The sequence below is a fragment of the Amycolatopsis ultiminotia genome (genome assembly GCF_039536925.1).
Lineage (GTDB): Bacteria > Actinomycetota > Actinomycetes > Mycobacteriales > Pseudonocardiaceae > Amycolatopsis > Amycolatopsis ultiminotia.
Map to the genome: position 1 here is coordinate 169,706 of NZ_BAAAZN010000011.1, position 56,777 is coordinate 226,482.

Here is a 56,777-nt window from a genome sequence, read left to right on the forward strand (position 1 = left end):
CTGCTCGGGCCGAACGGCGCGGGCAAGTCCACCACGGTCGACCTGATTCTGGGGCTGGGACGGCCCGACGGCGGCACCGTGTCGGTGTTCGGCCGGGAACCGGCCGACGCAGTGCGGGACGGGATGATCGGGGCGATGCTGCAGAGCGGCACGTTGCTCGACGACCTGACCGTGCGCGAGACCGTCGGCCTGGTCGGGAAGCTGCACCGGCGGTCGATGCCGCTCGCCGAGGCGTTGCGCCGGGCGGGGATCGAGGAGATCGCCGACCGGCGGGCGGCGAAACTCTCCGGCGGGCAGAAGCAGCGCGTGCGCTTCGCCGTCGCGCTGGTGGCGGACCCCGATCTGCTCGTGCTGGACGAGCCGACCGCGGCGATGGACGTCGGCGCCCGGCGCGAGTTCTGGAAGTCGATGCACGCCTTCACCGAAACCGGGCGGACCGTGCTGTTCGCGACGCACTACCTCGAGGAGGCCGAGGAATTCGCCGACCGGGTGGTGCTGATGCGCAGCGGCCGCGTGGTCGCCGACGGATCGGTGGCCCAGGTCCGGGCGCTCGCCGGCGGACGCACGATCCGGGCGGTGCTGCCGGGTGCGAGCGAGGGGATGCTCACCGCACTTCCCGCGGTCACCGATTTCGAGCTGCGCGGCGACCGGATCTCCCTGTCGAGCACCGATTCCGACACCACGCTGCGGGCACTGCTGAACGCCGCGCCCGCCGCACACGACATCGAGATCGGCGCGGTCGGTCTCGAAGGCGCCTTCCTGTCCCTCACCTCCGACGAACCCGAAGAGGCACTCCGATGAACCCCGCTTATCTGGCCACCGAGATCCGCAGGCTGCTGCGCTCGCCCCGGTTCCTGGTGCTCGTCGTGGCCTTCCCGATAGTGATGTTCCTGTTGCAGGCCAACGTGTTCACCTCGTCGGGCGCGCCGGACCACGCTCAGGTGACCGCCGTGGTGATGGTCAACATGATGGCCTTCGGCGCCTTCGCCGCGGCCACCACCAACGGCAGCAAACTTGCCGTCGAACGGGCTTCCGGCTGGCAGCGGCAGCTGCGGCTGACCCCGTTGTCCGGTCCGTCCTATCTGGGCGGCAAGGCGCTGTCCGGGATGATCGTGGCGCTGCCGGCGTTGATCCTGGTGCCGCTGGTGGCGTTGCTGGCCGAAGGCGTGCACCTCGATCCGGCCGGATGGCTGCGGATCGTCGCGGGCGTCTGGCTCGGCACCATCCCGCTGATCCTGCTCGGCCTGGTGCTGGGCCAGTTCGGCACGCCGGAGTCGATGCAGCCGGTGAGCATGATCGTGATGCTCGGCATGGGTTTCCTCGGCGGGCTGTGGATCCCGGTCGAGGGAATGCCGGGCTGGATGCACGACGTGGCGCAGCTGATGCCGACGTACTGGGTGATCGGGCTGGTCCGCCCGGTCGTCACCGACGAGCTGCTGGTGAGTTTCCCGGCGGCGGTGGCGGTACTCGGTGCGTGGACGCTGGTCCTCGGGGCGCTGGTGATCCGGCGTTACCGTAGGGACAGCGCTCGGGCCTGACCGGACGGAACAAGGGGAGCAGTGGTGCCACGTACGCAGACCCGCCCGCGCCGGGCCGGGACCGGGAAATCCCGGTTCTCGCTCGGCGACCGGGCGTCCTGGTGGGACGATCCGGCGCTGGGCACCGACCGGGGGCCGAACAAGATCCGCTGGCCGGTCTTCGGCTTCGTCTTCCTGCTGCCCTACCTGATCCCGGCGACCCAGGGTCTCCTGGAGGATCGCGGTCCGCTCGTCTGGCGGGTGCTGATCGGGCTGCTGGCCTACGCGTACGCGGCCTGTTACCTCGCGTTCCCGTTCGCGTTCGGCGCATCCCGCCGGGTCAAGCTCTGGTTCGGCTGCAGCATGCTCGCGCTGGGGCTGCTGGCCACGCTGGCGTTCGGCATGAGCTCCTACATCCTGCTCTACGCCACGGCCACGCTGGCGTTCATCTTCCCGCCCGCCTGGGCGGCGATCCTGGACGGCGGGGCGCTCGGCCTGGTCACCCTCGTGCTGTACTCCGACGGCCGGCTGGCCGACAGCGGGGGTGACCTGGTCACGGTCGTCTCGGTCACCGCGGCGATGTTCTTCATGGCCAACCTGATCCGCGCGATCCGCCGGCTGCAGCTGGCGAACGAGGAGATCGCGACGCTGGCCGTGGCGAACGAGCGTGAGCGGGTCGCCCGTGACCTGCACGATCTGCTCGGGCACAGCCTCACCACGATCACCGTGAAGGCAGGCGTGGCCCGCCGCGTGCTGGAGGCCTCTGCCGACATCCCGCGTGCGGTGGCGGAGATCCGGGAAGTCGAGGGACTCACCCGCACCGCGTTGTCGGACGTGCGGGCGACCGTGTCGGAGTACCGCACGGTGTCACTGCCCGCGGAGATCGCGGGGGCGCGAGCCGCGCTGCGGGCGGCGGACGTCGAGGCCGAGCTGCCCAGTGCGGCGGACAACGTCCGCGCCGAGCTGCAGGCCACGTTCGGCTATGTACTGCGGGAGGCGGTGACCAACGTGCTGCGGCATTCGGGCGCGAAACGGGTGCGGGTGCGCCTCGGCCGGGACTGGCTGGAGGTCGAGGACGACGGCAGCGCCGGTGTGCAGGCGGAGCCCGGCAACGGGTTGCGCGGGCTGTCCGAACGGGTGGCCTCGGTCGGCGGGACCTTCGTGGCGCGGCCGCGGTCCGGGGGAGGGTGGACCGTCCGGGCGGAGGTCCCGGAACCGGAACCGGACGGTGCCGCCGCGGTGCTGCCCGCCCGGCCGGCGGGAGGACTGGCGTGATCCGGGTGCTGCTGGCCGACGATCAGGCGATGGTGCGCGGGGCGCTGGCCACCGTGCTGGATCTGGAGCCGGACATGGCAGTGGTCGCGCAGATCGGCACCGGTGACGAGGTCGTGGCCGCGGCGAAGGAGTCCTCGCCCGACGTGGCACTGCTCGACGTGCAGATGCCCGGTACGGACGGGCTCACCGCGGCGGCCCGGCTGCGGGAGGCCCTGCCGGGCTGCCGGGTGATCATCTGCACCACCTTCGGCAGGCCGGGCTACCTCGCCCGCGCGATGGCCGCAGGCGCGGTGGGATTCGTGGTGAAGGACGCCCCGCCGGAACAGCTCGTGGAAGCCGTCCGCAGAGTCCACAGTGGACTTCGGGTGGTCGATCCGGCGCTCGCCGCGGAATCACTGGCCACCGGTGTCAGCCCGCTCACCGCCAGGGAGTACGACGTGCTGCGCGCGGCCAAGGACGGCAGCACGGTCGCGGACATCGCGCGGGAACTGTTCCTCTCCGACGGCACCGTGCGCAACCACTTGTCCGCAGCGATCGGGAAAACCGGTGCGCGAACCCGTGCGGAGGCGGTCCGGCTGGCCGAGGAGCGCGGCTGGCTTTAACCGCACCGCTTCCCGGAACCGTGGCGTGCTTCTGTCAAAATGACGGGCATGAGCGCGGCCGAGCGAACCGGACCCACGGGAGCGAACTGGGCACGCCGGATCGTCTTCGGCGTGGTGCTGGGGCTGGTGGCGCTCGTGGGCGGCACCGCGTTCCGCGTGTGGCAGGTGGCGAGGGACAACGACCGGGACTCGGCCGACGTGATCGTGGTGCTGGGCGCCGCGCAGTACAACGGCAAGCCGTCGGACATCTTCACCGCGCGGCTGGAGAAGGCGCGCCAGCTCTACGACGAGGGCGTGGCGAAGACCGTGATCACCGCCGGTGGCAAGAAGGCCGCGGACAACTTCACCGAGGCGCAGGCGGGTGCGCGATGGCTGACCGGGCACGGCGTGCCCGCCTCGGCGACCCTGCCGGTCGGCGAGGGCAACGACACGCTGCGCAGCCTGCGTGCGGTCGCCGACCAGGTGAACGCGCACGGATGGCGTTCGGCGGTGCTGGTCAGCGATCCGTGGCACTCGTTCCGGTCCCGGACCATGGCGCGGGACCTCGGCATGGACGCCTGGACCGCACCGACGCACAGCGGCCCGATCGTGCAGGAGCGGGCGACCCAGGTGCGCTACATCTCCCGGGAGACCGGCGCGCTGCTGTTCTACGAGCTGACCAAAGCTCCCGCGGACGACCTGTTCGCCGCGATGCTCGGCTGAACCCGGCCGGTTGCCGGCCCGCGCGCCTAAGCTGGCCGGGTGAACGATGGGTACCGCGAGCACGATCGCGCCCGCGTGCTGGCCGAGGCTCCGAAGGGTGCGGCGCTGGCCGGTGCGCGCCCGGACGGGCGCAGCGCGTTCTCCCGTGACCGCGCTCGGGTGCTGCATTCCGCCGCGCTGCGCCGGCTGGCAGGCAAGACCCAGGTGGTCGGCCCGGGGGAGGGCGCCGAGGTCAGCGGCGCCCCGCGCACCCGGCTCACCCATTCACTGGAGGTCGCGCAGATCGGCAGGGGCATCGCCGAGGAACTGGGCGCCGATCCGGACCTCGCCGACACCGCAGGGCTGGCACACGACATCGGGCATCCGCCGTTCGGGCACAACGGGGAACGGGCGCTGGACGAGATCGCCGGGCCGTGCGGGGGATTCGAGGGCAACGCGCAGACGTTGCGCATCCTGACCCGGCTGGAACCGAAGGTGCTGGCCGCCGACGGCACCGCCGCCGGGCTGAACCTCACCCGCGCCTGCCTCGACGCCACCACGAAGTACCCGTGGACACGCCGGGCCGGGGAGCCGAAGTACGGCGTGTACCCGGACGACCAGCCGGTGTTCGGCTGGATCCGCGACGGTGCGCCGGGCCTGCGCCGCTGTCTGGAGGCACAGATCATGGACTGGTCCGACGACGTGGCCTATTCGGTGCACGACGTCGAGGACGGCGTGCTCGCCGGCCGGATCCGGCTGCGTCTGCTGGCCGATCCGGAGGAGCGGGCCGCGGTGGCGGAAGCGGCGGCACGGCACTTCTCCACGCTCTCGTCGTCCACTTTGGAGGGTGCGGCGAAGGAACTGCTCGACCTCCCGGTGGTCGCGGACCTGGTGCGTGAGACGCCGGACGGCTCGCTGCAGGCGCAGGTCGCGTTGAAGCGGCTGACCAGCGAACTGGTGGGCCGCTTCGCCTCCGCGGCGGTCACCGGCACCCGCGGCGTCTACGGCGAGGGCCCGCTCACCCGCTACGGTGCCCGGCTGGCGGTCCCCGACCAGGCCGCCGCCGAGGTGGCGCTGCTCAAGGCGCTGGCCCTGCGGTATGTGATGAGCGACCGCCGCCGCCTCGCCATGCAGGACGGCCAGCGCGAGCTGATCACGGAACTGGTCGCCGCACTGAGCCGGCGCGCCCCGGAGGCACTCGACCCGCTGTACGCCCCGGCCTGGCACACCGCCCCGGACGACGCGGCGCGCCTGCGCGTAGTGATCGACCAGGTCGCCTCCCTCACCGACGCACAGGCCCACGAATGGCACCGCTGGCACACCGGCAGGCACGGCACCTCCCCCACCGCCTGGTGACCCGGCCGCGGTGAGTCACCGTCGGGCTGCTGGCCGTGGCAACGGCGGGGTGGTGATCGGCTGTGGTCGCGGGGGTTGTTGTGGTTGGCCGGGCAGTCGTGGCGGAGGGGATCGGCGACCGGCTGCAGTTGAGGTGACGTGGTGGTTCGGTGACCGGGTTGCGCTCCGTCGGTGACAGGCGGCGGCGTGGTGCCGTTGCGCGGGGTGGCGCCCGACCCGCCGCCATCGCCGACGGCAGGTCGTCTTGCCCTCGGTTCCGCGGCGCGCCCCGGGTGCCCGGCTCGGGTCGGCCATCGCCGTCGCCGTCGCTCTGTCGGTGCATGCCCCGCCGTCGCCGTCGCCCTGTCGGTACCGTGCGCTGCCGCTGCCGCTGCCGCTGCCGTGCGCTGCCGCGGCGCGCCCTGTCGGGGTGCGCTGGCGGCTGCTGCGTCCGGTCGGTTCCGGCGCGCTGCGGGGGGCCGTTCCGGTACGGTCGCCGCATGGCCCTTGACAGCCACCTGGACCTCACGCTCGCGCTGCACCGCGCGACCGCGGCCGACGGCGCCGATGCGTGTTTCTCGCCGTACTCGGTCGCCAGTGCGCTCGGTCTCGTCGAGCGGGCCGCTCGCGGGCGGACCGCTGACGAGCTGCGGGCGCTGCTCGGCGACGACCAGGGCGAACTGCTGCGCGCGGCCGCCGAGGTCGGCGACGAAGCGAAGTTCGCCGTCACGAACACGCTCTGGGCCTCCGACGCGATCACCGTCGAAGACACCTTCCTCGCCGAGCTGGCGGGCTGGCCCGGTGGCAAAGCCGAAACCGCCCCGTTCGCCACCGACCCCGGCGCGGCCCGCGAGCTGATCAACACCGATGTGGACCGGACCACCCACGGCCTGATCCCGCAGCTGCTCCCGGACGGCGCGGTCCACGCGGACACCCGGGCCAGCCTCGTCAACGCGCTCTACCTCAAGACCGCCTGGCGGAATCCGTTCGCGGAGCACGCCACCGAGCCGGCCGAATTCCACTCGCCGGACGGCGCCCGCCAAGTGCCCACCATGCACCTGGAAGAGACCGTCGGGTACGCCGCCGAGGGCGGCTGGCAGGTCGTCACGCTCCCCGCCCACGGCGGCGCCGAGGCCGTGATCCTGCTCCCCGACGAAGATCTCGCCACCGCCGAACCCGCCCTCGACGGCCGGGGCCTGCGGCGGCTCCTGGAGAGCCCGAAGCGGCGGAAGGTCCGCCTGGCCCTCCCGAAACTCTCCCTGGACCTGCGCACTGACCTCGACCCGGCGTTGCGCGGGCTCGGCGTGCGCGAGCTGTTCGTCGAACAGGCCGATCTCACCGGCCTCAGCCCGGACCGCCCGCTGTGGGTGGACAGCGTGCTGCACCAGGCCGTGCTGCGGCTCGACGAGCAGGGCTTCGAGGGCGCCGCCGCCACCGCGATCCAGATGCGCACGATGGCGCTGACCACGGCCGAGCCGCTGGTGGTCACCGTGGACCGGCCGTTCCTGCTGCTCGTGCGGCACACCGGTGGCGCGGTGTACTTCTTCGCCCGGGTGGTGCGCCCGGAGTGAGCCTGTTCCGCCCGGAAGCGAGGACTGAGCTGATCCCCACCGTCCCCGCGGCCGCGCCTCCCGCCGCCCGGCCGCGGATGCGCCGGTCCTGGGCGGACGCCGGGATCATCGCCGGCTACCTGGCGTTCGCGGTGCTGCTGTTCGGCGGCCTGTGGGTGAACCTGGGCCAGGGCTACCTGTGGAACAGCGCGTCGGACCAGAACCTGTGGGAGTGGTTCTTCTCGGTCACCGCGAAATCCGTGGTGCACCTGCAGAATCCGCTCACCAGCGGGCTGCAGGACTACCCGCTCGGCGTGAACATGATGGCCAATACGGCGATGCTCGGGGTCTCCGTCCCGCTCACGCCGATCACGCTCGCGTTCGGTCCCACCGCGACCTGGGCGATCGCACTCACCGGCGGTCTGGCCGGCACTGCGGCCGCCTGGTACTGGGTGTTCTCCCGGCATCTCGTACGGCACCGCGTGGCGGCCGCGGTCGGCGGCGCATTCGCGGGCTTCGCACCGCCGATGATCTCGCACGCCAACGCGCACCCGAACTTCGTCGCCTGGTTCGTGCTGCCCTTCCTCGCGCTGAAGGTGATCCACCTCGCGCAGGGACGCCGTCCGGTGCGCAACGGCATCTGGCTGGGAGTGCTGACCGCCTACCAGGTCTTCCTCGGCGAGGAGCCGCTGCTGATCTTCGCGCTGGGTTTCGTGCTCTTCGCGATCGCCTACTGCGTGTCCCGGCCGCGCGAGGTGCGGGCGATGGTGCGGCCGCTGGCGCTCGGCGGCGTCATCGCGGCCGTGCTCGCCCTGGTGCTCGTCGCGGTTCCGTTGTGGTGGCAGTTCTTCGGGCCGCAGAGCTACACCGCGCTGGAACACGGCCAGGTCGGCAACGATGCCGCCGCGTTCACCCGCTTCGCCACGCAGTCGGTCGCCGGCCAGCCGGAGGCCGCGGCCGCGGTGTCGATGAACCGGACCGAGGAGAACGCGTTCTTCGGCTGGCCGCTGATCGTGCTGATGGTGCTCGTCACGATCTGGCTGTGGCGGGAGGTCGTCGCCCGTTCGCTGGCCATCTCGATGTTCCTCATGGCGTGGCTCTCGCTCGGTTCCGATCTCACCGTGGTGCACGAGGACACCGGTGTGCCGGGACCGTGGCGGCTGCTGGCGAACCTGCCGCTGTTCGAGTCCCTGCTGGAATCCCGGCTCGCCATGGCGTGCGTGCCCGCGGCAGGTGCGCTGCTGGCGATCGCCACGGACCGGGTGTTCAGCGCGGCGGCGCGGCAGCCGGCGGGCCTTCCCGTGGCGGGTGAGCGCAGGCTGCCGCTGCGGCTGATCTGGCTCGGTTCGGTGGCCGCGGTGCTGATGCCGATCGCGCCGACCCAGCTGCTGGTGCAGGACCGGCCCGCCACGCCGGCGTTCTTCGCCGACGGCACCTGGCGCAGTTACGTCGCGCCGGGCGGCACCGTGGTGCCGGTGCCGCTGCCCAGCTCGGGGGAATCAGAGCCGTTGCACTGGCAGGTCGACGCCGGTCTGGCGTACCCGATGCCGGAGGGCTACTTCGTCGGTCCGAGCGGTCCGGACGATAAACGCGGCCGCTACGGCTCCTACCAGCGTCCGACGTCGGCGCTGTTCGACCGCGTCCGTGATTCGGGGGAGGCGCAGGGCGTTTCCGAGGCCGACCGGGACCAGGCGATCGCCGACCTGCGCTACTGGCACGCCAGCGTGCTGGTGCTGCTCCCGCGTGACCACGCCGACGCCTACCGCACCACGGTGGACCTGCTGGTGCGCAAGCCCGGCCAGTACGTCGACGGCGTGTGGGTCTGGGACGTGCGGCCGCTGACCGCACCGCGCTGAACTCCTGTCACATCTTCGCCGCGCGTCTCGTCCTCCTGGTAACCACTCGTGAAGGAGGAGCGAAATGCCCCGTATCCCGGTCAAACGAGCCGTCGACGCCGGCCCGGTGCTGAAGCTGGTCTACCGCATCGCCGGGCGGCGCTACGGTGCGGTGCCGGAGCCGCTGGCGGTCGCCGCGCACCACCCCGGTCTGCTCCGGACGAGTCTCGTACACGAGACGATGGCGGAGAAGGCCTCCACCCGGCTGCCCGCGAACGTGCGCGATCTCGCGGTGTACCGCGTCGCCACCCGGATCGGCTGCTCGTGGTGCGTCGATTTCGGCACCATGCTGCAACGCCACGAAGGGCTGGACATCGAACGGCTCAAGCACATCGACGACTACGCCACCTCGCCCGCGTTCTCCCGGCAGGAGCGGCTCGCGGTCGCGCTCGCCGATGCGATGTCCGGCGACACGGTCACCGTCACCGACGAGCAGATCGCCGAGCTGGAAGCCGAATTCGGCCGGGCAGGCGTGGTGGAGCTGACCTACCAGATCGCGCTGGAGAACTCCCGGGCCCGGATGAACAGCGCGCTCGGCATCCTCGAGCAGGGCTTCACTTCGGGCGAGGCGTGCCGGGTGCCGATGCCGTGAGCCCGTCGTAGAGCAGGCCGGCGATGCGGCGGCTTTCGTCGTACCACTCGGGTGTGGCCGCGGTTCCGCAGATGGCACTGAGCGCGCGAAGCAGGGCTCGCCCGCTGATGTCGCTGCGCAGCGGTCCCTCGGCCGAACCTGCTTGCAGCAGTGCCGAGATCGTCGACTCCATGGCTTCGCGGACGTCGTCGAAGACGCGTGACTCGGTCGCCATGATCGCCTCGAAAGTGACCGCCATGCCCCGGCTCTCCGCGGCGTGGTCGACCAGCTCCAGCAGGAACAGCCGCAGTGCTTCGGCCGGACCGTGCTGCTCGGCCCGCGCGAGCCCGGCGGCGCAGAGCTCGTCGACCGCACCGCGGTAGACCTCGGCGAGGACCGACTCCCGCGTCTCGAAATGCCGGTACAGCGTCCCGACCGAGACTCCCGCCCGCTGCGCGATCTCCTCGACCCGGATGCCGGTCTCGCCGGCGCGGAACGCCGCACGGGCGGTGGTGAGCAGCGCGTCCCGGTTGCGTTGCGCGTCGGCGCGCAGGGGCCGCCCGGAGCTGCCCGACCGGCGGGACGGAACCGTCATCGCTGCTTCCTTCCGAGCCGGAGCGGGCGCCGGTGCCGGCGGACCCGGCTCCGGCAGGTTTCCGGAGCCGAGTTCACCTTATCGGGTCAGGTGTCCGGTCATCCGCCGCACGGGCGGGTGATCCGGGTCAGCTTGTCCGGGTTGACCACGTCGTAGATCGCGACGATCCGGCCGTCGCGGATGCTCATGCTCTGCACGCGCTCGTCGAGGGCGAAGAAACCGTCGTGGCCGGGCGCCGGCGGCAGCCACAGGCCGAGGTCGCCGTTGACCAGCACCGGCGCGCCGTGGGTGAGCGTCTCGGGGGCGTACTTGCGCAGCAGGCCGAGGAGGAACCGGGCCAGCTTGTCCGGTCCGGCCACGATCTGGCGCGCGGTGCGGGCCTTGCCGTTCGCGTCGCCGATCAGCACCACGTCCGGGTGCAGCAGTTCGGTGACCGCCGCGATGTCGCCTGCCAGCAGTGCGGCCACGAACTTCTCCAGCACCTGCCGCTGGTGCGCGAGCTCCGCCCGCGGCGGCGGATCGGCCTGTTCCAGCGCCCGCCTGCCGCGGGAGCCGTGCTGCCGGGCGGTGGCGGGCGGGCAGCCGAGAATGTCGCCGATCTCGGCGAACGGCACGCCGAAGGCGTCGTGCAGCACGAACGCCACGCGCTGCTCCGGGGTGAGCCGGTCGAGCACCACCATCGCGGCCATCCGCAGGCCGTCGTCGCGCACCGCGGCCTCCAGCGGATCGTCGCCCGGTGGTGCGCCGAACGGCGTGACGACCGGCTCCGGCAGCCACTGGCCCACGTACCGCTCGCGCCGCGCGGGCGCCGACCGGAGCCGGTCGAGGCAGATCCGGCCGACCACGGTGGTCAGCCATCCGCGCAGATCCCGGATCGCGGCGCGGCCCGGCTCGTCGAGCCCGGCCAGCCGCAGCCACGCTTCCTGCACCGCGTCCTCGGCGTCCGCCCTGGCCCCGGTGAGCCGGTAGGCGACGCCGGTCAGGTGCGGCCGGTGCCCGGAGAACTCGGCGGCGTAGTGCTCCAGTTCGGGGGTAGTGCGCATGTGCCCGAGTGTGCCGCACGAGCGCCGGAGGGGGAGAACTATTGTGGTTCCCGTGGCAGGACGGATTCGGGAGAGCGACATCGCGGAGGTGCGTGAGCGCAACCGGATCGACGAGGTCATCGGGGAGTACGTCGCGCTGCGGCGCGCGGGCGGGGGCAGCCTGAAGGGCCTCTGCCCGTTCCACAACGAGAAGACCCCGTCGTTCAACGTGCGCCCCACGCACGGGACGTTCCACTGCTTCGGCTGTGGCGAGGGCGGCGACGTCATCAAGTTCATCCAGAAGATGGACCTGGTGTCGTTCGTCGAGGCGGTGGAGCGGCTCGCCGACCGCGTCGGCATCCGGCTGACCTACGAGGGCGGCGGAGCCACCGTGCAGCGCGACCGCGGCACCCGGTCGCGGCTGATCGAGGCGCACCGCGCGGCGAGCGAGTTCTACATCGAGCAGCTGGTGACCGACGAGGCGCGGGCGGCGCGGGACTTCCTCTCCGAGCGCGGCTTCGACGCCGCGGCGGCCAAGCAGTTCGGCTGCGGTTACGCGCCGGGCGGCTGGGACAAGCTCACCAAGCACCTGCTCAACCGTGGGTTCGAGGTCAAGGAGCTGCTCGCGTCCGGGCTGTCGAAGGAGGGCCAGCGCGGCCCGATGGACCGGTTCCACCGGCGGCTGGTGTGGCCGATCCGCGACGTCGGCAACGACGTGGTCGGTTTCGGCGCCCGCAGGCTGTTCGACGACGACCGGATCTCGGCGAAGTACCTCAACACCTCGGAAACCCAGATCTACAAGAAGTCCCAGGTGATGTTCGGGCTCGACCAGGCCAAACGCGAGATCGCGAAGCGGCACCAGGTGGTGGTGGTCGAGGGCTACACGGACGTGATGGCGATGCACGCGGCAGGGGTGCCCACGGCCGTCGCGTCGTCGGGCACCGCGTTCGGCGAGGACCACATGAAGGTGCTGCGCCGGCTGATGATGGACGACGACGCCTTCCGCGGCGAGGTCATCTTCACCTTCGACGGCGACGAGGCAGGGCAGAAGGCGGCGCTCAAGGCGTTCGAGGGGGACCAGACCTTCGCCGGGCAGACCTACATTGCGGTCGCGCCGGACGGCATGGACCCGTGCGAGCTGCGCATCGCCAAGGGCGACGGGGCGGTGCGGGATCTGGTGGCCCGTCGCACGCCGCTGTTCGAGTTCGTGATCAAGAGCATGCTGAAGCAGTTCGACCTCGATTCGGTCGACGGCCAGGTCTCGGCGCTGCAGAAGACGGTGCCGATGGTCGCCGCGATCAAGGACCGGGCCAGCCGGGACGGGTACGCCTCGAAGCTCGCCTGGTGGGTCGGCTGGCAGGACGTGGCGCAGGTGGTCAACCGGGTGCGCGGTGCGGCAGGCGCGGCGGCCCGGCGCGGCCCGGTCGAGCCGGCGCGGCGTCCCGGGGCGCGGCAGGAGGCCCCCGCGCCCCAGCCGAAGGAACACGACGTGCCACGGCCGGCGCCGAACGATCCGCGGTTCGCCGCGCAGCGCGAGGCGCTCAAAGCCGCGCTGCAGCAGCCCGCGATCGCCGGTCCGGAGTACGACTCGCTGCCGGAGGAAGCGTTCACGCATCCGGCGTACGTCGCGGTGCACCTGGCCGTGCTGAAGGCGGGCGGGGCCGCGTCCGGGCTGACCGGCCCGGCGCTGCTCGACGCCGCGGCGCAGTACTGTCCGGAAGGGACGGTCCGCCGGGTGCTCAGCGAGCTCTCGGTGGAACCGTTGCGCGCCAAGGGGGAAGTCGACTCGCGCTACATCGCCGGGGTGCTCGCCGGGGTGCAGGAGAGTCTGGTGGGACGGCAGGTCGGCGAGATCAAGTCGAAGCTGCAGCGGCTGTCGCCGGTGGAGGAACCGGACGACTACCGGGCGCTGTTCGGCGACCTGGTGGCGCTGGAGCAGTACCGGAAGGCACTGCGTGAGCAGGCCTCGAGCGGATGGGACTGACGTGGGGCTGCTGAGCCGGTTCTTCGGCCGCGGGCTGCCCGAGGGCTTCCCCGGTGAGCTGGCCGGGCACGAAGAGGTGATCGCCGCGGCCGCGGTCGAGGGCGGCGGTCACCTGGTGGTGACCACGCTGGGTCTGTGGATCCCGGACGGGCCGGGTGCCCGCCGTATCGGCTGGCACCTGATCGGCAAGGCGAGCTGGAGCGAGGACGGGTTCACGCTCACCGAATCGGCGGAGACCGGACAGGCCGGCCCGGTGGTCGTGCTGGCCGACCGGGAGCCGGTGCGGTTCCGGCTGCCGGAGCCCGGCAAGGTCCCGCACCAGGTGCGGCTGCGCGTCGACGGTTCGATCCGCGCCCGGCACCGCCAGGACCTCCCGGGCGGCGGCGCGTGGTTCGTGCAGCGCAAGGTGCCCGGCCGGGACGGCACGGTGCTGCAGGTCCGCCCGGACCCGGGCACCGATCCGGAGCTGGCCAAGGCGGTCGCCGAGGAGGCCGCGGAGAAGCTGGCCAACCCGGGGGCGTAGCAGTACGCTCGTACTCGGTACGGACGTACTGTTTCATTTCCGGGAGGCAACGATGTGGGATCCGGCGAAATACCTCGATTACGCGGACCTGCGGGCGCGGCCGTTCCACGAGCTGGTCGGGCGCATCCCGGCCGGATCGCCGCGCCGGGTGACGGATCTGGGCTGCGGACCGGGCAACCTCACCGTGGACCTGGCCCGCCGCTGGCCGGACGCGGCACTGGAGGCGGTGGACAGCTCCCCGGAGATGGTGGCCGCGGCCAGGGAACGCGGCGTGGCCGCCGAAGTCGCGGACGTGCGCTCGTGGGCGCCGCGGCCGGACACCGACGTGGTGGTGTCGAACGCGGTCCTGCAGTGGGTACCGGGCCACGATTCGCTGCTGCGTCGCTGGGTCACCCAGCTCCCGCCGGGTGCCTTCCTGGCGGTCCAGGTGCCGGGCAACTTCGGTGCCCCCTCACACCGGATAGTGCGGGAACTGGCGGCCGCCCCGGACTGGACACCGAAGCTCGGCTCGTCCCTGCTGCGCGAGGAGGACGCGGTCGCCTCGCCCCGCGCCTACGCCGATCTGCTCGCCGACGCCGGATGTGCCGTGGACGCTTGGGAAACCACGTACATGCAACCACTGACCGGCCCGCACGCGGTGCTGGAGTGGATCACCGGCACCGCACTGCGTCCCGTCCGGGCGGCCCTGTCGGATCCTGACTGGGCCGCCTTCCGCGAGGCACTGGCCCCGCGCCTGGCCGAGGCCTACCCAACCCGCCCGGACGGCACGACGTGGTTCGAATTCCGGCGGATCTTCTTCGTGGCCCGAACCCCGGCCTGACCGATCGGCCGTGCCGAGCTGTGTCTGCCGGAGGCAAAGAAGCAGCCCGGCTTTGCGCTCGGCCGCGAGCGACAGAGGTGACCGTCTACTGTGGAGTCTGCGCTGCTTTACCACGGTCGCGTGGGGGTAGGGGGCCGGGAGCTGCACGCGCTGTTGTCCGGGCTGGCGCTGTTTCCGTATCCGGACATTCAGGCCACGCCCTTGGCGCCGCGCATCCGTCGAAGATCACCGATTGAGATGGACACGGCTCGTGTCGCGGCAGATCAGCAGAACGTCCCGGTTTTCTCCGCGACGTCAAGCTTCTTGAGCGCGACCGGCGGAAGCAGCGGCGCGAGCCGGTCGATGATCGGCAGACAGGAAATGCCGTGCCCCATGCTGACCAGAGTGATCATGATGCGGTATTCGCTGCTGTGATGGACGATCCGCGGTGCGAATCCGGTCTGTTTGCACTGTGCGCTCAGGAAGTGGGTGACCGTTTCCCCGGCGATCCAGTTCTCGGCACGCAATTCGGCAAGGGGGATCGGTTCGGTTGCCCGGCTGAGCCGGTGGTCCTCGGGCAGTACCAGGAACCAGTGATCGGTGTAGAGCAGTTCGCGATACAGACCGCCTTCGGCATTCCGCTGCACCTTGGCCAGCAGATCCTGGCCGTCGCCGGACCGGCCGTCCTCACCAAAGGCATCGCCGGGAATTCCCTTGCCACAGTGGTCATCGCGAAATCGGAAAGGGCCTTCACCCCGATTGCGGCGAACACCGGGGCGGCACCCGGCCCGCAAGCCGAAGATCAACCGGTCCGCCGGTAGTCCCCTCCGCCCGCTGACGCACGCGCCCCGAATGCTCCGGCTCGCGTCAGAAGGTTGCGCCGCCGGTGAGGAGCAGCGACTGACCGCTGACGAACGAGGACAGTTCGCCCGCGAAGTACTCGGCGGCATCGGCGACGTCCTCGGGCCTTGCCATCCGCACGCCCCGGCGCAGCGCACTCAGTTGCTCCCGGACCGGGTGGTCCGCGGCGAGATCGGTGAACACACCTGCGCCCTCGACGGTGGTGGGCAGGATCGTGTTCACGGCGATCCCCCGTGATGCGAGCTCGAGCGCGAGGGTCCCGGCGAGGAGGCGCGCGGCGATCTTGCTGGCGCCGTAGAGGCCGGTGCCCGGGAGCGGGCCTGCCGTCGTGCTGGACCCGATGTAGATGATCCGGCCGTGCTCGGCGACGTACTTGGCCGCATTCTGCAGCGTGAAGAACGTCCCCTTCGTGTTGACGGCGAAGAGGCGATCGAACTGTTCCTCCGTGGCGTCCGAAACGGGCTCCGAGAGCACCTCCAGCCCGGCGTTGGCGACGACGATGTCGATCCTGCCGAATCGGTCGAGGGCCGCCCGGAAGAGCTCCTCGATCTCGGGGACCTTCGAGACGTCGGCCCGGACGGTGAGCACGGAGCCGCCGAGCTCCCTGATCTCCGCGGCGGTCCGTTCCGCCTCCGCCGCATCGCTCGGGTAGTTGACGACCACGCTCGCGCCGCAGCCGGCGTAACGGATGGCGATGGCCTTGCCGATCCCGCGGGCGGATCCGGTGATCAAGGCGACCTTGCCGGTCAGGTCGGTCACGACGTGGTTCTCCTCGGGTCGGCGTCTCCGCCGTGCTCGGACCGGCCGGAGGTGTCGAATCGCGCCATGCCCAGTACCGCCACCAGCTGGAGCCGCTCCTGATCGACGCTGCGCGGAGTGGTTGTCAGCACGACGAGGGTCTGCGATTGGTCCTCGGTGAACAGGGCCTGGCAGTCGAACCGGATCGCGCCGCCCTCGGGGTGCAGCAGGACCTTGTGGTCCGAAAACCGGTTGGCAACCTCCTGGCGCGCCCACAGTTGCGCGAACTCGGGGCTCCGGCGCTCGAGTTCCTTGGCGAGCTTGGCCGCCGCGGACTGCGGGCCTCGCCGCCCGACGGCGATGCGGAGTGACGCGACGAGGGAGCGGCCCTGCCGCGCTCTGTCCTCCGGCGGGTAGACCGACCGCTCGGTGTCGGGGCTGGCGAACCAGCGGTAGATGCTGCTGCGCTCGTTGCCGGTGCGTCGGCTCGGGTCACCGAACAGCGCGTCCGCGAGAGGGGTCTGCGCGAGCGTCTCGCCGATGTCGGAGACGACGAAGGCAGGGGTCCCGGACAGGCTGTCGAGGACCCGCTGAAGGCCGGGCGCGACGTGCGGCGTTCCGGAGATGCGATCGGCGACGTTGTGGCCGGCGAGCCGGTACAGATGGTCACGCTCGTCCAGGCTCAGGCGGAACACGCGCGCCAGCACGTCGAGCATCGACGTGCTCGGCTGGGCGCCGCCGCCCCGTTCGAGCCTGCTGTAGTAGTCGACCGACATCGCCGCGAGCTGAGCGACCTCCTCACGGCGCAGGCCCTTGACCCGCCGGCGTGGACCGGCGCCGAGGCCGACGTCCTCCGGATGCAGGGCCGCTCGGCGCGACCGCAGGAACTCGGCGAGAGCAGTTCGATCCACGTGGCCCAGCTTCCCCGTGCGCCACGGCTTTATCCAGGCCCTGCCAGGTCACCGATCAGCGGGGCCTGGACAGGCGATACCGGCCGTCCGACGCTGGCGGCACGAAGCTCACCGGCAACACCGTCTTTCTCCCGGCACGGGGGAACCCGGTCCGCAGCGGAGGGGGATCGGGCGGGGCTGCCTGCGGAGCTCGGCGAACGCACCTCTCCATCGACCGTCGGAAAGACCAGGGAAGAACCATGTCCGAGAAGTGGACCGCCGCCGATCTGCCGGACCAGTCGGGGAAGACGTTCGTCGTGACCGGGGCCTCGGCCGGCCTGGGCGAGTCGACCACGCGTGCACTCGCGCAGGCCGGAGCCCGGGTGGTGATGGCCGTGCGCAACGAACAGAAGGCCACCGCCGTCGTGCGGGAGATCGGGCGCACACGCGGGCGGATCGAAATTCGCCGGCTCGACGTCTCGAGCCTGGACTCGGTGGCGGCCTTCGCGGATTCCTGGTCGGGCCCGATCGACGTCCTCGTCAACAACGCGGGGATCTCGCTCGTGCCGCTGGCCTACACCGGCGACGGCCTGGAGCGGCAGATGGCCACGAACTACTTCGGTGCCGTCGCCCTGACCGGCGCGCTGCTTCCGCACGTCACCGATCGGGTCGTGTCCCTCTCCTCGCAGCTGCACCGGGTGAGCCGCCTCCAGGTGGCCGATCTGAACTGGAAGTCACGCAAGTACGACGAGGTCGCGGCCTACTGCGACTCGAAGCTGGCGGTCGTGCTTTTCGCCACCGAGCTGCAGCGGCGTCTCGCCGCCGGGGCCAGCGCGGTCCGGTCGATCACGGCCCACCCCGGGGATCGCCCGTACCGCGCTGGTGACGCACTCGCGCAGCATTTACGGACGGATCAACTTGCTGGGCCCGCTCCTCAACGACGTTGCACACGGTGCGCTGCCCACCCTCTACGCGAGCACAATGGATATTCCGGGCGGAACATACGTCGGCCCCGATGGGATCGGGAGCATCAAGGGACACCCCGCGATCCGCAAGCCTTCGCGAACCGCACAGAATCCGGAGAGGGCCACCGAGCTGTGGCACAAGACAGGCGAAATCCTGGGGTCGCATTTCCACCTCGACGCGTTCTTCGGCACCTCGTAGCCCCTCGCCGACCGGGCATCCGCGAGACATCCCGCCTGTCCGACGGAGCCGGCGACCGTCCTCGCCGGTGTCGCCGCGTCGGGTGATCAGGTCCTGCTCGTCGTCGACCACGGCCAGCGGAGGCTCTTCACCCCCAGCCTCGGGTACTCCGGCGGGCAGTTGACGAGGAGTGCGCGCACGAACCGGCCTGCGCAGCCTCGTCGGTACCCTGACCGAGTACGAACACGCCGCCGTTGGTGCCCGTCGAAGTCCTGGCAGCCCTTCGCCTTCCGCAGGGTCTTCCGGGCCGGGTCGTGCACACAAAAAAGCCCAGGTCTATGACCTGGGCGTTTGCTCCCCCGCTTGGACTCGAACCAAGAACCCTCCGGTTAACAGCCGAATGCTCTGCCAATTGAGCTACAGGGGATTGCTCGCTCAGCCGGATCTCTCCGGCTGATGGAAGAACTTTAACGCATGCCCCGGTACCCCCGCGAAGGGGGGTCGGCGCGGCCGAGCACCCCACGCGGCGCCGGTTTGCTGGACAATGGAGAGTCGGAAGTCCGACTGACGAGAGGTGTGGGCCGTCGTGAAGAAGTTCCTGCTGGGCGTGGGCCTGGGGTACGTGCTGGGGGCCAAGGCCGGACGGGGACGGTACGAGCAGATCGTGCGCACCTACCGCCGGCTGGCCGATCACCCGATGGTGCAGGGCGCGGCCGGGGTTGCCAGGGCGAAGCTGGGCGAGCGGTTCGGCCGCGGACGCGGTGCCTGACCCCGGGGCCGGGCGGAGGGGTGCCGCCGCAGTCCGGTGTGCCGGATCGCGTTCAGGCGGTGGCCCGTGCGCCGGAGCGCGCGATACGTGATGAGTACCAGGGCAAGTACGGCGAGGGTCACGACCTCGCCAAGGTGGGCACAGCACAGGGGCGCCAGCTCGGCAGGACGGCCGGGGTCGCGATCTCGGCAACGGCGAGCGTCGCCGGGTGATGGACCAGGATGCCGCGGCGCTTGCCCGGCGCCGGCCCTCGGGTGAAGTGGTCCGGCGCCAGTCCTCGAGTGAGCCGGTCCAGTGCCAGTCCGCGGACGAAGACGTCCGCCGGACCGTACCGCGGCAGCGCGTACCGTCGGTCCCCCTCGACGGTCGCACCCCCAATGCCGACAAAACGGACGCGCTCGAACCCCATCCATGACCTGTTCGGACTATGCATCAGCCCAGGTGGAGCATTGTGATAGCTTAAATCGAACTGGGGCGTATGTGCATGTGCAAATGCGCGCACCCGGAACGGGCCGGTAGCTCAGTTGGTTAGAGCAGGGGACTCATAATCCCTTGGCCGCGGGTTCGAGCCCCGCCCGGCCCACTCTTCGAGTCTATATTGTGGCTCTCACCTGCGCAAACGCGGTCGCTAGTTGATCTTGGTAACCCTCTTGACGGAGCGTCAGCAACTAGCACAGCGCTTGGAACCCAAGGGATTATCCGAGTACGACTGAACTCATGATCGCCGCTGAGGCACCCGGAGAGGTGCTGGACCCCGAGGACATCAGAGCGCTCGTCGGGGACTGGAGAACGCACCTGAGGGCCAAGAACCGCGCTGACTCCACGATCGATGCATACCTCGAGAGCGTCGCCATGCTGGTCAACTACCTCGACGACGAGAACAAGTCGATGCTGGCTCGTGACGTCGACCGGCGAGAACTCGAACGCTACTTCGAATATTTGCGGGAACGCCCCAACTTCCGCACCGGGGAGTCACTCTCTTACAACTACATCGCGAAGCAATACCGGCACTTGCAGCAGCTTTACCGTTGGCTCGACGACGTCGAAGACATCATCGAGATCTCGCCCTTCTACAAAATGGAAGTGCCCGCAGTCCCTGACAACCCGCCGGCGATCTTGCGTGACCACGAACTGAGGGCGCTCCTGGCGACGACAGTGGGCAAGTCGTTCGTGCAGCTTCGTGACCGCGCGATCATGCTGGTGCTGATCGACTGCGGAGTTCGGCTCGGAGAACTGTGCGCGCTGCGAGCGGCGAACCCGGCTGAGCGGGATCCGGGAAGTTTCGACTTCGAGGTCTGTTCGATGGGGGTCTTGGGCAAGGGGCGTCGGGAACGTCCCGTCCCGTTTAACCCCGCTACGGGGGAGGCATTGCGTCGTTACTTCCGCGCACGCGCTCGCCATCCGCAGGCCAAGCTTACGAACGCGGCGTGGCTCGGTCGCTTCGGTCCGTTGAACGAGTGGGGGGTCAGGGCGATGCTCGATCGCCGTGCCGAGGAGGTCGGGATTGCCCGTATGTTCCCGCACCTGTGGCGCCACACCTGGGCTCACCGCAACAAGGTGGCAGGAATGAGCGACGAGGACATGATGAGGATAGCGGGATGGCGCAGCAGGCAGATGCTCGAACGCTACGGGGCCTCAGCCGCTGACGAACGGGCGCAAGCTGCCCATCAGAGGTTGAACCTGGTCTCCGGACTGCTCTAGCAGAGGGCTTCCTGGTTACCGGGCTGGTCGGGTTTAAGTCTGGTCCGGCAGCTCGCGGTCACTTGTCTCTCCGGGAGTCGCGTCGACGGTTCTTCGAGCTTCGGTAAGCCAGCTGCTGGAAATACGCGGTTTTGGCGGCCTCAGCTCGTTGTCTGCGCGTCGTCTCGTCGAGCGTGCCTTCCGGGTCGACGTGTCCCGCCCCGGGTTTGATGGAGGTATCGAACACCCGGAGGATTCACGGTCATGGTGGCACCACGGAAGTACCCCGAGGAGTTGCGGGAGCGGGCAACGCGGCTGGCAGTCGAGGCTAGGCGAGACCCTGCGTCGGCTGGTGGGGCGATCAAGCGGATCGCCGACCAGCTCGGTGTGCACCGGAAGCGTTGCGGACGTGGGTGAAGCAGGCCGAGACCGACGAAGGGGCCGGGCCGGGCACGACCTCGGCAGAGGCGGCCGGGATCGCCGAGCTGGAACGTGAGGTGCGTGAGCTGCGCCGGGCGAACCAGATCCTGAAGTCAGCGGCGTCCTTCTTCGCAGCGGAGCTGGACCGTCCGTCGCGATGAAGGTCGAATTCGTTGATTCGCAACGGAAGGAGCACGGTGGCCAGCCGGTCCTGCAGGTGCTTGAGGGCACGCCTGCCCAGATCGCACCGTCGACCTACTATGCCGCCAAGTCCCGTCCCGAATCCGCCCGCGCGGCGCGGGACCGGGAGCTGACCGAGAAGATCAAACGGGTGCATGAGGCGAACTACAACGTCTACGGAGCCAGGAAGGTCTGGGCTGAGCTGAACCGCCACGGCATCGAGGTGGCCCGGTGCACGGTCGAGCGGCTTATGCGCGAGGCCGGGTTACGCGGCCTGCCCCGGGACAAGTCTCCTCGCACGACACCGCCGGCGCCGGAGACCGGAAGGCCGACTGACCTGGTGGAACGTGACTTCACGGCGCCGCGGGTGAACGAGTTGTGGGTCGCGGACATCACTTAATGGGAGAGTCGGGTTCCGGCTCGACACGGTGCGGGTGGTTGGCAGGGGTCCCTGAGATATCACTGATCCAGTGCAGAGTGTTGCTGAGCTGGCTGCAGGTGATCACTGCTGTTGATTCACGTGACACGTCAGAGATCTGAAGGTAGACGGTGACCCTGCCAGCCATCCCGGGGCCGGATGATCGGCTTGTGAGATGCCGCGCCATCGAGCGCTGTCCATTAGGTCGCCGCATCAGCCTCGAGCTCACCGCAACCGGCGGTAGCGAGCAGAAGGCGAGGCACGTGTGGCCATTACCTGTGGAATCGATTGGGCGGAAGCGCACCATGACGTGGCGTTAGTCGACGAGCACGGAAACGTTGTCGCCCGGCAACGTATCGGTGTCGGCGCGGAAGGGTTCTCGACGCTCATGGGCATGCTTGCCGAACACAGTGAGCCGGCCCAGATTCCTGTTGCACTTGAGACTGAGAAGAACCTGCTCGTGGTTGCCTTGTCGGGCGCCGGGTTCCCGGTCTATCCGATCAACCCGCGCGCGGTTGCCCGCTACCGCGAGCGGCACGGTCAGGCCGGCGGAAAGTCCGATCCCGGCGACGCGACCGTGTTGGCGAACATTCTGCGCACCGACCGACCGATGCACCGGCAGCTGCCGGAGATCAGCGAGCACGCCTTGGCGATCAAGACGTTGGCACGTCAGCATCAAGAGGCGATCTGGGCGTTGAACCAGACCGTGAGTCGGCTGCGTTCGGTGTTGCTGGAGTTCTACCCGAACGCCGTCACGACGTTCACGAATCTCAAACATCATGCTACGACGGCGATCCTGGCCGCCGCGCCCACTCCCGAAGCTGCCGCACGGTTGAACCGGCGGCGCGTTGTCGCGCTCCTGCATCGGTGCGGCAGGCGCAACGATCCCGGCCTCGTCGAGAAGATCCTCGACGGACTCAAGGGCCCTGCGCTGCGGCAACCCGCGCAGGCCGAAGCCGCGCTCGGCGTGACTGTCGCGCAGCTGGTGGCCATCATCACCTCCATGCGCACCGCGGTCGACGTGCTCGAAACCGAGCTGACTCAGCAATTCGCCACACACCCCATGGCACCGACCCTGCAGTCCGCACCCGGCCTGGGACCTGTGCTCGCCGCCAGGGTCCTGGCCGAAGTCGGTGACGATTCCCAACGTTTCACCACCGCCGCAGGGCTGCGAACCTTCGCCGGCACCGCGCCCGTCACCCGCGCGTCCGGACGTTCACACTACGTCAAAGCCCGCAAGGTCCGTAACAAACGCCTCGGCGACGCGTGCCACTGGTGGGCGTTCTCCACCCTCACCAAATCAGCCGGAGCACGCGCCCATTACGACCGGCGCCGAGCCGCCGGCGACCACCACAACGCCGCGCTACGTAACCTCGCCAACAGACTCCTCGGCCGCTTATGGTGGTGCATGATCAACAATCAGCCCTGGGACGACAGCGCCGCCTGGCCAACATCGGCAACAGCAACGACCGCGACTTGACACCCGACCGGCGTGGGATGTCTACGTGCGCACGGCCGCGGGCTGGGTCTACGCCGCGTTCGTGCTGGACGTGTTCTCCCGCCTGATCGTCGGCTGGCAGGTCGCCACCAGTCTCTACACGGATCTGGTGCTGGACGCGCTGCAGATGGCGATCTGGCGCCGCCAGGCCGACCGCGCCGACCTGACCGGGCTGGTCCACCGCAGCGACCGCGGAGTGCAATACCGAGCGATCCGCTACACCCAGCGCCTGGCCGAGGCCGAGGCCGTCGCCTCGGTCGGGTCCCGAGGCGACAGCTACGACAACGCGATGGCCGAGGCGTTCAACTCGCTCTACAATGCCGAACTCGTCCGCAACAGCGGCCCCTGGCGCGGCCTCGACGACCTGGAAATCGCGACCGTCGAGTACATCGACTGGTACAACAACCGGCGCCTGCACAGCGAACTCGCACATGTCCCACCCGCCGAATACGAGACGCTACACGCGATGACCCACCCGGCCACCACAACCCAGGAAACCAACTAATCCACTCTCCATGAAACCCGGGGCTTGACAGAGACTTCGTTCAGCGCTGTGCTCAGTATGATTTTTCCCAGCTTAGTAGCAAGCGCAAATCCAAACATGAGGGGGTCAAGAGTTGATCACTGTCTCAAGGCGGCCAGGCTCCCGACTGAATGCAGGAGTGTCTTACAGAGTAGTGTCACGGGTCGGAAGCGAACGGCTTCCTTCGTCGACGTTGTTGTTCGTACTTTGCGTGTGCTGTACGGCAGCACCGGTACCGGCAGCGATGCTTCGCGTAGCGTGCGTTGCTGCCATGCGGTGGGAGAATTCGAAGGTATTCTGTTCCGTATATGAGTTCGCGTTCTTCGGGGGAGAGGTCGCCCCATACGCCCCACGGATCACGAGCCAAAAGGGCTTCCGCAAGACAGTCTTTGCGCACTTCGCAGGATGCGCAAATCGTTCGGCAAGAGGTTACTTCTGAGGGGATGTTCGAGTGCCAATCCAACAGTGGATAATTCCGGCAAGCTGCACGACGTCGCCAGCCTGTAGTGCTCGAGTGCATGACTAATTGTCCTTTCGTGTACCGCGTCGGCGGACCTGGGAACTGTGCATTGCAAGCTTCTGAAAATAGGCGCGTTTCGCCGATTCTGCCCGGATTTTACGTTCTTTTTCGTCCAATTCGTTGCTGGGGTCAACCTGATGTTCAAATCGCTCGATTGCAGCTCTGCGTGCGGGCGCGGTACGTTGGCATCGATCGGTCGTGTTAGCCCATGAAGAGTGGGCGGCAATGCGCGCACGCATGATTCGTTGAGCTGGTGTTAGGCCGCAGGCCCTAGGCGATTCAGCCTCCACTTTTACTCCTTGGGTGTGATGCTTTAAGGGGAGGGCTTTGGCTGGTCAGCTGACCCAGGCGCGGGTTGGGGCGGGTATGGCGGCTATTACGGGAGCGAGGAGGGCGCGGGCCGTGGCTTCCAGTGCGGGGAACCGGCTGGTGTCGTGGTCGAATCGCGGGTCGGTCGAGAAGACGAGGCCGGTGACTTCGTCGGTTCCGATGTTCGCCAGAAGGTAGGGCGTGTTCTGGTTGATCCAGGCTGCGGAGCCTGATCGGAGCTCGTTGAGGGTGGGTTCGTGGGTGCCGTGGACGATGGCGAGGCGCCCGGAGAGGACGAACAGCATTCGTTGGTGGTGCTGGTGTATGTGGGCGTGGGGCCGATGCCTCGTTGTCGGGAGGACGGAGCAGCTCCGGGGTTTGAGGGGGGACGCAGGACCAGTCGGCCGGCGGAAAGCTCACAGCCGGGGGCGGTGCCGTGGTGGACTATCGGGACTGCGCCTGCTTTGCCTTGGTGCTGAGCGACGGGGACTTGGGTGGGTGTAGGCCCGCCGGCCGAGTTGGCGTCTCCGGTGGCAGGGACTTTGGGGGCGAGGTCGAGGGCGGGTTGCAGATTGGGCAAGAGCTCGACGTCGTCGTTGAAGCGCGCGCCTGGTTTGATAACGCGCGCTTCCAGTCCATGGAGTGGGAGTGGTCTGCGGTTGCTTGCGGCGTGGGGCAGGCCTGCCGGGACATACACCATGGAGTGCGGATCGTGGGGGAGAGCCGTCATGTCTGAGCCGTAGTGTGTGGTGCCGTGGCCATCGGTAATGTAGATGATCATCGAGCCGTGGCGGTGTGCGAGTGATTGATGGTCTCCGGGCATGCGTACTTCAGCAAGAGCGATGCGTGCTTCGGGTGAGGTGCTGCCGTCGAACAGGATCCGCAGTTGCTGGCCTTGTGGAGTTGTCGCTTCCTGGAATGCCGCGGACGGTGCGATCAGGACGCCTGGCGAACTCTCGCGTGGCATGAGATTTCTCCTTCGAGCGTGGGTTGCGGGGACTGTGCGGCTCTGCTTGTGGCTGAGCTGGCGTCTGGGGTGAAGTGGGAGGGTGGCGGGGTCGGGGAAGCGCGAGGAGGGGGAAGTGTCTGTGGCCGCGGAAGTTCGCGACACGCGGGGTGTCGAGGGGCGATGGCTGGATGGCACCGCGGACATCGGCGGACGTGGCCGTCGGCGTCGCTGAGGGTGCGGGTAGAGATTGGATCTCCTGGTCGTGCATCGCATTCGCCGCAGGGCGGGAGGAGAGATTCGGAGTGTTTCTCGCTTGGGTTCTGAACGCGACGTCGTTGGTTTATGGATGGTTGAGGGATGTTTCGGGGGCAGGCTTTGCCCCTCGTGACGTCGTTGTTTGCCGCCCGTGGTGTCGTTGTTTGCCCCTCGCGCTGGTGAACGATGGGCAGTGGGTGCCCCCGGCTGGGAGAGGTCGGAGGGTGGCTGTCTGCAGGCGCGGTGGGCTTTTCGCGAGGATCCGTCGCCATTGCGAGGTCGTATCCGTTGGGTCGGCGGTCGGTGCGGCGAACGTATGCGGCGATGATCTGTGGGTCGGATGGACGGATCAGGTGGAGTTGTTCGAGGTTGCGGAGTGCGTATCGGACGGATCTTTCCGATAGGCGTGTGTATGCGGCGAGTGTTGCCATGGCGGGGAATGCGTTTCTGCCGTCGGGTTCTGCGTGGTTGGCGAGTCCGATGAGGACGATCGTGAGGCTGGAGGCGTCGCGGCGATTGGGGGGTATGGGGGCGTGCTTGAGTGCCCAGTTGATGGCTTCGATGCTCATGGGTTACCTGCTCGCGGCGATGAGACGGTCCTGGAATCTGGGAATGACGGTGGTGGCCGCAGGCCGTGATCAGGGTGATCGTGTGTGAGTACGTATGCGAAGGGGCGGGGCGTGGGCTTCGAGTGGTTGGGGGACCTGGTCGATGCGCAGTATCGCGGCGGTCCAGGTCATGCCGATTCCGATGCCGACGAGGGCGATGTGGTCTCCGCGCTGCACGGCGTTGCGGGCCAGTAGGTGGGTCAGCCCGACGATTTGGTCATTGGGGCCCATGTGTCCCCAGTGCGCGCCGACGGCTTGGAGTGTCTTCTCGGGCTGGATTCCGAGTGGGGTCAAGCACTGAGTGTCGAGCAGGTGTGGCCCGTAGTGTGGCAGCAAGATCCATGCCAGTTCGTTGATCGCGAGGCCTGCGTCGGCAAGGGCGTGATCCGTTGCCGCTCGGATACCTCGTCGGTTGCGGGTCGTGATCGAGTCGGCACCGACCGCGGTGAGGTATTGGAGTTTGCGTTCGCGGATTCGTTCTGACCCGTGTTCGGTGGTGCCGGCGGGGAGGAATCGGTGCTCGCCACGGTGGAGCTGCTCGAGACTCGGGTCGGTGTAGGACGCGGTCGACAGTATCTGCGCCAGGCCGGTGTTTCGGCCGAGAATGAAGGCTGATCCGCCGTCGCCGTAGGTTATTCCGTGGTCGGCGTTGAGGTGGTCGAACGCGGGGGCGCCGAAGACTTCACCGCCGGTTAGCATGATGTGGTGGAGATCGGTGCTGCCGGTGAGAATGCGTGCCGCGAGGTCGATTCCGCCGACGAGGGAGTTGCTCATGGCGTTGAGTTCGGCGGTCAGGCCGAGCCCGGCGGGCAATCCGAGGCGTGCCCGGACGTAGTTCGCGCGCGACCAGAAGTCGATGCCGCGGCTGCCTCGCCAGATTGCGGTGTGCAGGTGCATTTCGGGGGCCGGTAGTGGGCCGGGGTCGATGTGGGCGAGACTGGCCAGGGCTTTGGTTCCGGCGTGGACCGCGAGGTCCATGCCGGTGGAGGTGCGGGCGCGGGAGATTGAGCGTTGCTGGGTGTGCTTGTCGTGGTTGACTGGTTCGAGGTGGCCGAGTGCGGCACCGATTCCGCGAAGGTGGAGGCTTTTCCATTGCATGTCAGGCACGTCCTCCGGGGTGGTCTTCGCGGAGGTCGTGCTGGATCGCGTCGATCGAGGTGTAGTAGGCGCGGAGCTGACTGCGGGAGATCCCGGCCTGGGCGGCAATCTCGTCGAGGGTGATCGGAGGTAGCGAGGTCGGTGCGTCGGCGGTGAGTAGTTCGCGTGCGGCGCGCAGGATCTGATCGCGCACAGTGTCCTCCCTGGTCGAGGTGGCGGCGCGGTCGGAGATCCGTGAGCGCCGGGGATGGGGGAGGGCGCGATGCCGTGATTGTTGGCCGCGTGCGGCCGGACTGGGCCGATACATCGCAGACCGGTTTACCGTCGACGGCGGCGGATGCCGCTGGCCCGCTTGGAGTTGATGCGGGCGAGGTGGTCGGTCCGTAGTCGTACTGTTTGGTCGGCGACGGTGCCGGAGTACTCCGGGGCTGGTACCGCTCCGTTGTCGAATTCGGGGTCGGTGGTGATGGCGAGGTAGATCACGGCGGCGTTGTGGCTGACGTTGATGACGGAGTAGGGAATGCCTGGCGGGATATACACGACGTCGCCGGGGGCCGGCTTGATCGGGGCCATTGTGTGCCCGGACAGGACGGCTTGGTATCCGCTGAGGGCGACCAGCGCGGTCTCCGCGCGGGGATGGCGTTGCGGCGGGATGATGCGTCCGCCTGGGAGCAGCACTCGCGTCGCAGAAAGCCCGCGGACGGGTACCGGGGGCGCGTAGAGGACGTGAGTGGCGACGCCTCCCTCGGGAAGTAACTGGGCTTCGGAGCCGTTGGGACGGCAGTGCACGGCAAATGCCGATGTGGTCATGGCCTCTCCCCGTGTGTTCCGTGCCGGGCGAACACCCGATGCGGGGCGTGGGCGAGTTCGCGGACGAGTGCGGCGTTGGCGATGGCCTGCTCGGGGGTACGGCGTCCGTGGCCGCATGCTGCTGCAACCGCGGCGACGGGGCGGCCGAGGGCGTTCTCGGCGAGTTCGAGAGCGCGGAAGGATTCGGCACGGTGTTCTTCGTCGGCGAGGCCGGCGATGACGTCGACGTCTGCCGGTATCCGGCGCAACGAGTGGTAGTAGGCCGTGGTGGTCGACGGCGCGTTGGTGCCGGTGCACATGGGGATGTGAACGCGGGGCATGGTTTCACCCGCGTGTTTGAGTTGTTCGTGCAAGGCACGGATGATTCGGACAGCGGGTGTAAGGGATGCCGGAGTGACGAGGGGTCTGTGGCCGAGGTCGCCATGGCAGAGGTGGAGGATCCACTGGGCGTGTAGCGGGCTGTCACGGATGAGGCGGGTGATCTGCTCGGCCAGTAACGTCGCAACGGGGCGTCGTAGTGGGGCTGGCACGCGGTTTAGAAGTGTCAGCGTGGCCGGTGTCTCGAGTTGGAAGACGACCTCGTGACCCCAGCGTTGGAAGATTTCGTTGACGTCGTTGAGCACGGCTTCACGGACCACACCGAGGTTCGCCAGGGTCCGAAGTGGTGTACCGAAGCACAGGTAGGTCAGGTCGAGGGCTCCGGGGATCGAGACTTGAGCTGGTGGTAGCTCTCGCGCCGTGGCCAAGGTGCGACGGGCAGCCATGACCACAGCGGTGTGGCTGGCGCGGCGGAGGGTCATGTCTTCGGGCGTGAGACGTCGGCGGGGTGCTACCCGGTACTGGGGGTAGTCGTCGTAGCTGGTGGAGTCTCCGGTGCGAGTCGGTTGGAGTGCGTCGACGTGGTGGAGGGCATCGAGCCAGTCGAGGATCCAGCGGTGGTCCGGATCGCAGGGCAGGGTCGCCAGGTCCTCGTCGGTGGTTTCGTCGAGGATCCACTGCATGGCGTCGTGGGGGCTGGGGTTGAGCTGCGGGGGCAGTGATCCGACCAGGTGGATGCCTCGTCGGATGTTGCCGGCGTCGGTGGAGCGGATTTCGGGTTGCGTTGCGGTCATGGGGTCCTCCCCGGAGGCGATGGTTGGCGTGTGGCCTCGCGGCGGGGAGGGACACCGCGGTGGCTGGGGTGGGTGCCCTGTCCCGCGAGTACAGGGCGGGACAGGGCACCCGGCGTGGTGTTGAACGTGTTAACCGGTGACCGGAAGGTGACCGGGGCGTGGTGTGGGTGTTGGTGCGGGCCGGGTCCCGCGGTGGGGGCCGGTGCCGTGGTGGCGGTCGGGGCCGGCCTGGTGGCTGGGATCGGGACGGTGCCCCGGGCGGGTCGGTGTACCGGTTGGCGGGGCACCAGGGTTGGTGGTCGGTGGGGTCCCGCTGCCGCAGGAGACCGTTGCCACTGTCACAGTGACGGCCGCAGACCCGGGCGTCTTGACGGCAATCGTCGCGGCGTTCGTCTTCGGTCCACCGGAGGATCCGGGGGTCACGGTCAGGTTTCCGGTGCTGCGGGCCGGTGCTTTGACGGTGGTGACGCCGTTGTGGCAGCTCGCTGAGAATGGGCCGACGCTGGTGGTGCCGACCCGGACAGCGGAAACGGTGGCTTCGGCGACGCCGGCGCCGGCTCGCAGGTTGATCCCGGTCGCGACGACGGCGCCGCTGGGCGAGGACGCGGACCCGCCGCCGGACTTGATCGCACCACCGCTGGACACGCTCGGTGCAGGTCCGGCGTGTTCACCGCCGGACACGGTGATCCCGGAGGCACTGGACACGGACTCTGCGGCGAGCGCGACAGGCTTGGGCACGAACGAGGTGACGGCGACGGGAACGCCCATGACGAGTGCGCCGAGGCCAGCTCCGGCCAGAGCGAGGCGCACGGTACGTGGTTGCGCGGTCGTTGACATGGAGACTCCTTTGCTGCGAACCGGACTAGTGGATGAGAACGGGGGTGCCGATCGGTACTTCGGTGGCCAGGCGGTGGAGTGCCGGGGCGGGAATGCGAATGCATCCGTCGCTGGAGCGTGTACCGAAGACGTGCTCGTTGGGCCAGGTGTGCAAGGCAGTGACGCCTGGACCGCCCCCGAAGGTTTCGTGACTGGTCGAATGAATGCCCAGGGGCAGAATGACAGGACTGTAGGTCTGCTTGCTGTCGGTGATCGAGGCCATGATGAAGGTGCGCCCGAGGGGAGTCGGTGCGGACCGCTTCCCGACGCCGACGGTCCACGTGGCAAGTGCCGGACCACCGGTGCGGACCAGGGAGAGCCGAAAAGCCGTCGTGTCGACTTCCAGGTGGACTGGGGTCTGTGCTGCGACCAGTGAGGCGTCCTGTGTGGACAGCCACCCAGTGGAACCGTTGGGGCGTGGGGGCAGCAGGACCTGGACCCAGCCTGGTTCCCGAGCGATGACAGGCACCCAGGTGTCGGTGGTGATTTCGTGCACCGGGAGGTGTGCGATTGCCGGTCCGCCCGGGGCGGTATAGACGGGCACCGGCCACTGTGGATGCACGACGGTCCCGTCCGGTGCCTCGCCGGTGTTCATGTCGCGTGGGGCAGCGTCGAGTGTGGTGTAGGTGGATGCCGGAGGCAGAAACTCCGGGTGTGCTACTGCTCGTGGTGCGACGACCGGTGCCTGCGTGATCGGGTCGGCGTCTGTTGTGGCGGAGGCCGGAGGGGCGGCGTGTCGATGACCGATCAGGGCCGCCGTCAACGCCAGGCCCAGTGTGAAGCTGGCGATGAGAGTCACCGTGCGCAGGAGCGCCGGCTTGACGCGTGGTGCGTCCTCGGTACCGAGGCGGCGATGGTCACTGTTGTGGAAGATCATGGACCTGATTCCCGGTCGTGTGGCAGAGGGAGCGGTGGTGCGGGCCCGCCCCCTGATCGGGTCCGCACCACCGGTTCATTTCCCGGCGAGCGCCGTGACGAAGCCGGGTTCCGGGCTGCCGAGCCCGGTGACGGTGTCCCATCCCGCAGCGGTGTGCAGCTTCTTCTGCGGGTCGGCATCGAAATCGACCAAGTAGTCACCGGTGCCGCCCGGCACCGCCACCCCGGCCAGCGCATGCATGGCCGGGGTGAATACCCCGGCCCTGACCGGCGTCACGTCCTTGATCCCGCTCTTCATCGCATACAGGGTGGGGGTGAGCAAGCCGCCTCGGGAGCCGCGGATCTGCTGTGCGTTCGCGGCGAGTCCGGCGACGATCGGCGACGCCAGCGAGGTTCCGCCGTAGGAGAGGAGGTCGAACTTTCCCTGCGTGGTCCGGCCGACGAGAAATCCGGTGTAGCTGTCGGCGAGCGCAGCCACGTCCGGCAGAGCGCGGTGGCCATGGGACAGGGAGGCCGGCACGACTCCGTTCTGCCAATCCGGAGGCCCGTAGAGCGCGGAGGATCCGCCGCCTGCGCCGCCGGCGAACGGGCCGTCGGCGTCCTGCTGGGGTGCCCACTGGTTGCCGGAGAGCGTGTTCCCGGAATTTTCCCATCCGGTGACCAGGACCGGCTTGTTCTGCTGGTTCAACCCGACGCTGGTGCCGCCGACGGCGGTGAGCCACGGGCTCGACGCAGGGAACTGCACGGTCGGTGCACCGGCAACGCCGGCATTGGTTCCGGCGTCCCCGGTGGATACGGTGATCGACTGGCCCTGAATTCCGGCTTGCAGGGCGATCGAGTTGAACTGGTCACGGACCGACTGGGGCAGGTCACGTTCTCCTGTGGCGCTTCCCCAGGAGAAGGAGATCACGTCCACGGCGTTGTCGGTGACTGCACGGTTTGCTGCGTCGTAGAGACCGCCGTTGGCGCATGTCTTTGCCGCGTAGTAGCGAAGATTGGCGTCAGGGGCGACGGCATGCGATGCCTGGACATCGAGGGTCTGTTCGCCGTTCCACCCGTCCGCGCCGCACTCTTGCTGATCGGTGTACCCGCCCGAGGGCAGAACTGTGGTGTACTGGCCGGCCTTCAACGGGGGCATGCCGAACTGTGCGGCGGCTTGGTTGGTGTCGTTGACGATCGTGTCCGAGTTGTACGCACCGACGATGCCGACGGTCGTGCCCGAACCACTGTTGCCCGTATCGAGGCCGTACATCGCCCGCAGCGACGCGGGGGAGTAGCCACACAGCGAGTTCGACTGGTAGCCGGATGGGTACTTCTGCGGTACATCGGTGTTGTTCTGCTCTCCCCACCAGCGTGCACAGTGCTGTTGGGCGGCGGTCTCATGCGGGGTGGTGTGCTGCGGTCGCAGTACCTGGCTGCTGTCGTCCAGCCCGATCACCGCGGAAATCACGCTGCGCAGTACCCGCGGCACCGTGATCGGAGATTCCGGTGAGGTGAGCGTCCGAGGACGCCCGCCCACCTCAGTGCGATAGGCGGAAATCTTGGTCCCGAAGGTGCCTTCGAGAGTTTTCGTGGTGGCCTCGGCATCGACGAAATGCCGATTCGCGGAGATCCCCGTGACCGAAACACCATTGCGTTTCAGCCAGTCCTGCACTCGGGCTACCGTGTCCTCGGTAGGCCCGAACCTCGCGGTGAACTGCTCGTTCGTCAGATACTGCCCACGCTGCGGACTACCCGGGGTAGATACGCCCTTGACGAGGCGCTCAGCACCCGCCAGGTCGCGCAGGGAGAGCGCGACCTGAATATGGCGAACCGCCGACTCGTCCGCAGCACCGACTTTCGCCGCAGGAGCGGCCCACGTCGGTGTGCTTCCGGCAACGACGCTGCGGTCGTCATCGATCGAGGCGCCGTGCGCGACGGCCGGCACAATGGCCGACGAGGCCGCGAGCGCCGCAACCACTGTGGCGGCGCGCGGTGAAAATGGCATGGGAATCCTCACTGTCGAAAAAATGCGCATGACGATAGATAAGTCTGATTTGGAACAAAATTGTGGCGCGGTTTCTGAAGGTGGCGCCGGGAAGTCGATCCGCAGAAGATCGGATCGAGGTCTTGGGGTCGAAATAGAATTGATGCGTGCTCGCGGTTCAGTTGCGTCGGCGGACCGCGCGCGTGTGACCTGGGTTTTGAGCTCAGCGAGGCGTGAAGCGATGCAATCAGCAGGGTGCGGACCGTGTCGTTGTGCGTGTGCCCGTTACTGCGGTGTTGTGGCTGAACGCCGCGAGGGGAGTCGTGTCGCCAGGATGCGGATGCGCAGCCAGGAGAATGACCCAAGTGCAGCGTTCGCCCGACATTTGTCGGCACGATGTCTCCCGTGTCGGCGGCCGTCCGACCGTGCTGTCACACCCTCCCTGATGTGACGGTCATGGCGGCCAACTCGCACTCAACCTACCGTCAATCCACCGGTTGTCAACACATGCATACAGTCGACGTGGTTTTGCGGCGTCGGGAGGCGCTGATTGCCCGGGGAAGCCTCGGCTCGCGATATGGATCGCCTCGGGTTCGGCGGGTCCGAAGCGGGCCGTCTCGGCGTGCGGCCTCAGTTCCGGCGCAGGTGGGTCTTCTGGTCCTCGGCGATAGCGAGGAGGATGTCCTTGAGGGCCTGCTTGTTCGCCCGAGTCGAGTCATCGAGCGCGGAGGAGATTTCCCGTGCCTGGATGCTGCGCAGGCCGATGTCGTTCATCAGCCGCATGATCTCCTGGTCTGCGTCGGTGAGGTTGGTGTTCAGGCCGAGGAGTTCGGTGAGGTGTTGTGTGGTGAGGTTCTGGTCGAAGACGCGGGCGTCGATGCGCCAGAAGTCGGCCAACGCGTTGCACACCGACAGGTCGGCACGGAAACGCTTGCCCGTCTTGAGATTGCTGATGAACTGCCTGCTGACACTCACGTCTCGTGCGCTAAGACACCAGGTGGAGATGTCGGTGGTGGATGCATCCTTGTCGTAAAGATCGTCACGCGACTCGGCGATGACCACAGGATCGACGACCGGGTTGCCGTCGGCGTCGGTATAGCACCTGCATTCCTCGGACAGGAGTAGCGTGAGCTGTTCGGCGAGCGTGTCGAGGTCGACCAGCCGCTGCAGCAGGCGAGACTGCTGCTCGCTGGTTCGCCGGGGAATCGGCGATTCATCCAAGCCGACGTGTTTCCGCGGTACCTCCGCCATCGTCTCCCCCTCGGTTCAGCACTTGACAAGTGCGACGTCGCCGATAACCTGGTCTCAGGTTGTCAACAAGCGCATACAACTATCCCATAACCAGCCCTCTCCGGCAATGCATGGACAGTTCGCGCCCTCATGGAGGCTGCGCACTGTGACGTCGCGAGGCCTTGGAGAGGCGAAATGACGGTTTCCTCCGAGCACATGCAGTACGCGGCGGTCCGGGGAAGACCCAGTGGGCCGGATGTACCGGCCGTGGTGGCTCGTCCCGGTGCGCCGATCGGTGATCGGCTGGGCTTGGTCGTGGCTGTGCTTGGCGCCTCCGGAGGTGCCGGTGCCAGCGCGGTGTCTGCCGCGGTATCGGACGTTGTTCAGCTGGCCGGGTACTCGGTGCTGATCGCGGACACCGCGGACCCGGTGCGGTCGGGTCTGGCACGGGCAGCCAGAGTGGACGGTCCGGTCGTCGGCGTCCCTGCACCGGCAGCGAGAATGCGGTTCTCCTGGCGTGCGCAGGCCCTGCTGGGCCGGGTGGAACGGGTCGGCGCTGTGCGGCCCACCGCACCGTCGCTGTGGTGGCTGCCGGACCAGCGCAGTATGCAGCTGACGGTGGTCGACCTGGACGGCGACGCCTGGCAGTTGGGCTCGAACGTCCGCATCGGAGCGGGTCGATGGCTGGTCATGGCCGGCTGCACGCTGCTGGTGGTGCGCCCGACTGTGCCGGGGTTGCATCATGCCGAGCAGGTGCTGGCATGCCTCGAACCGTGGGTTCTGCGGCAGGTCGTGAAACCGGTGGCCCATCTCGTGGTGGTCGGCGAGAGGAAGTGGCCCCCGCGCGTGGCAGCGACGGCTGGGCCACGCGTGGCCCAGCTGCTGGGCGACACGATTTTCGTGCCGCGTGACTCGGACATCGCGGCGGGCGGGGTCACCGCAGATGTGACTCCGCCGAAGGTGCGCGACCCCTTCCTGCGTCTTGTTCAGCGCTGGCGGGCTGAGGGAGCGCTGCCGCCGGACGTCGTACCGAATCCCGTGGCCCGTTGAGTTTCAGACCGCGCTGAATGTCCCTTACCGCGGTGAAGCCCTCCCTGTTTCAGCGCCCGCACTACGCCGGGCGCCTTTCAGGGAGAAGCGATGGTCGGACACATCGTCGGGGAGTGGTTGCCCATCGCGGCCGACATCCCGAACCCGTTACCGTCGAAGCCGCCGGGATCGGAGAAGATCCTGGGCTTGGTCGGCAACGTGCGGTGGGCAGCGGGTCTGGCATTGATGGTCGGGTTCTTCATGGGCCTGGTGGTGTGGGCCGGAGGCCGATGGATTGATCACCACCGCGCAGGAAAAGTCGGACTCGTGATGATGCTGTGCGCGGTCGGCGGCGCCATCCTCTACGGCATCGGGTGGACGGTCATCAACGGGTTCGCGGGCAGTCCGCAGTGACCACCCCACAGGACCGTCACGCGAGCACCCGAGCACGGATACGGCTGCTCGTGGCGACCGTCGCTGTTGTCGCAGCCGTGGCCGCCCTGGTCCTGGTCGCCCATCACCGGACGACGCCCGCGACGAGCCCGGCAACCAGGCGAGGCGATCCGCCGCCTCCGCCAGGAATGGTGGCTGAGGACCGTGCCGCAGAAGAACGGCTCGCCACCCGGCCGATGACCTGGCTGCCGTCGGACGCGGCGGCAGCCCATCCCCAGACCACTCGAACCGCGGGTCCACCGATATCCCTGCCCGCAGCGTCCGCGCGGCAAGGTCGCTGGATCCCGGACGGCTATCCGGCGACACCGCAAGGTGCATTGGCACAGCTCGTCGCACTGAATAAGGCCGCGATGGCCGGCGGTGACCCGGAGACCTACGACCGCGGCTACGCCACACTCGCTCTGCCCGGCGCCCCGCCTCTGTCCGGCGCCGGATTGCACGTATTGCTGCAGAGATTCCGCGAATCGGCGCGCCTGGAACCCGGGGAAATGAGAGCTGGCCTTGCGGTGCGCTACGAGATCACGCACGGCCTGATCAAAGGAACCGCCGACAGGGGCCGCTACGTGGTGGCGTGCACACTCGGCCAGTTCACTGTGGACTATCACGGGTATGGCACTTCCGTGGGCGTGGGCGATTGCCAAGCCCTGCGGTGGACGGGACGTAGCTGGCGGATCAGCTCCGGCCCGCGCGCCGCATACGCGTCATCCGCGTGGCCGGGAACTGACGAATCCGTCGATGCCGGTTACCGGCCCCTTGCCGGGGGCACGTCGTGAACCCGCTGGACTGGCTCACTCAGCTCGGGAAACTGGGCACACTCGCCGGGGACGCGGCGAACAAAGGCCTGCAAGTGATCTCGCAGAACTTCTTCGACTACATCATGGAGGCAATCTGGGGATCCGGGCTGACAGTGCTGAAGCTGGTGCTGCAGTTCATCGACTGGATGTCGGCGTTCACGGTGTCCACGACCGACGGTCCGATCGGCGTGGTGTGGCCGCTGATGCTGTGGATCAGCGGGGTGCTGGCCCTCGGCCTGTTCTTCTGGCAGATCATGATCACCGTCCTGCGCGGCGGGCGTGGATTCTCTCGTCTGGTACTGGGTCCGATGCAGTACGGAGTCACGTTGGCGGTGTCCGTCGGGATCGTGGCCGCTGTTCTGGCGGCCGCCGACGGGCTGACCAAGGTGCTCCTGACCTACGGCCTGCATACCGACCGGTTCGAGGGCGCGATGCACGTCTTCAACTTCCCCAGCGGTGTCACCAAGACACTGAGCGCCATCGTGCTGGGTGTCTCAGCAGTCTTCGGCACCTACCCCGCCGCGTTCGGGATGGGATTCGAGATGGTCCTGCGCCAAGCCGGGATCTACATCATCGTCGCGACCATCCCCATCCTCGCCGCCGGACTGCTGGCCAACACCACCGCCCGCTGGTTCTGGAAAGGCGCTCGCGCGCTTCTGGCACTCGTATTCCTCAAACCCGGCATCGCACTGGTGATCGTTATCGGCGTGTCCGCCATGACCGGCGCGGAGGGGTTCTTCGGCTTGCTCTCGGGCGCGGTCACGTTGCTGATCTCGCTGTTCACGCCCCTGGTGTTGTTCAAGCTGTTCACCTTCATCGACCCGAACACCGAAACCGGTTCGGCGCTGCGCAGCCAGCTGTCCGGGCTGGGCGCCGATGGCTACGGACCGACATCGCTGCCCGATCAGCAACTCGGCCGCGCCTTCGACGCGGCCAAAAAGCGGTGGCAGGGCCGCAACGACGGCGACGATGACGACAGCGGTGACGACGACAACAGCGACGATGACGTCATTCACGCGAACGCGGAACGCTTCGACGCGGCCGACAACGACGAACCCGTGAACCCTGCCGATGAGGCAGATCCGGCAGGCGAGGATGAACCGGGAAGCGACGGACGCGACGGGGCCCCGGAGGAGCCGGATCACCCGGCTGCGGACAACCCCGCCGAGGAATCGGCTGCCGAGGACCCCGCCGACGACGCGGCACCTCCCGCCGTCGCGGACGATGCTCTCGAGTCGGTGGCACCGCCCGACCCGGATGAGACCGCCGCCGACCGCGAGGACCGGGGTGACGGCGATGGGCCGGGCGACGGCGAGGCCGGGCCGTCGGAGACGGCGGTGCTGTGGTGAGCGCAGGACCTCGGATCTACACCGGCCTGGCCCGTCGGGAGAACGCCGGCTGGCTGCTGGGATTACGCCCCGGTCAGGCGGTTGTCTGTGTGCTGCTGACCTTGCCGGTCGTGGTCACTCTGTCCGGCGGCGACGTGCGCGGCGCCGTGGTGGCGGCCGCGGTGGCGATACCGTTGATCGGACTGGTGGTCGTCCCCGTTCGCGGCCGCACGGTGATGCGGTGGCTCGCGCACCTGCTGATGTTTCAGGTCGGGCTCGCACTGGGCTGGTCGCGGTGGCAGTCGCGGGCCGCGAGTGGTTCGACCGTGGACCCGGCCATCCCCGACCTTCCCGGAACCCTGGCCCGGGTGCGATTCCCGGACGGACCGCCGATGCGCGACCTCGGCCGGATCTGCCTGATCCACGACACCGGCGAGGCCCGGTGGGGTGCCACGGCGAAGCTGGTGCACAGCGGCATCGCGATGCTCTCCGACGCCCAATGCCAGCGTCTGGCCAGCCGACTGGGAAATCTCCTCGCGACATTGGCACACCGCGACGTGGTGGACCGGATGTCGCTGCTGATCCGTACAGTTCCCGACACCGGCGCCGACTACGACGCGTGGCGCGCCGAGCACGAACGCGCGGACGCGCCCGAAGCGGCGCGCCGGGCAGCGCGCGAACTGGACCGCACGATCGGACGGGTCGCCGTACGGCACGAAGTGTTCGTGACCTTCACCGGCCCGGAGGACGCCCTGCGCAGACCCGCCACCGCGGCGGGCGGAGGAATCGACGGTCGCGCCGTCGTGCTGTACCGCGTGCTGGACGGGCTCACCGACCGGCTCCGATCGCTCGGGGCCGAACGCGTCACCTGGCTCTCCGGCGCCGGTCTGGCCCAGGCGATCAGAACCGGATTCAACCCGGGCTCAGCAGGCGTTCTCTCGGCTCGCGACCGTCGCGTGCCCTGGGCAACCGCAGGACCGACCCACGCCCCCGCACCCACCGCTCGGGTCTACCGGCATGACGGCTTCGCCACCGTCTCCTACGCCGTGGTGATGCCCGAGGCCGGCACCACCTTCGGCTCCCTCGGCGGGTTGCTGGCCATCCGCACCGCAGGTGAGCGGCGCGCCCTCGCCGTGCACTACGAAGCACTCTCGGCGCGGCGCGCACGCTCCGCGGTGCGCGCCGGCCGGTTCCGCACCGGCGTGGTCCGCGACTGGAAGCGATCCAAAGGCTTCAGCGTCGCCGCCACCGACCGGCGCGCCGCGGCCGGCGCGCGTTCACAGGAGCAAGCCGTCGCCGCGGGGCACGGGCTCGTGCGATTCGCCATGGCAGCAGCCGTCACGGTGCCAGGGGAGTGGGCCGTCGACGACCACGCAGCACGGATGGAGAACGACATCGCCGGCCGTTTCGAGCTGTTGCGCCTCGACCTCGCTCAGGACGCCGGCTTCGTCACTGCGGTCCTCCCGGTCGGTATCGGCCTGCCCCGGCTGCGTGGAGGTGCCCTCTGATGCCGGGCCACGCGCAGGAACGCACCGCGGCTGATCTGCTGGCCACCTTCGGCGGCGCCCCCTCACCACGCCCAGCCACCGGTCCCGGCGACCACAGCCGCCGGGACCGGATGAATCGCCGGACGGCTCCACGGCGTGGTCACGCACGGATCGGGCACGGCTGGTCTCCCGTACTCGCACCGCTGCCGGTGTACCACGCGAGCACCCACGACATCGGCGGGTTGTTCCCGTTGCTCGGATCCCGCCCGACGCCGGCCGTCGGCGCACGGATCGGCTACGACGTGGACTCGGGTGGCGCCTTCTACTGCCACCCCGTCGAACTGGTGCTGCGCGGCGGCTACGCCACCAACCCCAACATGGCCCTGTTCGGCGAACCCGGACGCGGCAAGTCCAGCACTGTGGTGGCGTTCCTCCTGCGCATGGCCAGCTTCGGCGTCCGGACGGTGATCAGCGGCGACGTCAAAGGCGAGTACACCCCTGTCGCCCGAGCGCTCGGCGCCACCCCGATCGTGCTCGGCGCCGGCACGAACGCCCGGATCAACGCACTCGATCTGGGCCCGCTCACCACACGGTGGAACACCTGGAGCGTGCACCGCCAACGCGATGAACTCACCAGCCTGCTCAGCCGCTGGGGTCAGCTGCTGGCCGCGCTGGCCGAATCGCAAGGATACGCACCGACGGTCACCGACGACGCCGCACTCGCCGCCGTCCTGCACCGCCTCGTCGGCGCCACCGACGGCAACACCCACCTCCGCCCGATCAGCATCCCCGACGTTCACCGCCAGCTCGCCGAGCCCGACCCGCAGCTGTGGCACGACCTGCGCTACGCCAGTCGACGCGCGTTCCTCGATCAGTTGCGTCCGGTCACCGATGCCCTGGCCAACCTCATCTCCGGACCGCTGGCGGGACTGTTCGACGGGCCCACCACAGTCGACCTCGACTGGAACGCGCCCCTGCAGACCATGGACCTGTCCCGGCTGCGTTCCCGAGGCGACACCGCCATCGCCATCGCCCTGACCTGCCTGGGCGCGTGGACGTCCTTGGCCACCGACCTGCGTGCCGATGGTGACATCAGGATCGTCGTGCGTGACGAATGCTGGCGCCAGCTCCGTCTCGGGCCACGCGCCGTGGCCACCGTCGACGCCGAGCTCAGGCTCTCCCGCCTGGAACAGACCATCCAGATCCTCGTCCTGCACAAGCTGTCCGACCTGCTCTCCGTCGGCGCCTCCGGTTCACAAGCCGTCGCCATCGCGCGAGACCTGATCGCATTGTGTTCCCACCGTGTCCTCTTCGGACAATCCACGCGGGTCGCCGAAGACCTCGCAGATGCACTCGCACTCACCGGACCTGAGTTGCACCGGCTCACCGGAGCTGTCAACGAACGCCGCGGCCGCGCCCTGTGGAAGGTCGAAAACCACTCGGCGCATCTCGTACAAACAGTGCTGTCCGGCTTCGAGAAACGCCTCTTCGACACCAACGCGCAACTACGCACACGCCGGAAGGGCCGTTGAGATGAACGACGAACGTTTCGACCGCATCCGGGAAGCTGGATTGGCGGCGGAGAGCGCGGTGTGGGACAACGCGACGATTCCGCAGGCACCTGCTGCGGCGCGGGAAGCCGCCACCGACGACGTCGCCAGGCGCGGCTACGCAGCCTACCGCGAGGCTGTGGCGGAGAAGAGCTTCGAACTCGGAGTCGACGAGCGCGACTACTACCTGGCCCACCCGGCTGTTGCCGTGATGGTCCGGCCGGAAGCGATCGACGAGGACGAGCGGTCCGCCGCTCTGGACCGCTATACCGAGCAGCACGCTGCCGTCATCGAGGAGTACCAGGCGGAGCTGGACGACGAGGTGCTGAACCACGGCGACGAGTTCGGCCAGGGGCTCGGGTACTGATCATGCCCGGCCGGAACAGACAGCAGGGACGATGAACTCGTCGAACCTGGCCCGGAAGAGTGTTGTGGTAGCCGCCATCGTGGCGATGCTGTTGGGCGGTTTCGTGTTTGTCACTGCGATCGTCTCCGCCGCTCAACCCGGGTCAGGAATCGCCCTTCTCGGGTGCGCTGGAGGATCGGGAGAGGGCACCGGCCGAATCGCCCACGAGACACTCGACGAAGACGCCACCAGTATTGCCCGCACCATCGCCGCCGCCGTCCGCCAACGGCACCTGCCACGCCGCGCGGCCGTCATCGCGATCGCCGCAGGGTTGGTCGAATCCGGGTTGCGCAACCTCGATCACGGTGACCGTGACTCCCTGGGGGTGTTCCAGCAACGCCCTTCCCAAGGCTGGGGCACACCCGCTGAGATCCTCAACCCCGCGCACGCGACCAACACCTTCCTCGACCACCTCCTCACCATCCCCGCTGGGAGACACTGCCGCCGGGCGAGGCAGAACAGGCAGTGCAGCGAAGCGGGTTCCCCGACCGGTATGCGCCTCGCGAAGCCCAAGCTGAGAGCATCGTCGCCACCCTGCGGGCGGGTCCGGACAACCCGGCCCCACCCTCTGACGGCGGCACGCCGCCGAGCATCGACGCAGCTGCATCCTGCCCCGACAACGGAAAATCCGACCTGCCGCTGGAGCCCGGACAACAGCAACAACCCGGCCGGCTTCCGGAAGACTTCCCGTGGCCGGCTGACCCCCAGCAGAAGGCCGCAGTCCAGTTCGCTGCGGCGCAGCTGGGAAAACGCTACGTCTGGGGCGGCAAGGGACCCGACGACTACGACTGCTCAGGCCTCATGCTGGCAGCGTGGGCAGCGGCTGGTGTCGGCATCCCAGCTGGCACCGTGGCCCAAGGACAGGCCGGCCACGCGGTCGCCGGTCTGTCCCAAGCCCAGCCCGGCGACCTGCTGTTCATCCCCGGAGCTTTCGGCAGCGCCACCACACCCCGGCACGTCGGCATGTACATCGGCGCGGACTTGATCGTCGACGCCTACGACGAACACCACGGCGTCATCCTCGAGCGCGTCGCGGACTGGTCCACCAGAATCGTCAAGATCCGCCGCGTCGTCGAACCGGCAGTGCCCGCCCCACCGCGAGGAGGCGGCCGGTGAGCGAGCACATCCTGGCGAAGAAGTCACGCCGAGGCCGCGTGCGGCCCGAGCCGACGGCGATAGCGGTGGCCGCCAGCGGTCATCGACGACAACCACCGGATCCGGGTCCCTTCGGTGTGTGCGAGGTAATCGACGCACGACGACCGCACGCAGTGATCCCCAACGATCTTCTTGACCACGTGATCGCGGGTCGCGGCGCAGACGCAGTAGCCGTACAGCCCTCCCGAGCACCGGGAGGGAACCGAGCGCCATGACTCATGGCTCGAGCCCTCCCCGTACAGGAGGGACTGCCCCATGGCCCGCCACCGGACCGAACCGGCCAGCGCCGATCGCGACGTCGTGCTCGTCGCGCTCCTGATCGCCGCCGTTCTCGTTGTCTGTCTGCTCGCGCTGGCGCTGACCGCAGCCGCTACCTTGACGACCGGGTTCGCCACAGGGGTGTGGGCCTGGCCACCGCCGGCGCGCGCCTTCGCGCTCGCAGGACAGATCGTGACCCATCCCGACAGTCCTGCCCACGCCCTGACCAATCCGTGGCAGCACGGCGTCTCCGGTCGCGAACTCGCCTTCTACGCCTACTTCACCGCCGTCGTCCTGGTCGTGGCCAGCCTGACCGTCGGCGTGTCCGTGCCGGTGTGGCGCCGGGTTGCTCCCACCGAACCGGGCCATGCCAGCCGCCGCCAGATCCGACACACCCTGACCCCGCGCGCCGTGCGCCGTACCGCTGTGTGGACCCGGCCGGACCTCGCCCCGGCCGAACGACGCCACGCGGCGCTGACCCAGATCTCGACCCCACTACCACGGGGCCCGCACAAGGAGACACTCGTGGTCTCGCTGGAAACCCCGACCGGCACGATCGCACCCACCCGCTCCGGGAAGTCCCGCACCGACCTCGTCCACAAAGCCCTGGCCGCCCCCGGCGCCCTCCTAGCCTCGACCACCAAAGACGACCTGGCGGAATGGTGCCTCCTCGCACGCTCCCGCCGACCGCACGGTGGCATTGCGTGGCTGCTGGACATGACCGGCACCGTTGCCTGGCCCCGGCAGATCCGGTGGAACCCGCTCGCCGGCTGCGACGAGGCGGCAGTGGCGCTGCGCCGCGCAGAAACACTGATCGAAACCTCAGTACTCGGCATGGAAGAGATCGGCGGCAACGACAAAGTGTTCCGCGGCCGTGCCCGGATTGTGCTGCAGGCGTACCTCTTGGCCGCCGCGCGGTACCACCGGAGCCTGGACGATGTCATCACCTGGGCCCTGACGAAACCCGCAGACCAGGAGCCCGCCGAACTTCTGCAACGAGAATTTCCGCAACTGGCCTACAACCTGCGATCCGAAACCGGGATGGTCGCGGAGACCGCCGACGCTGTGTGGATGAGCGTCCGGCGCGCACTGGAGCCGTTCATGAACCCCGACGTCCGGCGACTGTGCACGCCCACCGGCGACGATCCGTTCGACATCGACACGCTGCTCGACAGCGGCGGCAGCATCTTCGTCATCGCCGGCCAGCACCAAGCACCCCAAGCCCGGCCGGTGCTCTCCGCCTTCGTCGAAGAATTCCTGCGCCGCGTTCAGGAACGCGCGCTGCAGCAGGAACACCGCCGCAACACGCCCCCGGTGACCACGATCCTCGACGAAATCTACGAAGGCACCCCGGTGCCGGGACTGCCCGGATTCATCTCGGACATCGCCGGCCGCGGCGGCCCCATTCACTGGTCCGCTCAGTCCCGCGGGCAACTCGACGAGCTCTACGGCGAACACGGGCGAAAAACACTCATCGACAACACCCTGACGCTGTCGGTCTTCCCCGGAATCAAGGACGACCACACCCTGGAATGGCTGTCCACAATCAGCGGCCAACACCGCCGCCGGACCTACCAGCACCACGCCGACGGCCTGCTCAGCGGCGGCCGCGGCTCGATCGGCAGCGAAGACGTCCCCACCTACCGCCCCGGAGACCTCCGCACCCTCGACCGCGGGCGCGTGCTGATCCTGCACGGCAACCTCAAACCCGTTCTCGGCCGCACGATCGACGTCACCGAACGACCGGACTGGGCACAACTCGACGCCGACGTCACGGCCATCCGCAACGGCACCGCCCGCCCCGAGCTCGACGTCCACCGGGACCGCGCATGACTACCTCCGACGACATTCCGCAACCGCCGCGCGACGACCGGTACGAGGACCCACACCGCACACCGGCAGAGATCACCGCGATCGTCGAACGCCTCTGGTCAGCAGCCCAAGCACACACCGCTCGCCTCGACCAACTCCACGAACGACTCAGCAGCCTCGAAGCCCACGACGAGACCGACCCCCGCCGCACCGCACGCTGGCTCGCCTTCCCCGCCCCGCCCGCGGCGGAAGACCCCGAACACGAGAGCGAGACCCCGCTATTCACCATCGCCCACTTCGTCCAGTACTACAACCAGGTCTACACCGGACGCCCCGGCAGCCGCGCCGTAGCCATACCCGACTGCTGGCTTGACCACCCCGGCCTGCTGGCCGAGCTCGCCACCCTCACCTACACCTGGCGGGAGGCCCACCTCGGAAAGCACGCCAACGTCCGTGACGCCCAGAATTGGCACGACCGCTGGAGACCAGGCTTCGCCCACCGCCTCGCCACCGAATGGACCCACCCCCACTGCCTCACCGCCATCCACAAACCGATCGGCACAACCAACCTCCACGACCGCTACACAACCGAAACCGCGGGAGTCGTCGATGAGAATTCGCGGTTGACGCGGTCCCAGGTCATCGGCGGGAAATAGTGGTGCAACTCGCCAGGAACTGCGTGCAGACGTGGCACGATCTCGTGGACCGGCTTGAGAGAGATCGGATAATAGCCTGGGCTGTTCAACCGCGAGAAATCCCCGCTTGGGCGGGCTCAGGTGGTGGAAACACCCGCTTCGAGTAGTTCGGTGGAGAATTCGCTGGGCTTCTTCGAGACTTGGATCTTACGGGTCGATCGTTGATCGCGGCGGCGACTGCGGTCAGGTGGTGGGGTCACTGATGATCTCCAGGCCCTTGGGGACGTAATCGTGGACGATGCGGTTGGAGTCGTCGTTGCCGCCCCGTTCCCAGGTTGAGTGGGTGGGCGAAGAATCGGGGCAGACTGGTTGCGGTGATGTCGTTGTGTAGAGCCATTTCCGCGCCGCTGTCCCACGTCGGTGACCGTTTGACCGACGGCGGAGGGGGTTGACGGTGGACATGATCGCCTCGGCACCGTCTGAGACCCGGCCGGTTAGCGGGATGACGATGAGGAACCGGCTGGTACGCTCGACCAGCGCGGCGACCGCGGTCTTGCCGCCCTTACCGATCGCGAGATCCCTCTCCCCGTGGCCAGCTACGGCGCGCCCCTCCACCGCCGCGGGTCGCTTGTCGTGATGATGCGGTTCGCGGATCCGGGGCGCCGGAGCCGGTCGTAGCTCGACCGGCGGGTGCGGCCGGTCCGCAGGCGGATCAACTCCGCCCGCAGGGTCGCGACGGGTTGGGCGCATGCCCACTGGCAGATGGCCTCGTGTGACACTCGCTTCAGCGTCCCCGCCGCTCCGCAATCGAGCCGGGTGGCCACCCCTTCTTCAGCATTCGGGTCAACAGCGTCCGTAGACCCGGCCGGGCATCCACTGCTTGCGGTTTCGGCCGCGCCCCGTCATGCGACTCTATCCCGATCGGAGATCGCGGTACGGTAGCTCTCCCGGCCTCCGTGACGGGCTCCCCGGGGCACGGTCGACGCGTCACGCCCGATCAGTGCAACGACGTCCTGGTAGTTCAACGATTCCGCCAGACTACAAGAGATCTCCTCCTCGATCAGCCAACGTCCGCATTCTCCGCACGACAGGCATCCTCACCCACTGAGCCAGGATCACATGCTACGACCGGCTGAATCTGCCCCTCGTCGACCTTCTGCGTCACGGCACTATCACTCGGCATGTTGATCTCGTGATGCCCGTGGTGACCTCCTCCGGCTGAGCCCGAGGGTGGTCCCGCTCGTTCAGGGGTGATGAGCGGGCACCATCACGGCTACGCGCGGGCCCGCGATGCAAGCCGGAAGCGCGTATGGTGAGTTGGTCTGATGTCTGTCACATGCTTGTGCCTCCGGGCGGCTGGACGCGGTGATCACAGACTGTTGAACTCGACGATGACGGCGGCCCCCTTCGTGACCACCCATGTCCAGCGGCCGGTTCCGATGAGGTTCCATACGTCCTCCTCCGGACTACGGCAGTGCCGCTAACGAACGCGACGAGCCTGCACACGGCTGCTAGACATGACGTAGCCCGGCAAGTGCCGTGTCGAGGATCGGCTGGCGATAGTCAGGGCGGCCGGGGATCTTGGCGATGGCGACGATCATGTCGAGGATCTGGTCCAGGCTGACATCCGCTCGAACGTCCTGGGCGTCTCGGGCAGCGCGCAATAGAGGTTCGCCGGCGGCGAGTACTCGGTCGCGGCTGGCGCCGAAGACGGGACTGTCCCGATCGGTGTGCTGGAGCAGCTCCACGGCGACTGGGCGTTTATTGGTGACGTACTGGAAAAACCTGTGCAGCCAGGCAGTCAGCCGTGCGCCGGTGGTGTCCGCGTCGATCGTCGACGCCGCGGTACACACCAACTCGACCTCGTCGACGAGCAGTGCTTCCAGCAGGTCGCGGCGGGTTGCGAAGTTACGGTAGAGGGTCGCCGAGCCGACGCCGGATCGTCGGGCGATCTCGGCCATCGACACCTCCGCTTTGGGGTCGGCAAAAGCCTCCCGGGCGGCGTGCATGATCCGTTCGCGATTGCGAACGGCGTCAGCCCGTGTGGCGGACGCTTGACCGGGCGCTCTGGGCGTCTTCGACAAGTGGGGATCCTCTCCGGTAATGTCAACTGGGTACCCTCTCCGTTTCCAGGCCAACGCTACCCGTACGTTCCACACCCCGCCACCCATAACACCCAAGCGGGCCGGCAGCGAGCATCGCTGGATCTGCCACCCGCTTTGTCTCCTGAAGGAGCGACGATGGATCACTCGCCCCCTGCTCGCCCGGTCCGACGTCGACTTGTCCTGGCCGTGTGCTGTCTCAGCGTCTGCGTGACTGGCGTCGACATCACCATTGTCAATGTGGCGCTGCCCTCGATCGCCACGAGCCTGCATGCCTCCGTGAGCAGCCTGCAATGGACCATCGACGCCTACACCCTCGTGATCGCGTGCCTGCTGGTGCTCGCCGGCTCGCTGGCCGATCGCTTCGGCCGCAAGCGGGTGTTCCAGATCGGGCTAGCGTTGTTCTCGCTCAGTTCGCTGCTGTGCGGCCTGGCACCCAGCGTGGGATGGCTGATCGGCTTCCGCGCCCTCCAGGCCGTCGGTGGCTCCATGCTCAACCCCGTCGCCATGTCGATCATCGTGAGCGTGTTCACCGACCGCCGGGAACGTGCCTGGGCGGTCGGCGTGTGGGGCTCAGCCATTGGTGTCACCATCGCCGCCGGCCCTATCCTTGGCGGTATCCTGGTCAGCGCCCTCAGTTGGCGGTCCGTCTTTTGGGTCAACGTCCCGATCGGCCTCGCCGCCATCGCACTGACCCAGTGGTTCATCCCGGAGTCCAAATCACACCGGGCCCGCGCCTACGACCCTCCCGGACAGGTGCTGATCATCGTCCTGTTCGCCTCGATCATCACCGCGACGATCGAGGGACCCCGCGCCGGCTGGGGCTCGCCGTTCATCATCGGGCTGTACGTGCTCGCCGCCGTGGTTATGCTCGCCGTGATCATTGTGGAGTCCCGGCGACGGGAGCCACTGATCGACCCTCGATTCTTTCGCAGCCCGCCGTTTGCGGGGGCGAACACGATCGCCCTGGCCATTTCCGCAAGCTTAGGCGGGTTCCTGTTCCTCAACACCCTCTACCTTCAAGACATCCGCCATGACAGCCCACTGCGAGCGGGCCTGGTGATCATCCCTCTGGCCCTGGCCCAAGGTGTCTCCGCCAACTTCTCCGGGCGTCTGATCGGCTCCCGAGGTGCCCGGCTGCCTCTGGTCCTGGGCGGTGCACTGCTGGCGATCGGCGCCTTCCTGCTCCTCCCACTGACCAACCGCACCCCGGTCGTTTACCTCCTGGCCACCTACGCCGTCTTCGGCTTTGGCGCGGGCCTGGTCGCCCCGCCCATCACCAACACCGCAGTCTCCGGACTGCCCGCCGAGCAAGCCGGGGTCGCTGGTGCGCTCGCCTCCAGCGGCCGGCAGTTCGGCATCGCGGTCGGCGTCGCCGTCACCGGTTCAATCGTGACCAGTACCGACGCCAGTTTCACCCCCGCAAGCCAAGCCGCCTGGATTGTTCTAGGAAGCTGTGGAACCCTCGCATTCCTGCTCGGCTTGGTCTCGACCAGTCGATGGGCGCAGGCAGCAGCGACTCGAAACGGCGAACGCCTCGCCATCCGGCCTCACGCAACCGACCTCGATATGCCCTGACCAGCGCACTGACTTAACCTCGTAACGGTTGTTGTCGTGATCAGATCGTGGTGAGGTTGCCGGCCCAGCGTCGCCTGTGGTGGCAAGGATTTGACACGTGAGGATTGAGTGTTCGGCTTGTTTGGTGCAGAGAAATACAGGTAGGGAGCGCCGTCGCGCACCACGCAGTCGAAGGCGAGTGTCTCCGACACACAGGCGGCAGCGCATCTGGATGGTGGTGAGCAGGCGAGCATAGGCTGGGCCAGCGGTCGAGGTTCCCCGGCTGCTCGACCTGCGCCATGGCGTGCCCGGCCAGCCCCGCATGGCAGGCGTTTCTCGGGATTGGGGAAATTGTCGGGGTAGAACGCGACGCTGGCGAGCAAGCCGCAGTCCCATTCGTGCCGGCGAATCGCGTCGAAGAACGCGCCCGGCTGTCAATTCCGGTTGAATGTTGCGCGGATTTGCGGGTGGATTGTGACCCCTGGGGGTTTAGTCTTCGGTTTTGGTGGCTGCGGGGATGCGACCGAGGTCGCGGTTTTTGAGGCGGTAGCTGTCTCCTTTCATGCAGATGACTTCGGCGTGGTGAACGAGGCGGTCGATCATGGCGGCAGCGACGACGTCGTCGCCGAAGACTTCTCCCCATCGGCCGAAGGGTTTGTTGCTGGTGACGATGGTGCTGGCCCGTTCATATCGGGAGGAGATGAGTTGGAAGAACAGATTCGCCGCTTCGGCTTCGAAGGGGATGTAGCCAACCTCGTCGACCACGATTAGCGGGATGCGGCCGAGCTTGATCAGTTCCTGTTGGAGGGTGCCGGTGTGGTGGGCCTCGGCCAGTCGGGCGACCCACTCGGCGGCGGTCGCGAAGGCGACCCGGTGTCCGGCTTGACAGGCCCGGATCCCGAGTCCCACGGATAGGTGTGTCTTGCCGGTACCGGGTGGCCCGAGCAAGACCGCGTTCTCACGAGCGGCGATGAAGTCCAAGGCGCCGAGGTGAGCGATGAGTTCGCGTTGCACTGAACGCTGGTGTTCGAAGTCGAAGTCCTCCAAGGATTTGCGGGCGAGAAACCGTGCAGCGCGGATACGGCTTTCGCCGCCGTGAGCTTCGCGGGCGGCGACTTCGCGTTGCAGGCAGGCTGCGAGGAATTCCTCATACGACCAGTCTTCAGTGCGGGCACGTTCGGTGAGCCGTTCGATGGCTGCGGCCAGTGATGGTGCTTTGAGCGTGCGGGTGAGATAGGCCAGCTCGCTGGCCACGTTGCGCCCACTACCGCCAGTGGTGCTCTTGATTCTGGTCGTTTTCGTTACCATGTCAGGCGATGTCCTCCTCGGTCAGACCGAATAACCGGTCGTAGTCGGTCAAGTTGCGGTATTCGACCGCGGTCTGCGCCGGCGCCACGCGAGGCTGGCGGTAGATGGCTCGCAGCCGCGCTGCCGCTTCGGTGTGAGCAGAATTGGTGAGGCTTTGGTGTTTGGCCCAACACCGCGCATGCCGAGCAATCTCGGTGCCATCGCAGGTCGCCCTCACCTGGTCGAGGTCGGCGCTGATCTGCACTCGACGGCCGATCGCGCACGGATGGACCGAATAATCACTACCGTCGAAGTGAATGTAGTGATCCCGAGGCAACCGGATCGCGCGTCGCCAACCGGTCACCGGAGCTACCGGCGGCAATTCGAGCATCGCGTATCGATCCCCAACCCACCGATCCAGCGGACGGCATCCCAGCCTCCGGTGCTGACGCTGATTCGCTCGGACCAGCCACTCGCCCAGCTGCGCGTTGAAATCCGCTGGGCTGCTGAAGGCCCGTCCGGGCAGGAACGAGGTCTCCAAATAACCATTCGCCCGCTCGACGAGGCCCTTAGCTTCAGGATCCCGCGGGCGACACTGGATCACCTTGATACCGAGACTGCCACGAAACCCGCCATCGCCTCGGTCAGCTGGGGTTTCCCACCACGCCAGGCACCGACCGCTGCCTCGTTGTCCCACACCAGAGCCTTCGGGACCCGACCCCACCCCGACAACAACCGCCAATGCCCAGCCAGCACATCCTCCGCCCGCCGCGAGGGCAACATGACCGCGGTTATCACCCGCGAATACCCACTGACCAGCACCAACACCGGCGGGCGCCCGACCTGACCGAACCCCAGCGGGATATCCACCGGCGGAAACCACAAATCGCACTAAGGGATGTCTCGTAACCCGGTACCGGGCCGGCGTGGCCGATAGTCGATCATGTTGGTGTGGTGCAGGTGATCACAGCGTCGCGGCCGGAGTGGATCGCCCCGTTCACCGGGCTGGAACCGGGCCAGTTCCGCAAACTCGTGCGACTGGTCGCGAAGCGCGGCGGGGACGAGATCGCCGACGGCCGCCCAGGCCGGCAGTGGGCGTTGCCGCTGGCAGATCGGGTGCTGCTGGTGGCGACCTATTGGCGGACGAACCTGACGATGCGCCAGATCGGGCCGCTGTTCGGGGTGTCGCATTCCGCCGCGCACCGGGTGATCGACACGATCGGTCCGTTGCTTGCCCTGGCACCGGTCCGCAAACGTCGGGTGGATGCGGTGGCGATTGTGGACGGAACCCTGGTCCCGACGCGGGACCACCGGCTGGCGACGCCGTCGAAGAACTACCGCTATTCCAGCAACGTGCAGGTGGCGATCGATGCCGAGACCCGGTTGGTGATCGCCACCGGTGACCCGCAACCAGGCAGCCGCAACGATTGCACCGTCTACCGCGACTCCGGCATCGCCGAACACCTCGCCGACCAACCAGTCATGGCCGACGGCGGCTACCAAGGCAATCCCGAGGTCGTCATGCCGTACCGCCGACCCCGTGACGGCAGCGACCTCCCGGACTGGAAGGAAGACCTCAACGCCACCCACCGCACGATCCGCGCCCGCGTCGAGCACGTTCTGTCCCGGATGAAGAACTTCAAGATTCTGCGCGACTACCGCCGCGCCGCCAGCACCCTCGGCGACACGGTGTCCGGAATCGCGAACCTGCACAACATCCTCCTCACCGACTGACCACAACACCAAGCCCCGCCAACCACAGCATCAGTTACGAGACAGCCCTTAGGGTTGTCCATCGAAGATGGGTTCACAATCGGGCGAGAGTTCCTTCGTAGTCTTGTGCTGGACGAATTTCGAGACAGCGGGCGACCGTGCGACGGTGGTGGCTGTTCGCGGGTTCCGAGACCATTCGCCAGCCGCTGTTGCGGTTAGTGCTGTACCTCAGACAAGAGTGTCTTTCTCTCGTTGGCCCTTTCAGATTGGGACCACCACCTTGCGTCCAGGCCTGTCGGCGTGCCGAAGGACGTGTCGCAGCGGCCCGGCCCGGATGGGCACGGGTTTCGTCGCGCTGGTGGTCTGGTGAGGCGTGCGAACGCAAGCACGCCGAGCTGAAACTCAAGGTGGTGTTGGCGATGGCCTTGCTGCTTTGTCCAGGGCGGAATTGGGATTCCTTGCTCTGTCGCCGGGTTACGAACCGGTCGCCTGCCGGCCGATTGCGGCGAGCGGGGCCGCCCGTGACACTCGGAGGTCGTCGCGGCCGTGGATCCAGGCGTGCAGATCGCAGCGAAGGAATGCTCGAACTCGGAGACGGTGAAGCCGCGTCACTCGGCCAGGAAGCGCAGTACCAGGGGATACACCGGGGAGTACTCCAGCACGATGTGCGTCGCCTGGCCGGTCGCCACAACCTGGGTGCCAACTCTTGACAGTTGGTCGGGAAAACGCGACAGCGCCCTCGGAGTCATGAGACGATGACGCTGCGTGAGAGGAGGGATCCGTGGCTGACGGTTTTACTGTTGACGTGGATGCGTTGAAGGATGCCGGGTTGGGCTTGGCTGATCTGCTGGCCGAGTTGAAGGAGCTGAAGGTCGAGGACATCGACTGTGATCGTGTGTTCGTGGGACATGGGGGCCTTGCGGATGCGTACGGGTCGTTCTGCAGCCGGTGGCAGGTTGGTGTGGAGAACCTCACCAAGGATGGTGACGGGCTGGCGAAGCGGCTCATCAACGCGGCGGGGATGTACATCGAGGCGGATCAGGCGGCGGTGGGGGATCTCGGAGGCCTTGGCGGTGGCTGAGCTGGGGGAGAGCGGGAACCCGAAAGATCTGGTTCCAGGTGAGCCGAGGGAGATTCGGAAGTCGACTGAGCATCTGGTCACTTATGGGGCTGATGTGCTGCGGATCGGTGATGGGCTGAAGCGTCTGGACACGGGAGGGTGGACCGGAGCGGCGGCGGACAAATTCCATGAGTTCTTCGATGGGGAACCTGCCCGGTGGGTCTCGTGCGGCGAAGCTTTCCATTCGGCGGCGGAGGCGATCAACGGCTATGCGGGAACGTTGGAGTGGGCACAGGGCGAGGCAGCGCGGGCTATCCAGATGTGGGACCGCGGTCAGCGCGCCACCCAGCAGGCGCGCGCACAGTATGATCAGGCTGCTCAGCAGGCGGCCGCGGATGGCACACCCGAGGGTGAGGTGCCGTCGTTTCAGGACCCGGGCCAGGCCGGGCGGGATGAAGCGCAGCGGGTTCTCGACGCGGCGCGCAGCCAGCTCGTGTCCGCGGGAGATCGAGCAGTCGCGGTGGTGGACAGGGCCCAGGAGTCTGCACCCGCTGAGCCGACCCTGTTCGGGGAAATTGCCGAGGCGATCGGTGACATACCCGGCAACGTCGCGCACTATGGCATGACCGTCGCCGCCGACGTTGTCGACTTCGCCACCAACACCGCCGGCGCAGTCACCGAGGGCGCGGGGTGGCTGGCGGGCCGGGTAGTCGACGGTGCCGGCAACGTTGCCGGCGCGGTTCTGGACGGTGTCGGACTCGACGGGCACGCAGTCGAGCAGGCGACTGACAGCGCCGCCGACACTGTCACTTCCTCGACCCATACTGCGGGTGATGCAGCGTGGAAGTGGGGCGACGAACGCGCCGCCGACATCCGCGGCGCTGCCGACGATGTCGCCGAGTCACTCGGGGCAGAGGATCCGCCCTCGCACACCGAACCGGTTGACTTGGAGGCCGACAGCCCGGATTACGTCATTGTGGACGAAGACCGCTATCCCGAGTCGGCTGAGCATGTCAAGGACGCCCAGTCCGGCCTCATCTGGCGTGGTGACGAGGCACAGGAGGGGCGCAAACCGCTGCCATCGGAGGTGACTTTCGATCCAGCCGACGCCGCGTCGAGGCGTCGCGAATCTCTGGGTGATATTCCCTCACGCGGTGCGGAGAACCTTGATCGGGACGAGTATCCGCCAGCGATGATGCGCGAAGGCGGTGCGGGATCGTCAGTGCAATACATCGACAGCTCCGACAATCGTGGATCTGGCTCGTCCATGCGTCATCAGATCGGTGCGCAGAAGCTGGAAGCTGGGGACAAGGTCCATATCGTAGCCGGGTAGCGTCGGCTGACATGCGGTGTGCAACAAGACCGGATGCTGCCTTCACCGGCCGGCGCCGGGAGGGAAAGGCGGGTATCAGTTACTGATGTCGGAGGAAACGCTGCAACGACTGCGCGAGATCGCCACGCGCCGTGACCGGGAGCCTGACCTGATCTGGCCGGCGGCGCTGGCGGCGGCGGAGATTCTGGTCTGGCAGGAGCAGGCCGGGGAGGCCCGCGATCTGGCGATGGCCACCATCGCCGATTTTGGCCGTGGCTCGGCGGGCCTGGCAGGTAACGACACGCCGCTGCCTGATGTGCTTCTGTGGTCCGCGATCCGCAGCGATGAAGACCCGGTACCGCTATTGCGGAAAGCCGCGGAGTACCTGGCCCCGGAGAGTCTGCTCGGGACACGTCTGGTGCAGATTGCTGAGAGCCTCAGCGATCATGCTGCGTATAGCTTGCTCCTCGGCGCGGTGTCTCGCCCGGACCGCCCGTTTACGCCCCGCGAACAGGCGATGGCCGCACGCGACGCCGCAGATTTGTCCGACGCGGAGCGCACCCGCTTGTGGGTCGCCTCTTTCAACAAGGGGAAATACTCGATCGCCCGGCGGTTGCTCGAGGGGACCGGTCACCAGCCTCCCCGCTGGCCGGTTGCCTACTGGATGGCCGCGCGGTTGGTCGCTGACGGTGAGGTCGGTCTGGCCACCGACATCCTGATCCGTGCGCTTCCACTGTGGCATCCGCTCAAGGTCTGGAACGTTCTTCCGATCACGGTGGTGATGCGCCCCGAGCTGCACCCGGCGTTCACCAGCGAATTGCACGCGGCCGGGCTGGCCCGCGTGGACCTCTCGCAGATTCCCGGACTGGCTCGGTGACCACACCCAGTCCGATTGAGGCGCTGCTGGCACGCTCGAGGGGGCCTGCCGGGCAACCGCGGCCGGTCGAGTTCGACACAGCAACCGGCCCGCTGGCCGAGCTGGGTGCAGTGCTGAGCCGGTGTAACGGGTTTTTCGCGTTCAATGCCGGGGTGCAGGTGTTCCGGGCCGGTGAGCCCGGCGACGGCCCCGAGATCCAGGCGTGGAACTCCACCGACTTGTGGAAGGACACCTATCAGGGACTGGCCGATGGGTTGTTTTGCTTCGGCCAAGACCTGTTCGGGACGCAGTACGCGATTGAAGACCGCCGGCGGGTGGTCACGTTCGACCCGGAAACCGGCACCCGGACACCGTTGGGTGACAGCCTGGAGGACTGGGCCGCGTGGCTGCTGGCCGACCCGGACGTGCACGGCTGCTACGGGTTCGCCACCGCCTGGCAAGACACCCACGGCCCCCTGCACCACGACCAGAGACTCATCCCCTGGCAGTTCTTCACCCTCGGCGGAACCTACGAGCCGGCGAATCTGACCGCCAAGCCCGCGGATGCCTGCATGCGAATCCGTGGTCCCATCGCGCGGAACCTGCACACCCTGGACACCGGAACTCATATCACCATGACCCCCGAGCCCTCCGAGCACGACCGGATCGCGTATGCCGAGCTGGATGTGTTCGCCGACTACAACAGTTTCCTCGTCCAGGACGAGAACGCCAGAATCAATCCGGGACCAGCCTGGACCGACGCGCTCATCCACGACCTGATCGCGACCGCGCCCGGCGCCATCGGGATCGGCACTGTCCGCGCGATGACCGTCCCCGTCACCGTCGAGGTCCGCACCACCGAACCAGCCGGACAGGACCCGGATACGTGGGACCACATCACCGAAGCCGGCCTGCACACCAATACCGGACGGCTGCTGGTGTCGATGTTCGACCACCGCCCCGAAATACCCCGCATCCAGGTTCCACCCGGCGACTATGCCGCCCGCATCCACTACCGCGGCTTCGACACCCTCACCCCGGACGGACTCGACGGCCACGACAGCTACCACATCGTCCTCTGGCCCTCGCCACCCCGCGCAGCACACGTCCTCAAGCGCTACCCCCACCCGATCCCCGGTGGCTGACCCAGCACGCAAGGCGATGCCGCTTTCGGATTATTTCGAGCTGGCGGGGGAAGTCCGGGCCTAGCTTTAGTTTTAACCCTTGAGTGGCCGGGTGAGACTCTGGTTGATCATGAGTGAAGCCCTTGGTCGATCATTCCTCTTGCGACGGATGGAAGATCGAACCAAGGGCTTCAGCTGATCAGTGTGCACCAGCCGTGGACGCCGATGCGGCCAGGGAGCTGTCGGCGTTGCGGCAGGAGTTCTACGACTGTCTTACCCGGCGGGCGGACGTGTTGTTCGAGCTGATCGATCCGGCGTTGTGCGCGGACGGGCAAGTACGGTCGGTCGCGGAGCTGTCCCTGACAGGTGAGCACCGCCGAGGGCATGGCAGCGGCTATGCCGGGCTGGCCCGAGGCCGGGTGGACATCAGCCGGTTGCGCACCGCGCTGACCGCGGTGTCGCTGCCACGGGCGGCGGACGGGCAGCTGGTGCTGGCGGTGGATGTCACCTGCTCGGTGCGGCCTGAGGCACACACCTGCTCACAGCGGATCCTGCTACGACGGCCCCCCTCTGGCGCACGTCTTGGCCGATCTTCCGATCACCGTGCTGGTGCGGATGCGCACCGATCGGGTCCTGCACCGCCCGGTCGGTCCGCAACCGCCCGACACGGTGGGCAGGCCCCGCCGCCACGGCGACGAATTCGCCTTCGGTGACCCGGGTACCTGGAGCGAGCCGGATGTCACCGTCGACACCACGACCCGGCTCTACGGACCGGCGCTGA

Annotated in this window: 58 protein-coding genes, 2 tRNA genes and 1 pseudogene (2 of these 61 running past the window's edge); 39 read left to right on the top strand and 22 right to left on the bottom strand. The window is 68.0% G+C overall.

Translation table 11 applies throughout. From position 1 onward, the window contains the following. The 9 genes from ABD793_RS24830 to ABD793_RS24870 all read left to right on the top strand — a co-directional run. A protein-coding gene (locus tag ABD793_RS24830) for an ABC transporter ATP-binding protein (protein WP_344864017.1) crosses the window boundary here: on the top strand, window positions 1-801 show its 3' portion. The gene continues 126 nt to the left of window position 1, outside the view; 801 of the gene's 927 nt are visible here — the last part of the coding sequence; its start codon lies beyond the left edge, outside the window; it ends in the stop codon at window positions 799-801. Then, window positions 798-1,538, top strand: a complete 741-nt coding sequence (locus ABD793_RS24835; RefSeq protein WP_344864019.1) for an ABC transporter permease — start codon at window positions 798-800, stop codon at window positions 1,536-1,538. The genes ABD793_RS24830 and ABD793_RS24835 overlap by 4 nt, the downstream gene beginning before the upstream one ends. Before the next feature lie 21 nt (window positions 1,539-1,559). Continuing rightward, a complete protein-coding gene (locus ABD793_RS24840) occupies window positions 1,560-2,792 on the top strand; it encodes a sensor histidine kinase (RefSeq protein WP_425548757.1) in 1,233 nt (410 codons plus the stop codon). Next, complete coding sequence (locus ABD793_RS24845; protein WP_344864023.1) at window positions 2,789-3,394, top strand: response regulator; 606 nt, start codon at window positions 2,789-2,791, stop codon at window positions 3,392-3,394. The genes ABD793_RS24840 and ABD793_RS24845 overlap by 4 nt, the downstream gene beginning before the upstream one ends. Before the next feature lie 48 nt (window positions 3,395-3,442). Then, complete coding sequence (locus tag ABD793_RS24850) at window positions 3,443-4,096, top strand: YdcF family protein (RefSeq protein WP_344864025.1); 654 nt, start codon at window positions 3,443-3,445, stop codon at window positions 4,094-4,096. Between the two features lie 39 nt (window positions 4,097-4,135). Next, the gene (locus ABD793_RS24855; RefSeq protein ID WP_344864027.1) at window positions 4,136-5,431 is read left to right on the top strand and encodes a deoxyguanosinetriphosphate triphosphohydrolase; all 1,296 of its coding nucleotides are present in this window, start codon (window positions 4,136-4,138) and stop codon (window positions 5,429-5,431) included. A 479-nt stretch (window positions 5,432-5,910) separates the two neighbouring features. Further along, window positions 5,911-6,981 carry a serpin family protein gene (locus tag ABD793_RS24860; RefSeq protein ID WP_344864029.1) on the top strand — a complete coding sequence of 357 codons (1,071 nt, stop codon included), beginning with the start codon at window positions 5,911-5,913 and terminating at the stop codon, window positions 6,979-6,981. Next, window positions 6,978-8,816 (top strand): glycosyl transferase, encoded by a 1,839-nt coding sequence (locus tag ABD793_RS24865; RefSeq protein WP_425548758.1) that lies wholly within the window; start codon window positions 6,978-6,980, stop codon window positions 8,814-8,816. Before ABD793_RS24860 ends, ABD793_RS24865 begins: the two co-directional genes overlap by 4 nt. A 64-nt stretch (window positions 8,817-8,880) precedes the next feature. Beyond that, complete coding sequence (locus ABD793_RS24870; protein WP_344864031.1) at window positions 8,881-9,447, top strand: carboxymuconolactone decarboxylase family protein; 567 nt, start codon at window positions 8,881-8,883, stop codon at window positions 9,445-9,447. Here ABD793_RS24870 and ABD793_RS24875 read toward each other — a convergent pair. Then, on the bottom strand, window positions 9,410-10,021 hold the full coding sequence (locus ABD793_RS24875; protein ID WP_344864033.1) for a TetR/AcrR family transcriptional regulator: 612 nt from the start codon (window positions 10,019-10,021) through the stop codon (window positions 9,410-9,412). The two genes, ABD793_RS24870 and ABD793_RS24875, sit on opposite strands and share 38 nt — an antisense overlap. A gap of 98 nt (window positions 10,022-10,119) precedes the next feature. Beyond that, window positions 10,120-11,064 (bottom strand): sigma-70 family RNA polymerase sigma factor, encoded by a 945-nt coding sequence (locus ABD793_RS24880; RefSeq protein WP_344864035.1) that lies wholly within the window; start codon window positions 11,062-11,064, stop codon window positions 10,120-10,122. Between ABD793_RS24880 and dnaG the strand changes: the two genes are divergently transcribed. From dnaG to ABD793_RS24895, 3 genes are read left to right on the top strand one after another with little or no spacing between them, the layout of a single operon-like run. Beyond that, entirely contained in the window at window positions 11,063-13,027 is a 1,965-nt protein-coding gene (gene dnaG / locus ABD793_RS24885) for a DNA primase (RefSeq protein WP_425548759.1), read from the top strand. The genes ABD793_RS24880 and dnaG overlap by 2 nt on opposite strands. Before the next feature lies 1 nt (window position 13,028). Further along, window positions 13,029-13,550 (top strand): hypothetical protein, encoded by a 522-nt coding sequence (locus tag ABD793_RS24890; protein ID WP_425548760.1) that lies wholly within the window; start codon window positions 13,029-13,031, stop codon window positions 13,548-13,550. Between the two features lie 52 nt (window positions 13,551-13,602). Then, complete coding sequence (locus tag ABD793_RS24895; protein WP_344864039.1) at window positions 13,603-14,370, top strand: trans-aconitate 2-methyltransferase; 768 nt, start codon at window positions 13,603-13,605, stop codon at window positions 14,368-14,370. Window positions 14,371-14,633: 263 nt separating this feature from the next. Here ABD793_RS24895 and ABD793_RS24900 read toward each other — a convergent pair whose 3' ends face one another. The 3 genes from ABD793_RS24900 to ABD793_RS24910 all read right to left on the bottom strand — a co-directional run bounded on the left by ABD793_RS24900 (window position 14,634) and on the right by ABD793_RS24910 (window position 16,859). Continuing rightward, window positions 14,634-14,996 (bottom strand): LysR substrate-binding domain-containing protein, encoded by a 363-nt coding sequence (locus ABD793_RS24900; RefSeq protein WP_344864041.1) that lies wholly within the window; start codon window positions 14,994-14,996, stop codon window positions 14,634-14,636. A gap of 220 nt (window positions 14,997-15,216) precedes the next feature. Next, complete coding sequence (locus ABD793_RS24905; protein ID WP_344864043.1) at window positions 15,217-15,969, bottom strand: SDR family NAD(P)-dependent oxidoreductase; 753 nt, start codon at window positions 15,967-15,969, stop codon at window positions 15,217-15,219. Then, on the bottom strand, window positions 15,966-16,859 hold the full coding sequence (locus tag ABD793_RS24910) for a helix-turn-helix domain-containing protein (protein WP_344864045.1): 894 nt from the start codon (window positions 16,857-16,859) through the stop codon (window positions 15,966-15,968). The genes ABD793_RS24905 and ABD793_RS24910 overlap by 4 nt, the downstream gene beginning before the upstream one ends. A 239-nt stretch (window positions 16,860-17,098) precedes the next feature. Here ABD793_RS24910 and ABD793_RS24915 point away from each other — a divergent pair, with 239 nt between their 5' ends. Continuing rightward, window positions 17,099-18,088, top strand: coding sequence for an SDR family NAD(P)-dependent oxidoreductase (locus ABD793_RS24915; protein WP_344864048.1), 990 nt, complete (start codon window positions 17,099-17,101; stop codon window positions 18,086-18,088). A gap of 247 nt (window positions 18,089-18,335) precedes the next feature. On the opposite strand, the gene ABD793_RS24920 is transcribed toward ABD793_RS24915, so the two are convergent. Beyond that, a tRNA-Asn gene (locus ABD793_RS24920) sits at window positions 18,336-18,408 on the bottom strand. A gap of 159 nt (window positions 18,409-18,567) precedes the next feature. Between ABD793_RS24920 and ABD793_RS24925 the strand changes: the two genes are divergently transcribed. The 8 genes from ABD793_RS24925 to ABD793_RS24960 all read left to right on the top strand — a co-directional run bounded on the left by ABD793_RS24925 (window position 18,568) and on the right by ABD793_RS24960 (window position 23,451). Next, window positions 18,568-18,750 (top strand): hypothetical protein, encoded by a 183-nt coding sequence (locus ABD793_RS24925; protein ID WP_344864050.1) that lies wholly within the window; start codon window positions 18,568-18,570, stop codon window positions 18,748-18,750. 38 nt (window positions 18,751-18,788) lie between these two features. Continuing rightward, window positions 18,789-18,962 (top strand): hypothetical protein, encoded by a 174-nt coding sequence (locus ABD793_RS24930; RefSeq protein WP_344864051.1) that lies wholly within the window; start codon window positions 18,789-18,791, stop codon window positions 18,960-18,962. Between the two features lie 297 nt (window positions 18,963-19,259). After that, window positions 19,260-19,333: transfer RNA gene (locus ABD793_RS24935), tRNA-Ile, on the top strand. A 134-nt stretch (window positions 19,334-19,467) separates the two neighbouring features. Beyond that, the gene (locus ABD793_RS24940) at window positions 19,468-20,451 is read left to right on the top strand and encodes a tyrosine-type recombinase/integrase (RefSeq protein ID WP_344864053.1); all 984 of its coding nucleotides are present in this window, start codon (window positions 19,468-19,470) and stop codon (window positions 20,449-20,451) included. Window positions 20,452-20,843: 392 nt separating this feature from the next. Continuing rightward, window positions 20,844-21,011, top strand: a complete 168-nt coding sequence (locus ABD793_RS24945; protein WP_344864055.1) for a hypothetical protein — start codon at window positions 20,844-20,846, stop codon at window positions 21,009-21,011. After that, complete coding sequence (locus ABD793_RS24950; protein WP_344864057.1) at window positions 21,008-21,430, top strand: IS3 family transposase; 423 nt, start codon at window positions 21,008-21,010, stop codon at window positions 21,428-21,430. The genes ABD793_RS24945 and ABD793_RS24950 overlap by 4 nt, the downstream gene beginning before the upstream one ends. 283 nt (window positions 21,431-21,713) lie before the next feature. Beyond that, a complete protein-coding gene (locus ABD793_RS24955; RefSeq protein WP_344864059.1) occupies window positions 21,714-22,928 on the top strand; it encodes an IS110 family RNA-guided transposase in 1,215 nt (404 codons plus the stop codon). 25 nt (window positions 22,929-22,953) lie between these two features. Then, a complete protein-coding gene (locus tag ABD793_RS24960; protein ID WP_344864061.1) occupies window positions 22,954-23,451 on the top strand; it encodes an IS3 family transposase in 498 nt (165 codons plus the stop codon). A 175-nt stretch (window positions 23,452-23,626) separates the two neighbouring features. Here ABD793_RS24960 and ABD793_RS42770 read toward each other — a convergent pair whose 3' ends face one another. From ABD793_RS42770 to ABD793_RS25000, 10 genes are all read right to left on the bottom strand, one after another. Then, entirely contained in the window at window positions 23,627-23,989 is a 363-nt protein-coding gene (locus ABD793_RS42770; protein WP_425548761.1) for a WhiB family transcriptional regulator, read from the bottom strand. Between the two features lie 335 nt (window positions 23,990-24,324). Continuing rightward, window positions 24,325-24,603: a hypothetical protein gene (locus ABD793_RS24965; protein WP_344864063.1), complete on the bottom strand. Its 279-nt coding sequence runs from the start codon at window positions 24,601-24,603 to the stop codon at window positions 24,325-24,327. Between the two features lie 631 nt (window positions 24,604-25,234). Beyond that, on the bottom strand, window positions 25,235-26,071 hold the full coding sequence (locus ABD793_RS42775; protein ID WP_425548762.1) for a helix-turn-helix domain-containing protein: 837 nt from the start codon (window positions 26,069-26,071) through the stop codon (window positions 25,235-25,237). Window positions 26,072-26,140: 69 nt separating this feature from the next. Beyond that, window positions 26,141-27,208, bottom strand: a complete 1,068-nt coding sequence (locus ABD793_RS24970; protein ID WP_344864261.1) for a 3-oxoacyl-[acyl-carrier-protein] synthase III C-terminal domain-containing protein — start codon at window positions 27,206-27,208, stop codon at window positions 26,141-26,143. 1 nt (window position 27,209) lies between these two features. Then, complete coding sequence (locus ABD793_RS24975; RefSeq protein ID WP_344864065.1) at window positions 27,210-27,401, bottom strand: hypothetical protein; 192 nt, start codon at window positions 27,399-27,401, stop codon at window positions 27,210-27,212. Window positions 27,402-27,526: 125 nt separating this feature from the next. After that, a complete protein-coding gene (locus ABD793_RS24980; protein ID WP_344864067.1) occupies window positions 27,527-28,018 on the bottom strand; it encodes a cupin domain-containing protein in 492 nt (163 codons plus the stop codon). Then, window positions 28,015-29,130, bottom strand: coding sequence for a hypothetical protein (locus tag ABD793_RS24985; protein ID WP_344864069.1), 1,116 nt, complete (start codon window positions 29,128-29,130; stop codon window positions 28,015-28,017). Before ABD793_RS24985 ends, ABD793_RS24980 begins: the two co-directional genes overlap by 4 nt. An 862-nt stretch (window positions 29,131-29,992) precedes the next feature. Then, on the bottom strand, window positions 29,993-30,883 hold the full coding sequence (locus tag ABD793_RS24990; protein WP_344864070.1) for a L,D-transpeptidase family protein: 891 nt from the start codon (window positions 30,881-30,883) through the stop codon (window positions 29,993-29,995). 75 nt (window positions 30,884-30,958) lie between these two features. Then, complete coding sequence (locus ABD793_RS24995) at window positions 30,959-32,899, bottom strand: S53 family peptidase (RefSeq protein WP_344864072.1); 1,941 nt, start codon at window positions 32,897-32,899, stop codon at window positions 30,959-30,961. A gap of 579 nt (window positions 32,900-33,478) precedes the next feature. Continuing rightward, the gene (locus tag ABD793_RS25000) at window positions 33,479-34,099 is read right to left on the bottom strand and encodes a hypothetical protein (RefSeq protein ID WP_344864074.1); all 621 of its coding nucleotides are present in this window, start codon (window positions 34,097-34,099) and stop codon (window positions 33,479-33,481) included. A gap of 336 nt (window positions 34,100-34,435) precedes the next feature. Between ABD793_RS25000 and ABD793_RS25005 the strand changes: the two genes are divergently transcribed. From ABD793_RS25005 to ABD793_RS25035, 7 genes are all read left to right on the top strand, one after another. Next, window positions 34,436-35,128 (top strand): hypothetical protein, encoded by a 693-nt coding sequence (locus ABD793_RS25005; protein WP_344864076.1) that lies wholly within the window; start codon window positions 34,436-34,438, stop codon window positions 35,126-35,128. 90 nt (window positions 35,129-35,218) lie between these two features. Continuing rightward, a complete protein-coding gene (locus tag ABD793_RS25010) occupies window positions 35,219-35,521 on the top strand; it encodes a hypothetical protein (RefSeq protein ID WP_344864078.1) in 303 nt (100 codons plus the stop codon). 167 nt (window positions 35,522-35,688) lie between these two features. Continuing rightward, a complete protein-coding gene (locus ABD793_RS25015; protein ID WP_425548763.1) occupies window positions 35,689-36,333 on the top strand; it encodes a hypothetical protein in 645 nt (214 codons plus the stop codon). Continuing rightward, window positions 36,330-37,703: a hypothetical protein gene (locus tag ABD793_RS25020; protein ID WP_344864082.1), complete on the top strand. Its 1,374-nt coding sequence runs from the start codon at window positions 36,330-36,332 to the stop codon at window positions 37,701-37,703. Before ABD793_RS25015 ends, ABD793_RS25020 begins: the two co-directional genes overlap by 4 nt. Continuing rightward, window positions 37,700-39,190, top strand: a complete 1,491-nt coding sequence (locus tag ABD793_RS25025; RefSeq protein WP_344864084.1) for an SCO6880 family protein — start codon at window positions 37,700-37,702, stop codon at window positions 39,188-39,190. The genes ABD793_RS25020 and ABD793_RS25025 overlap by 4 nt, the downstream gene beginning before the upstream one ends. Then, window positions 39,190-40,701 (top strand): ATP-binding protein, encoded by a 1,512-nt coding sequence (locus ABD793_RS25030; protein ID WP_344864086.1) that lies wholly within the window; start codon window positions 39,190-39,192, stop codon window positions 40,699-40,701. Before ABD793_RS25025 ends, ABD793_RS25030 begins: the two co-directional genes overlap by 1 nt. 1 nt (window position 40,702) lies before the next feature. Beyond that, a complete protein-coding gene (locus ABD793_RS25035; protein ID WP_344864088.1) occupies window positions 40,703-41,086 on the top strand; it encodes a hypothetical protein in 384 nt (127 codons plus the stop codon). Window positions 41,087-41,228: 142 nt separating this feature from the next. On the opposite strand, the gene ABD793_RS25040 is transcribed toward ABD793_RS25035, so the two are convergent. Further along, window positions 41,229-41,537: a hypothetical protein gene (locus tag ABD793_RS25040; RefSeq protein ID WP_344864091.1), complete on the bottom strand. Its 309-nt coding sequence runs from the start codon at window positions 41,535-41,537 to the stop codon at window positions 41,229-41,231. Window positions 41,538-41,590: 53 nt separating this feature from the next. On the opposite strand from ABD793_RS25040, the gene ABD793_RS25045 reads away from it, so the two are divergent. The 3 genes from ABD793_RS25045 (at window position 41,591) to ABD793_RS25055 (ending at window position 45,006) form a co-directional block, all read left to right on the top strand. Continuing rightward, window positions 41,591-42,241, top strand: a complete 651-nt coding sequence (locus tag ABD793_RS25045) for a C40 family peptidase (protein WP_344864093.1) — start codon at window positions 41,591-41,593, stop codon at window positions 42,239-42,241. A 294-nt stretch (window positions 42,242-42,535) separates the two neighbouring features. Continuing rightward, window positions 42,536-44,371, top strand: coding sequence for a type IV secretory system conjugative DNA transfer family protein (locus ABD793_RS25050; protein WP_344864095.1), 1,836 nt, complete (start codon window positions 42,536-42,538; stop codon window positions 44,369-44,371). Further along, window positions 44,368-45,006, top strand: coding sequence for a hypothetical protein (locus tag ABD793_RS25055; protein ID WP_344864097.1), 639 nt, complete (start codon window positions 44,368-44,370; stop codon window positions 45,004-45,006). The genes ABD793_RS25050 and ABD793_RS25055 overlap by 4 nt, the downstream gene beginning before the upstream one ends. A 222-nt stretch (window positions 45,007-45,228) precedes the next feature. On the opposite strand, the gene ABD793_RS25060 is transcribed toward ABD793_RS25055, so the two are convergent. Both ABD793_RS25060 and ABD793_RS25065 read right to left on the bottom strand, forming a co-directional pair. Then, window positions 45,229-45,600, bottom strand: coding sequence for a hypothetical protein (locus ABD793_RS25060; protein WP_344864099.1), 372 nt, complete (start codon window positions 45,598-45,600; stop codon window positions 45,229-45,231). 896 nt (window positions 45,601-46,496) lie between these two features. After that, on the bottom strand, window positions 46,497-47,156 hold the full coding sequence (locus ABD793_RS25065) for a TetR/AcrR family transcriptional regulator (protein ID WP_344864101.1): 660 nt from the start codon (window positions 47,154-47,156) through the stop codon (window positions 46,497-46,499). Window positions 47,157-47,225: 69 nt separating this feature from the next. On the opposite strand from ABD793_RS25065, the gene ABD793_RS25070 reads away from it, so the two are divergent. Next, window positions 47,226-48,665 (top strand): MFS transporter, encoded by a 1,440-nt coding sequence (locus ABD793_RS25070; RefSeq protein WP_344864103.1) that lies wholly within the window; start codon window positions 47,226-47,228, stop codon window positions 48,663-48,665. Window positions 48,666-49,133: 468 nt separating this feature from the next. On the opposite strand, the gene istB is transcribed toward ABD793_RS25070, so the two are convergent. Together istB and ABD793_RS42780 are read right to left on the bottom strand one after the other, a co-directional pair. Beyond that, on the bottom strand, window positions 49,134-49,952 hold the full coding sequence (istB, locus tag ABD793_RS25075) for an IS21-like element helper ATPase IstB (RefSeq protein ID WP_344864105.1): 819 nt from the start codon (window positions 49,950-49,952) through the stop codon (window positions 49,134-49,136). A gap of 1 nt (window position 49,953) precedes the next feature. Next, window positions 49,954-50,472: a Mu transposase domain-containing protein gene (locus ABD793_RS42780; RefSeq protein WP_425548764.1), complete on the bottom strand. Its 519-nt coding sequence runs from the start codon at window positions 50,470-50,472 to the stop codon at window positions 49,954-49,956. A gap of 413 nt (window positions 50,473-50,885) precedes the next feature. On the opposite strand from ABD793_RS42780, the gene ABD793_RS25085 reads away from it, so the two are divergent. Then, on the top strand, window positions 50,886-51,665 hold the full coding sequence (locus tag ABD793_RS25085) for a transposase family protein (protein WP_344864263.1): 780 nt from the start codon (window positions 50,886-50,888) through the stop codon (window positions 51,663-51,665). A gap of 587 nt (window positions 51,666-52,252) precedes the next feature. Here the strand turns inward: ABD793_RS25085 and ABD793_RS25090 are convergent. Further along, the gene (locus ABD793_RS25090) at window positions 52,253-52,393 is read right to left on the bottom strand and encodes a hypothetical protein (RefSeq protein WP_344864109.1); all 141 of its coding nucleotides are present in this window, start codon (window positions 52,391-52,393) and stop codon (window positions 52,253-52,255) included. Window positions 52,394-52,425: 32 nt separating this feature from the next. On the opposite strand from ABD793_RS25090, the gene ABD793_RS25095 reads away from it, so the two are divergent. The 6 genes and pseudogenes from ABD793_RS25095 to ABD793_RS25115 form a co-directional block, all read left to right on the top strand. Further along, entirely contained in the window at window positions 52,426-52,725 is a 300-nt protein-coding gene (locus tag ABD793_RS25095) for a hypothetical protein (protein ID WP_344864111.1), read from the top strand. Then, the gene (locus ABD793_RS25100; RefSeq protein WP_344864113.1) at window positions 52,718-54,037 is read left to right on the top strand and encodes a putative T7SS-secreted protein; all 1,320 of its coding nucleotides are present in this window, start codon (window positions 52,718-52,720) and stop codon (window positions 54,035-54,037) included. Before ABD793_RS25095 ends, ABD793_RS25100 begins: the two co-directional genes overlap by 8 nt. A gap of 85 nt (window positions 54,038-54,122) precedes the next feature. Further along, a complete protein-coding gene (locus ABD793_RS25105) occupies window positions 54,123-54,893 on the top strand; it encodes a hypothetical protein (RefSeq protein WP_344864115.1) in 771 nt (256 codons plus the stop codon). Further along, a complete protein-coding gene (locus ABD793_RS25110) occupies window positions 54,890-56,017 on the top strand; it encodes a hypothetical protein (protein ID WP_344864117.1) in 1,128 nt (375 codons plus the stop codon). Before ABD793_RS25105 ends, ABD793_RS25110 begins: the two co-directional genes overlap by 4 nt. Window positions 56,018-56,286: 269 nt before the next feature. Next, window positions 56,287-56,478 (top strand): annotated as a pseudogene (locus ABD793_RS42785) (transposase); the annotation flags it as partial. Window positions 56,479-56,578: 100 nt separating this feature from the next. Beyond that, a protein-coding gene (locus ABD793_RS25115; protein WP_344864118.1) for a transposase crosses the window boundary here: on the top strand, window positions 56,579-56,777 show its beginning. Its footprint extends 524 nt past the window's final position; the window shows 199 of its 723 coding nt (coding positions 1-199); the start codon lies at window positions 56,579-56,581; its stop codon lies beyond the right edge, outside the window.

Coding starts and splice junctions, on each gene's coding strand:
- ABD793_RS42770 (WP_425548761.1), bottom strand. CDS start 23,989: ATGCACTCGAGCACTACAGGCTGGCGACGTCGTGCAGCTTGCCGGAAT.
- ABD793_RS24965 (WP_344864063.1), bottom strand. CDS start 24,603: ATGCTGTTCGTCCTCTCCGGGCGCCTCGCCATCGTCCACGGCACCCAC.
- ABD793_RS24875 (WP_344864033.1), bottom strand. CDS start 10,021: ATGACGGTTCCGTCCCGCCGGTCGGGCAGCTCCGGGCGGCCCCTGCGC.
- ABD793_RS25010 (WP_344864078.1), top strand. CDS start 35,219: ATGGTCGGACACATCGTCGGGGAGTGGTTGCCCATCGCGGCCGACATC.
- ABD793_RS24915 (WP_344864048.1), top strand. CDS start 17,099: ATGTCCGAGAAGTGGACCGCCGCCGATCTGCCGGACCAGTCGGGGAAG.
- ABD793_RS24870 (WP_344864031.1), top strand. CDS start 8,881: ATGCCCCGTATCCCGGTCAAACGAGCCGTCGACGCCGGCCCGGTGCTG.
- ABD793_RS24895 (WP_344864039.1), top strand. CDS start 13,603: ATGTGGGATCCGGCGAAATACCTCGATTACGCGGACCTGCGGGCGCGG.
- ABD793_RS25035 (WP_344864088.1), top strand. CDS start 40,703: ATGAACGACGAACGTTTCGACCGCATCCGGGAAGCTGGATTGGCGGCG.
- ABD793_RS24880 (WP_344864035.1), bottom strand. CDS start 11,064: ATGCGCACTACCCCCGAACTGGAGCACTACGCCGCCGAGTTCTCCGGG.
- ABD793_RS24950 (WP_344864057.1), top strand. CDS start 21,008: ATGAAGGTCGAATTCGTTGATTCGCAACGGAAGGAGCACGGTGGCCAG.
- ABD793_RS24940 (WP_344864053.1), top strand. CDS start 19,468: ATGATCGCCGCTGAGGCACCCGGAGAGGTGCTGGACCCCGAGGACATC.
- ABD793_RS25050 (WP_344864095.1), top strand. CDS start 42,536: ATGGCCCGCCACCGGACCGAACCGGCCAGCGCCGATCGCGACGTCGTG.
- ABD793_RS25015 (WP_425548763.1), top strand. CDS start 35,689: ATGGTGGCTGAGGACCGTGCCGCAGAAGAACGGCTCGCCACCCGGCCG.
- ABD793_RS25090 (WP_344864109.1), bottom strand. CDS start 52,393: ATGACTCCGAGGGCGCTGTCGCGTTTTCCCGACCAACTGTCAAGAGTT.
- ABD793_RS25105 (WP_344864115.1), top strand. CDS start 54,123: ATGTCGGAGGAAACGCTGCAACGACTGCGCGAGATCGCCACGCGCCGT.
- istB (WP_344864105.1), bottom strand. CDS start 49,952: ATGGTAACGAAAACGACCAGAATCAAGAGCACCACTGGCGGTAGTGGG.
- ABD793_RS24995 (WP_344864072.1), bottom strand. CDS start 32,899: ATGCGCATTTTTTCGACAGTGAGGATTCCCATGCCATTTTCACCGCGC.
- ABD793_RS42775 (WP_425548762.1), bottom strand. CDS start 26,071: ATGAGCATCGAAGCCATCAACTGGGCACTCAAGCACGCCCCCATACCC.
- ABD793_RS24835 (WP_344864019.1), top strand. CDS start 798: ATGAACCCCGCTTATCTGGCCACCGAGATCCGCAGGCTGCTGCGCTCG.
- ABD793_RS25065 (WP_344864101.1), bottom strand. CDS start 47,156: ATGGGTGGCGGGGTGTGGAACGTACGGGTAGCGTTGGCCTGGAAACGG.
- ABD793_RS24970 (WP_344864261.1), bottom strand. CDS start 27,208: ATGCAATGGAAAAGCCTCCACCTTCGCGGAATCGGTGCCGCACTCGGC.
- ABD793_RS24850 (WP_344864025.1), top strand. CDS start 3,443: ATGAGCGCGGCCGAGCGAACCGGACCCACGGGAGCGAACTGGGCACGC.
- ABD793_RS25030 (WP_344864086.1), top strand. CDS start 39,190: ATGCCGGGCCACGCGCAGGAACGCACCGCGGCTGATCTGCTGGCCACC.
- ABD793_RS24860 (WP_344864029.1), top strand. CDS start 5,911: ATGGCCCTTGACAGCCACCTGGACCTCACGCTCGCGCTGCACCGCGCG.
- ABD793_RS24985 (WP_344864069.1), bottom strand. CDS start 29,130: ATGACCGCAACGCAACCCGAAATCCGCTCCACCGACGCCGGCAACATC.
- ABD793_RS25055 (WP_344864097.1), top strand. CDS start 44,368: ATGACTACCTCCGACGACATTCCGCAACCGCCGCGCGACGACCGGTAC.
- ABD793_RS24990 (WP_344864070.1), bottom strand. CDS start 30,883: ATGATCTTCCACAACAGTGACCATCGCCGCCTCGGTACCGAGGACGCA.
- ABD793_RS24980 (WP_344864067.1), bottom strand. CDS start 28,018: ATGACCACATCGGCATTTGCCGTGCACTGCCGTCCCAACGGCTCCGAA.
- ABD793_RS25000 (WP_344864074.1), bottom strand. CDS start 34,099: ATGGCGGAGGTACCGCGGAAACACGTCGGCTTGGATGAATCGCCGATT.
- dnaG (WP_425548759.1), top strand. CDS start 11,063: ATGTGCCCGAGTGTGCCGCACGAGCGCCGGAGGGGGAGAACTATTGTG.
- ABD793_RS25070 (WP_344864103.1), top strand. CDS start 47,226: ATGGATCACTCGCCCCCTGCTCGCCCGGTCCGACGTCGACTTGTCCTG.